Below are 54,081 nucleotides of genomic sequence, written 5' to 3' on the forward strand. Positions count from 1 at the left end.
AGCTTCGCCCGCCCATCGCCGTCGAGTGCATTGGAAAGGCATCTGGCGACGCTCATGGCGGTGATGGCTGGCCTTACGAGGTTCGATAAGAAGTTTATGTCGCGCGCCCGCGCCGGTGTCGAATACTCGATGGGTGTTCAGTTTCCCCAAATGGGAGCTCGCCATCCCGCCTGGATTGCCTCGCCTTCGGAACAGAACCAGCGTTCTCCCTCCTCCTGTGAAACCTTGGTCTTGCCGTACCAGGGGGACCAGGGCGCGTGATAAATCATCCCCTGCTTCGAGATGTTCCCTTTGATCGGACATCCATCGGGCGACTCCTGCTTCGCCACATCCCATTTGTGGGCGCGGTAGTCCCACGGGGACTCCGTCTCGGCTTGCCACACACCGACGCCCGCCGCGCGTGCCTTCTGCTCGATCGAGACGTAGTCGGTTGAATACTTTACGAATGCCCAGGCATTCCCAGCTTCTACCATGCGCGCGTTGACGTCGATTCCGCCAGCAGTGCATACTCCGATGGTGCGGCTATATCCGTCAGAACCACGGTTGTCGCAAGTGACGCCGCTTGAGATGAGGTCTTCCATTGCCGCAATAGCCGCCTTGCCGCATGCCCACTTTCCACCGCCCGCTTTCTCGCAGCTCTGACCGGCTTCGGGCGCGTCGATGCCATGGAGGCGGTAGGTGACACCGTTGATTTCGAGCGTATCCCCGTCAACGACACGGGCCGATCTGGCGAAGACTGGGGTGGAGACCGAGGATACTACCACAAGTGCTGCCGCAAAGATGGATTTCGACTTCATACGCCCCTCCGGTCGGAGTCTCGGACCTTGGGGAAGAAGCCTTAATTCATAATCGTTGCAAATACAACCTAAACGCGGACGTATTCCATCGCATGAACGGGGCGGTTGGTTATCAGCCGTGGGCAACCTGGGATGCTACGCAGGCACGTAGTTAAGCATTCGACCGTCGCCGTCCAACAGGATTTTAGCACGAACGCTGCGCCTGCCCTTGACCTTGAAGACGACGGCGTCGTTCCTGAAGTCCTCAAGGACAAGCTCGTTGCCATCCGGGTCCACTATGACCTGCTCGCGGCCGCCCACGTCGCGGAAGCCGTTGCGCACAAGGAAATCCTCGTTATGGGCATCGACCTGAAAAGCCTTCTTCCGTTTCGGCCGCTGAAAGAGACCGTATAGGAGGCCTGCTGCAGCGAGAACGAGCTGAATGCCGATCCCGACGAAAAGGACTCCCTGTGCATTGTCCTCGCCGTCCGATCCGCTTCCAGCGACCACCAACAACGCAAACATGAAGAGGGCGAAGCTCGCGGCAATTATCACGGCATTCATGAGGAACGTTAGGAAGATCGTACCGAGGACACCGCGGGCATGCCCCCGTGCCATATTCCAGAAGCCGTATGCGGTCCCAGCCAGAGCCACGGCCGCCAGTACGATAACCACGATGTTGTCGCGCGTTTTCCGGTAGGCATCGCGCCCTATGCTGAGACCAACCCCTGCAACGGCCGAATGGACAAGCAGGTTCATCAGCGAACCCTTGGCGTAACTGTTTCTCGACATGCAACCCCCGTGTCATACCTCGGCAGCCCCGTGCACCGACAGCAAAAGGGGGGCGTGAAGCCCCCCTCGTTCCGTGTCCCCCGGATCAGGCGAGATTGACGCCGAAATCCTTCGCCAGTGCGGCGAGACCGCCGGCGTAGCCCTGGCCGACGGCCTTCATTTTCCACTCTTCGCCGTTGCGGTAGACCTCACCGAAGACGAGCGCGGTTTCGGTCGAGTAGTCTTCCGACAGGTCGTAGCGGGCTATCTCGGCGTTGCCGTCACTGTTGAGCGAACGGATGTAGGCGTCGCCGACCTGACCGAAGTTCTGGCCGCGGCTGTCGGCTTCGTGGATGGTGACAGCGAAGATCAGACGCTTGACGTCGGCCGAGACCCTGGAGAGATCGATGGCGACCGCTTCGTCGTCACCTTCGCCTTCACCCGTGCGGTTGTCTCCCTTATGTTCGACTGCGCCGTTGTCGCCAAGCTTGTTGTTATAGAAGACGAAGTCTTCATCCTTACGGACCTTGCTGTTTTCGCCGACGATGAAGACGGAAACGTCGAGGTCGAAGGCAGCGCCATCGGTCGTGCGCGGCTTCCAGCCGAGGCCGACGAGAAGGTTCTTGAGGCCCGGTGCTTCCTTGGTGAGGGAGACGTTACCGCCCTTCGAGAGAGAAACTGGCATGGGTGTGTCCTTTCGTTTTTTGGACTTCAAAACTTGATCGAGTTGATCAACGCCCCTTACGAGGCGTTGATGCCGTACTGCGCGCAGACGGAGGCGAGGCCGCCCGCATAGCCTTGGCCGACGGCGCGGAACTTCCATTCGCCGGCGTTGCGGTAGAGTTCGCCGAACAGCATGGCGGTCTCGGTTGAGGCGTCTTCGGAGAGGTCGTAGCGCGCGATCTCCTTACCCGTTTCCTCGTTCACAATGCGGATGAACGCGCCGCCGACTTGGCCGAAGTTCTGGCGGCGGGCCGGTGCGTCGTGGATAGTGACCACGAAGACAATCTTTTCGATGTCGCTGGCAACGACGGGGAGTTGGACCTTGATGGCCTCGTCGTCGCCGTCGCCGACGCCAGAGCGGTTGTCGCCGGTGTGTTCGACCGAGCCGTCGCTGGCCTTTAGGTTGTTGTAGAAGATGAAGTCCTGGTCGCCGCGGACCTTGCCGGAGGCGGTCAGCAGGAAGACTGAAGCGTCGAGGTCGAATTCGGTGCCGTCCGTGTTGCGAGGGTCCCATCCGAGGCCGACGATGACCTTTTTGAGGTTCGGGTCGAGTTTGGAGAGGGAAACGTTACCGCCCTTCGAGAGACTAACCATTGCTTTACCTTGCCTTTCGAGATGTGGTTGACTTGTTGTGTCGGAAGCCGCGGGAAACGAGGCGGCCGGTTCGCCCGTGGCGGGCGAAGTTCACAGGCCGAATTCGGAAGGATCAACGCCGAGTTCGGCGCAGATTTCACGGGCTGCCTTCTTCTCGTGTTCGTCGAAGTTGCCGTCTGAGTTGGCGATGATGATGGCAACACGGACAACGGCGCGCGCGGCGTCCGGCTTGGAGCGCAGCTTGCCGATCGTCTTGAGCGCATCGATGCCACCCATTTCGAGGTCGAAGTCGAACTTCCCCGAAATGGAGCTCCAAGAGGCGATGACGTCGTCCGTCTTGAAGACCTTCAGTTCGTCCGAGAACTGGATGAACTGCATCATCTTCTGCTTTTCCTTGGGATCGACGATCCCGTCGGCATAGGCCATCTTCGCGCATGCCGCGATCACGGCGTTCATGAAGTCGGCGTTCTTGAATTTGGTGATTTCTTCCTGGGCGCGCTTCTTGGCGGCGTCAAAGTTGCTTTTCAGCCAATCGAGGGCCATGTCTTCCTGATCCTTTATTTAGTGCCGGAGACCCATCGGAGGCCCCAGTCGTAATGCCTGTCTAGTTTCTGCGTGTCGGTGAAGTACTGGACCTCGCGCTTCACGCTGATTTCCCCGCTGACGTTCTCAAGCAGGACAATCGCGCAGTTTCTCCTACTAGGGTCGCCTTCATCGAGCTTGACCTCGATGGGCGCATTATCGGGTACGTAGACCGTGACGACACCGTCAGTCTCCGTCCAGTTTGCCACACCGTCGTAAATGAAGGTGTAGATCATGATGCGACGGATATCATTCCACCGCGAACCGTTGATCCTCATCCACTCGCCGTCTGTGCTGGCACCGGTTCGGTCGTCGGACAGGAGCCGGATGAAGGGCGCGTGATCGAAGTTCCCGAAGACGTTCCCGAGCGCCTGGACCACTCCCTTGCTGCCATCCTTGAGTTCGAAGAGACAGCCAAGATCAAGGTCCACGCCCTTGGAGCCACCGCCGAACAATCCTCCCAGCACGCCGCCGCCACTCTTCGTCCGCTTGTTCCAGTTCAGGTTGATCTTTATCTCCCCGAACGATGTGCCTTTCTTGGCGAGACTGATTTTGGGCTGCGCCTTGGTTAGCGTCACCTTGGACAGGCTGACGGGAGCGGCCGAGGGCGGCGGAGGCGCAGGCGGAACGGGAGGCGGTGTCGGAGTCGAGGTATTCGACGGAGGCGGCGCATCATCGATCTTCACGCCGAATCCCTCAGCCAGCGGTTTCAAACCACCGTTGTAGCCCTGCCCCACGGCCCGGAACTTCCACTGGCCATTGCGTTTGTAGAGCTCTCCGAGGATTAGCGCGGCTTCTGTCATTCCCGTGACCGGAACGTCGAATGTCACGGCCGTTCCTCCGGCTCGCATCACTGACACGACCAGCGAGGCCACGTCGGTAAATGAGACCCGCTTCGTCTGGGCATCGTTGATAGTACCCGTGATGGCTATCTTCTCGGCCGCGCTCGGCAATCGACGTAGGTCGAACTCGAAGCTCGCCTCGTTGGTGCCTCCAAGGGCGGAACGGTTCGTTTCCGTCATCCGGACGGCACCCGTCTTATCCGCGCGCTGGCCATAGAAGATCATGTCATCATCACTGGCGACCTTGCCGGATGCCGTAAGTACGAATGCCGAGACGTCGATCTCCTCGATCGCCGGACTCTTGAGTTTCCAGCGAACCGACACTACGAAATCATCGCCTGGGAGAGGCGCGTTGCCTCCCATGGTCAATGCCGTCATTTCCCCTTACCCCGTGTTTATGAACGCTAGGTCCCTGTCGGCCTCAGATGAGGCCGAGCGCGGGAGCGACGAGGTCGTGAACGGTGCGGCCATTGGCAGGCGCTCCGAGCGCCTTTACCGACCAGCCATTGCCTTCGCGGCTGATTGCGGCCATGACGAAGCCGGAATTGCGGCCCTTTTCGCGGAGTTCGTACTTGCAGATTTCCCTCTTCGTGCTCTCGTCCACGAGGCGGCAGAAGGAATTGTCGACTTCGTCGAAGGTCTGACCGCGGAAGGAATTGACGGTCACGATCAGGTGGGCGACTTCCGCCGGGACGCGGGTGAGGTCCACGCGAATGACTTCATCGTCGCCGTCGCCGTCGCCCGTCAGGTTGTCACCGCTGTGAGTGATCGAGCCGTCGCGGGATTTCAGTTGCTGGAACCACACATTATCGAGGACCCGCTTGGAAGCATCGACCAATATGACTGACGCATCGAGGTCGATGCTGTCGCTGCCACCGCCGAGAAGACCGCCGAGGAAGCCGCCCTTCTTCTTGACCGGGTCCCATCCGAGACCAATGTGCAGACGCGTCAGCGAGGGGACCTCTTTCGAGAGGGATACTTTCTGACCTTTGGAGAGCGATACGCTCATGGAGTGCTTCCTTTACTGGGGTCGGCGTGCCGTGCACGAGAAAATTGTGTTGAAGGGGTCCTTGCTATTCAAACATAGGTTGACAATACCGGACGGTCAAGTCCTTGACTAAATAATTGCTTGCCAACTTGGCATCTGTGTGCAGAATGCGAATTATGTCAGTAAAAAGAAAAGTTTACAGTATCAAGCTCCAAGTCGTCTACGCAATTGCCTATGACATTGCCTCTCTTCTTCCCGAGGAGGTGGAGGTGATTGGCGATGCGCTCAGGTCCGGGGCGCGAAAATTCAGGTGCGACATCATCTCGACCTCTTCGGGGGATCGCTGGTTCGAGGCCGTTCTGGCCGCTGAGCCATCATTCGACATTCCCAAGGCGATGACGTCTCTCAAGACCGTGTCCTCACGTGCGATAAATGCGAGACGCGGGAGTAACGCCGGATTCTGGGCTCCCGGATACGTGGTGGTCAGCATAGGGGAGGCAGTGAATCCCGAGGAAGCCGCGAAGAATCTCGAAAGCAGGGGTATCAGGAAGTGAGCATGCAGGGTGTCATCTGGCTTAATCAAATGCTCGCCTCCCAGAGAGACGTCGCGGAACTCGTCCGTCGTGGCTCAAACGGCTGCATCAGGGTTCTCTCCTCCCACGGTTCCGACCGCGAGGACATCTTCATGACGGCGGATGAACATTTGGTTGAGCCGCAAGAGGCGGTGGAACCCACCTTCGGCTATGCTGAATGGGCGCTTAACACGGCGTCTTCCAAGCGGGTCAACGGAATGGTTGCGATGCGTCACCGGAAAAAGCTGATCGCCGCGCGCGACCAGTTTTCCGCCGGGGGCGTAAGGCTTGCCGCTGGAGCAGTTGATTCAGATACGATTGACCTCTGCGACAACAAGGACCAGTTTACCGTTGCGATGAAGGCCGCTGGCATTCCGGTGGCCGAAACAATCGCGGCCGATAACCTCGAAGAACTCCGCGCCGCCATCACCACAATTGCGGCGACCGGAACCGAAGTCTGCGTAAAACCGGCAGTTGGCGTTTATGGCAGGGGCTTCTGGCGATTTGTCCCCGGCCTGAATCCATTCTCGCTCTTCACGACTATCGACGGAAACCAGGTCGATCCCGAGTTTTACCTCAATGCTTACGCGAGGGCCGCGACCACGGCCCGCCTGATCGTGATGCAGTATCTCCCCGGCATCGAGAGCAGCATCGACTGCGTCTGCGACGACGGCAGCCTCGTCGCCCATGCAGTCCGCCAAAAGTTGAACGACCGACAGGTGGTCTTCACCGGAGGGCGCGAAGTCGATATTGCCCGCGCAGTCATCTCTGAACTCAACCTCGACGGTCTCATCAATGTGCAGACCAAGGCCGATGCTTCAGGTAATCCGGTCCTTCTCGAGGTCAACACGCGGCCGAGCGGTGGTGTCGGATATTCGGCGGCGGCAGGGGTTAACCTTCCGCTGGCCTGCGCCCGCATGATGCTCGGCGAACGGGTCGGAGACACGTCGCTCGCCTCGCCTGTAGTTATTAGGCGCTCAGACCTGACTTATGTCCTGCCACGCGCGACGGCCGCGCTCAGTGGGTGGGCCGCCTGATGCCATACGATCTCGTCGCAGGTGCAAACGCAGTCGTCCCCGGTGACGAGGTCGCCTTGCGGGTTCACGCCAACAACGGCGGAAGTGTCGATTTCGCCGTCGCCGTCCTGCCCGTCCCACGGGGAGCCGATCCATGGCTCCCCCTGCAGGACCCGCCGCCGGCCTACGCCGATGGCGCAAGCAGCGGCGTCGAGTTCAGGCTGAAGCTGTCACTTTTTCCAGATACGGTTCAGATGGTCGCGCTCGTGTTGTATGCAAGTGGTGCTTCCTCCACACTCATATCACTGCGAGACGTTTCCATTGACGTCGGAAGCAACAATATCCGCCTTGATCACTCCGACCTCACGGTGCCAAGCCTGTTGTTTGCTGAACTCTACAGGCGCAACGGTCAGTGGAAGGTCAGAGCGAAAAAGGACGGCGTTTTCGACGGCATCGAGGAACTCGGCAGGCGGATCGGCGTGCAGGTCACCGATCGCCGTCGGTCTGAAACACCTACGCCTCCGAGACGAGACCAAGCTCCGGGGCCTTCGCGGAGCGGAGCCCGAGGCACCATGGCCGACTGGACCGGGTCCGGCAGCATGATCGCCGACAAGTTCCTCATCACCAATGCCCACGTTGTGAACAATGCACGCGAAATCTTCGTCTCGGGCTTCGTCGGGAAAACCCGCGCCGAACCCGTGATCGTTGACGAAACCAACGATCTCGCGCTCCTGCGCCTGTGGGATTCCTTCGGCCAATCCGAGATTTCCTTCAGAGACACAGGCGTCTATCTCGGCGAGACGGCCGTGACGCTCGGTTACCCCCTTTCGGGTTTGCTCGGACGGGGGCCGCAGTTCACCAGCGGAGCGGTGTCAAACCTGCTCGGCCCGGGAGACGACGCCAGGCTAATGCAGGTGACATGCCCGATCCAGCCTGGATCGAGCGGTGGCCCGGTCTTCGACGAAACAGGCCTCCTTATCGGCGTTGTGACGGCGTCCCTCAGCAACGCACAGAACGTGAATTTCGCCATCAGATCGGCGCTGGTGTTTCCGCTCCTCGATGCGGCGAATGTCGATTTCGAGCGAAGGACCAAGGGAACTTCACTCCAAATGTCTGACATCGTGAAGGCGAACTCAAGGTTCGTCTGGCGTGTCGAATGCTTTGCTTGACCCGCCAACCCGCTCCCGCCTCGCGATTTCCCGTTCGACGGCCTTCTGGAGGAATGCTGTTCGGGTCTCCCGCTCCTTTCTGACGGCATCTATCCTTTCGATAGTGCCTTCGGGGAAGCGACCTGGGATATTGTCGAAATTGATCTTCGGACGTCCGCGCGTCGTCATTGGGTACTCATTTTCTGATATCTGAAAATGGGTATTGACTATTAACTGATATCAGATATTTGTCCAGCCCAGTCAGTGGCGGAGTATGCAGATGAAGCCCATCGCCCTCGTAGACCTGGACGACACCCTCTTCCAGACGAAACGCAAGGTCCCCGACATCGCGGAATCCGATCTCGTTCTGGCATCCAGGGCGAACAATGGCAGCCACTCCTACATGACGAGAACCCAAGCGGCCTTTGCTGAGTGGCTGCTTGCTTCGACCGAGGCCATCCCTGTCACTGCGCGCGGTTCCGAAGCTCTCTCACGGGTTACGATCCCGTTCTCCAGCTACGCGATCGTGTCGAATGGCGCGGTCATCCTCAACAAAGCCGGGAAGCCGGACGAGGAATGGCACGAAGTCGTCTCCGGACAACTGCGTCCGCTGGCGGGCTACTTTGCCGAGTTGCTCGCCGCAGGCAATGCGAAGGCCGATCAAGTCGGCGTCTCGATCCGCTGCTGGTCGGTTATGGAGGGCGATCTCGCCACCTACGTCGTTTTCAAGGAGAATGACGGCGACGGCTCGCGTCTCCAAGAGATCGCCCCCATTGTCGAAACGGAAGGCTGGGTCCGCCACCACAACGGCAACAACCTCGCTCTGATCCCGCCCGTGATCTCCAAACGACTCGCCTCGGAGTTCCTGCTCAAGAGGCTTCGTGAAGAACAGCCGGACCGCCCGGTTATTGGTTATGGCGACAGCGTGAGCGACTTCTCCTATCTTTCTCTGTGCGACTGGTGGGGCGCTCCGGGCAAGTCGCAGATGACCGCACTCGTCGTTTCGGCGGCCAGCGCCTAAGCACGGCTCGCTGTACCAAGGCGACAGAGCCGTGCGCTAGGCGGAGCTTTGTGTCGCTCTCACTGGCACCGTGCTGGCCATGCGTCACGGCCGATGCTTTTTGCCATTCTCGGCTCTGTGATCGGAATCCAGGATTGGCGACCTGTAGTAATTCTGGATTGGCCGATAGCTCCAATTGACCGCTTCGGGCGTGGCCCTGAGTTTCGCGACCACTTGCTAGCCGGCTCCTGATATCGCTGACCTAGTCCAATGAAGAAATGCCCGTCGCGAAGGCGTCGATGAACTCGAAGATCGACCGTGCCGAGAGGCCTTTAGTTCGGGGTGCGCGGGTAGGCGCTGGCCACGTCCGAGGGATCGTAGTCGCGTTTGCTGGATGCATTCCAGCAAGTATATATCCTTGCATCCGGACCGAGCTATGCAGCGGCGCGAGAGACCACCACTCTCAAGAAGGAGACTTGTTGTCCGGTGGTCTGGGTATCGGCAGACCCGCAGGAGCGATGCGCCAGGCCTGCGCGAGCACCGGCATGCGCGCGACAGACGTGAACGAAGTAGTTTGCAGCGCGAGCGAACGGAAGAAGAGCGGAAACGCAGCCAGCAACTTCGAGAGTTTCGGCGTATCGCGCGAACCACGGAAATAAGGGCCGCTTCTGACGGCGATAGTGAACAAGCGAAGTTCCTCTACCTCTCCTTGGCACGCCGACGTCAACACGGCCGTCAACATCCTCAGGGCCGGAAACACGGCCTTCGGTCCTTCCGGGAAAGCTGGCATCCGAGGACTCGAGAGCCGTACCCTGTCCAGCAGGAGCTCCAGTGCAAGCTGGTCGCGGTCAGGGGCAAAGAACCCCCTTTCGTCAAGCGCCCCCTTCATTGGCAGCGACAGCGGGACAAAACGGTCCTGGGGGTAAACCGGAGTGTGCTCTGCCATGCTGACCGCGTCGGCATAGCCGCCGTCGCGGGCACAATGACGAGCGCAATGCCACCGTTCGCCTTCCCCGATGCTCCGTCCACTGGGAAGCCGCAGCCGCGTCATTCAAGGCTGGGTCACCAAACAAAAGGGCCCTCGGCTTGCGCCGGAGACCCTTATCTTCATTTGGCGCGACTTATTCTGCCGCGGCTTCTGCGGGTTCCCCTTCGATTTCGGGGTTCGCCCTGTTCCAGCGGATGGAGGACCACAGTGAGATGCCAATCAGGCCAGCGCCGAAGAGACCCGTGACCACTTCCGGAATGTGGACCATGGTCTGGACGTACATGATGACCGCGAGGATCAGAATCGCCCAGAACGCGCCGTGTTCGAGGTAGCGGTACTCTGCGAGCGTACCCTTCTCGACCAGCATGATGGTCATGGAGCGGACGTACATGGCACCGATGCCGAGGCCGATAGCGATGACGAACAGGTTCTGGGACAGGGCGAAAGCCCCGATCACGCCATCGAAGGAGAAGCTGGCGTCCAGGACCTCAAGGTAGAGGAATGCGCCGAGACCACCCTTGGCAGCGCCTTCGAGGGCCTCCTCGGAGGCGTCGAGTACGCTTCCGATCACTTCAACGAGGAGGAAGGTGATCAGGCCGTAGATAGCGGACCAGACGAAGGTGCTGACATCTGCGGCAGGCAGGAAGTGCGAGAAAGCGACGATCAGCAGCAGCACGAACAGGATTTCGACGCCCTTGATGCCAGCCACGCGGGCGAGATTGCTTTCGATCCAGTGAACCCAATGTACCTCCTTCTCCTCGTCGAAGAAGAAAGACAGTCCGACCATCAGGAGGAACGTGCCGCCGAAGGCCGCGATGCTGAGATGGGCCTCGTTCATGATGCGCGAATACTCGGCGGGCTCATTGATCGCGAGCGTCAGCGCTGCGATAGGACCTATGTTGGCCGCGATGGCGACGATGGCGAGCGGGAAGACGATGCGCATGCCGAAGACGGCGATGACGATACCCCAGGTTAGGAAGCGATGCTGCCACTTGGGCGTCATGTCCTTGAGCTTGTTGGCGTTGACGATGGCATTGTCGAACGACAACGAGATTTCGAGAACGCCCAGCACCGCGCAGATGAAGAACACCTGGGCGGCACCCGCGAGGGTTCCCGTCGTGTTCCAACCGAGCCATGCTCCGAGCGCGAGGCCTACGGCCGTGAAGGCGAACGCCCAAGTGAAGTATTTGTAAGTTGGCATTTTTCTCGTCGTTCAGCAAATTTGTTGATTTGCAATTTGATATGCAATCATCGGTTTAGGGAGAATCGCGAAGAACTTCAAGCTTCTTGTTGGCTCTCGTGATCACTTGTAACTTAACCTTCTAAATGCCGGACGGGGTCTCCCATCAGTTGAGTGCGAGATGTGTCAGGTCTCTTGCATCTGAGAGTTTCCTCTTATTGGTGAAATCCCGGAAGGACAATCGAAGTTTAGAGGCAAGTTTTGGAGACAAAGGAGTGAGTCGTCGAAGGGTAACGGTATGACATTGGGCCGACGCTCCGTGTCTTTTGAACATTCGTCCACAAGTCCCGAGCTGCGGGCGGTCCGCCGCAGACGGTCCTGCCCCCTTACGGCGGGTCGCCGATCAGTCAGACGTCCGTCCGACCCGTGGCTTGCCCTGTCGAGCAGTCCCTCCACTGCCTCGGCAATCAGTGACCACGCTCGGCGTCAGCTCGAAATGCGAGCCATCGGCGGTAGCCACAGCCTTGGTTATGGAGACCTCGTGCAAGCCCTGCCGACTGATTTGTCGCTTTCCGCCGCCGGAGACATGATCTCACTACATAACAGAGAGATTGCATGTTGAGAGCAATAGCACGCGCGTTGGCGGCGGCCGTTTCGGGACTCTGGAAGGGTGCGCTCTGGTCGCTGAATTTCGCGGAACAGATAATCCGCTGGCCCTTCAGCGTGATCTTCGGCAGTGGTGGCGGCGATCGTCCAAATCCACATTTCGAACCGCAGACGAGCGGCGTTCAACTCCTCGACGAATTCGAGGCCGCCCGCGCTCGCCAGGCTGCCGTCCATAAGCTTGACCGCGATGGCGTCGACACTGTCATCAAGTACGCTAGGGCAAAGCCATCAGCTCGTCCGACAATCGATTTGGGTGGACTACGGAGGGATGTCCGGGCGACGCTGTTGACGATGGACGACAACGAGTTGCAGGCGCTTGCAAATGCGTCGATCGGAGCCGTCAGGGAATTCCTCGAGGTTCGTGAGCACGGAATCCACGGCGTCCCGATTGTCCGCCCAATCCCGGCCGACACCGCGCTGACGGCTGAAATGACCGCGGACGAAAGGGTGCTGTGGAAAGTCCGCTCGAAGCTGCTGAAATCTCAGCAGTCAAGCGATTTCAAGCTGTCGATGTGAGAGCGTTGCGGATCGCATCGAGTCGGCAATGTTGTCGAGCCGCGCTCTCGTGCGTCCAGCAGCAGCGATGTTTTCGAGGTGGAGCGCCTTGAGGTCGCTGAGCAATGCCCCCTTCTCAGCTCTTGACTTGCTGAATGCCACGAGCTGGTCAGCCATTCAGCGCGCGGATGGCTTTCTCAAACTCGTCGATGTCGGGCATCTTCGGCTCATCCCATGGTCATCCGCGCGGAGATTTTGGGTCGCTTTCGGCAATGGCGGCATCCGGGGCTCGCATGTTGAGGATTTCCAACATCATCCGATGCATTTCCGGATGCTCATACGCCAGGTCGCCGTAGTGCTCTCGGATGCGCTGCCACTGCTCATCTGTGATATCTGACATCACGCGCGCCCTTTCTTTAGGAGGTCAATGACTTCCTGACGTTGCTTGCAGGCAGCATACAGGCGGGCATTCTCCGCTTCCAGTTTGGCGAGCAGGCGCATTGCCTCGCGTGCCATCGCTTCCATCTCGTCGGCATGCGCGACTGCGCGGCTTAGGGCGTCCTCGTAGCGGACATTGTAGCGGGCTTCTGCAGCAGCGGCGAGGCCATCGCCAATAGCGTTTGCCAGCCCTACCGCGCCGGCGGCCAGAACTGCCATGCCTGCGGCGTTGCCCATTGCCGCCGAGTAAGCGGGATTTCCAAAGCGAGACATAGCCGTCCTCCGTTAACAAAGTTGCTGACCCACACATATGACGCGGGATAGTTGTATTTTCAAGTCAACCTACGCGATAAGACGATCGGAGTGTTAACGAGCATCTGGGCTCCCCTGCCCCCCAGACCTGCTGTGATGAAAATACCTGTTAAATGAACGGCTAACGCAGCAATAGAATATCCGTCCCCATTGTGTTGCCAGCCACTTTCAGTTGATTTGCCTGCGTTTTTCTTCGTTAACAGATCCTCCGCGCTGACCGCCCTACGGACATTGCGGTCGATCAACACCAGCTTGGCCGACACCCAAGGCCGGGTCAGCTCCGGACTGCGTGTAGCTGTCGCCGCCGACAACGCCGCCTATTGGTCCATTTCGACGACGATGCGCTCGGACAACGTGGCGATTTCTGCGGTCTCTGACGCCCTCGGCCTTGGTGCTGCGAAGGTGGACGTGGCGTACGCCGGTCTGAATTCGGTCATCGATGTTCTGAAGGAGTTCAAGGCGAAGCTGGTGGCGGCCGAAGAGGACGGCGTCGACAAAGCCAAGGTTCAGGGCGATCTCGATCAATTGAAGCAGCAGGTCCAGAGCATAGCGACATCCGCGAGCTTCAGCGGGGTCAACTGGCTGAGCACCGACATCGCCGACATGTACGACAAGACCCTCAACAGGGCTTCGACCGTCTCCTCCTTCGTACGGGACACGGCAGGCGGCGTTTCCGTCAAGACGATGGATGTCAATCTGTCACGAGTGGCGCTCTTCAACAGTACGGGCGGGGGGCTGCTTCAGGCCGATCCCCGAGACCTCGGAACACTCGGCGGCCTGCGCTTTCCCCCGGTTTCTACCGACTGGATGAGTACCTATAGCGACGGCAACAAAAGGGGCTCGGCCCCCTTCTATATCGATTTCACCTTCACCGGCCCGCTCGCTTTCGGCGTCGGCGACGAAATTTCGTTCGACGTCACAGTAGACGCCGACAATCCAGCAGACCCCATCGACCCGCCGTATTTCCCTGGGCAAACCACGCATGTCGTGATCGATAGGGCGATTGTCGATGCTGTCCTTCCATCAGCTAACGGGGTGATATCCACGTACAAGGAGTATTCGGCGGTTCTGCGCCATGCACTCGCGGGTTCCGGCGCGACGGCGACGACCTACTGGAAATACGATCCGCCCCACCAGACAAAGATCAAGGTAGACATTCCTGACGTCATCGGGATTGCCTACCTTGGCAACTCGTCGCTGGATGGCTCGTCGATCGAGATCAGCGGGTTCACGAGCACTGTCGGTAGCGGCGGTCTGGGAGACGCGTACAACGTATGGCATCCGCAGATCAGAGATGAGGCTCGATTTCGAGCCGTTCACGGTCTTCGAGGACGCGGTCGTCAGTTTCAGCCTCCGCGTCGGCCGCGAGAGCGCGGTCTCCTTCTCGTTCGACAAGGCATACGTCAATTCGCTGCTGGGCGTCGAAGTGCGCAAGACGTCTTTACGCGACCGATCCCGCCTTTTTGCGGTAGTCAGGATCGAGCGGCAAGCTTGCTCTCGATATCGACCTTCTCGTCGTCCGACATCCCCGCGATTCTTCGTCTGTTCTGATCCACAAAATTCGCAAGCAGACGACGGCTCGTTTCATTGGGAGCCGTATCCTCAGTTTTCGCGGAGCCCTTGCTCTTTAGGAACAGGACGAGGATGGCGACAATGACGCCGGCTACAATGGTGATCTCCCACGACATTCAGTCCCCCAGGACACTAGACTTGCCCAATCATCAGCCATATCGCTCCAGAAGCGGGATAGCAACTATGAGGCGAGCCGCCTCCATGAGAGCCTGCAAAGACTCCTGGAGTTGCCCCGATCCCGAAAATCCAGAACTCGCACTAGCCGGCGGGGCCTTTTATTTCGGCCGAAACATGAAGTTCGAAAACCGATACCCGAGATAGCCCAGGAAGACGCAGCCGATCACCGCGATCCAAAACAGCAAGGTCAGGTCGGGCCCGGTGCGGCATTGGTCGCCGGTGCGCTCGATGATCTCGCAGACACGCTCGAGCTCGGCACCGAGCTTGCCGAACATCGAGTGAGTCAGCCAGAACGCGAAGCCGAAGACGGCAAGGCCCACAATGGTTTGCTTGCATTCGTCGGTTACGGGGATCGGCTCGAACATGGATCAGGCCTCGGCACCTTCGACGACGTCTTAGTCGCGTCGAATTCTTATGTTCTCGGCCGCGTACTGATGAGCTTCGATCGGAACGCCGCTTTTAAAACCGCGATATGTTCTGGAAGGTGGACCATTCTTGAGTTTGTCGTGGAGCGCAGCGCTGACACGGAACTGAGTGGGGTCGATCCAGCCGTACATTTCTGAGTTCGTGATTTCGTCGGTCACGATATCGATGTATTCGTTGTGCCTGATCGCGATGCTCAGTTCGTCTTTGCTCTTCAAGCCTTCAGCCAAACTGTCGAATGAGATGATCTTAAAGTCATCCGTCTCCAACGACTGGATTTTTGAGCGCCGAATGTCGCTTCCGCTGTATTCATCACGGCGTCCATAAACGAGTACGTACTTGTTGAAGGTGGGATTCCTGATTGCCATGTGCATCGGCACCTGGATGGCCGCCAACGAGTTCAGGAACCCTTTCTGGTTGTCGCGCGCGAACCACGCCCTCCAGTCGTTTATCTGCTGAATCGCATGCAGAAAGCCAGGATCGAACTCATTCGTGCTGCCCTTGAAATACTTGGAGGACGGCTTTTCGATCTCGATGTGTACGGCGTTCCAGTCGTCCGAGCTTTTCGAGAAATAGAAGAAGTCGGATTTGTAATCGCTACCGAACGAAAGTTTTCGTAGAACGAGATCACAGCCGATGCCATGGTTCTGCACGAACTCTCTCGGGATCAAGCGCGTGTGCTGCTCGAGGTATTTTTGATAAACTTGCTCGTTGTGTTCCTCGTCGAGCAGTTTCAGGTATTCGGTTTTCAGATCATCTGCAGTCAGTGTCAAAATACATCCCCCAGGCGATAAATCGGCCGACCATTTTGTAACGGGCAGTTTTTCGGCATACAATCACAACCTGCACACCGATAGTCACCAAGACCCACTGCCTCGCGACGACAGCGGGTCTTCATTTGCGCCTCATTTCTTTCCGTACTTTTTTAGTACCAGCTTCGTGTGCTGCTTGACGAAGTCGTCTTTGTCCTGCTCCACGGGATCGAAAAGCCCTTCGCTCTCGACCATGCCCCAGAAGCCTGGACCAGGCCGTGTCGTCCCGGCTGATTTGCGATGGACTAGGACCGATAAGACAACACCTTTTTCCTCGTGCGAATCTCGCGAAATCTTGTCGAGGATCGCACCGATACGAGTGCGGTGCGCGGGTGTCGAAGTGGTTAGGCCGATGGCCGTCATGATCGGTTCGTAGAAGGTCGCCGTCTCACCCCGGGCGATCATATCCATGAGATATTCGCGAACCTCCGCGACGTCCTTTGCCTCGGCGTCATCCTTCTCGAGAACACTCGCCGTTTGCACGAAGCGGTTTTTGCCGATCGTGATTTCGGCAAGACTGCCAGCCTTGAGCATTGCCGTGACGGCCGGTGCAGACCGGTCCAGATATTCGGCGACTAGCGGGATCGGTAAGATGCCGAGATTGTATGCGTCGCTCCTGTAAGCCTCGAGGTAGTCAGCGACTGTATCGAACTTCATTGTTATCTCCGTATGTTTACGATTTGCAAAATCAAGTAATCACAACACTTAGGTATCTGTCAACATTGTCGAGGCGAAATGGTGTCGGCGGATTTGCGCCGGTCGGCCGGCGGACACATCATTGATGTCAGACACGAACACAGGGAGAGTTTGATGTGTCCAAGGTATCGATCAAGAGGCTCAAAGGATTCAACGACGCCCAATTTGTGCACGTAGAGCCTGGTTCTGCGATAGATGTTCCGGAAATCCGCGAAGTCGGCTGATCCACTTCAGGGGACAAAGTCGGACTTATGCGATCACCAACCTCTCGGCATCAGGAAAATGACAGGACACACAGCGCAAAAAGTCTGCACCAAGTGCGGCAGCACACGATTCAATGCGTGGGACAGATGCATGGACTGTCGCAATGCTCGGGGAAAGATTCGTAGCGCACGAGTCAAGGCTAACGGTGGATCGCATACATCCAAGGAGTGGCTAGCGTTGCTTGCAGCAACGCCAGCCTGCGTCGAGTGCGGGAGAGCCTGGGCGGATATCCCTCCGCGTCCTGATCCGAGGTACAAGTCTGTTTGGACGAAGGGCCATATTGTACCAGTCTACCACGGCGGCACGAACGACATCTCGAACATCCGGCCCGAGTGTTACGAGTGTAATTTTGGGAAGAACGCAGGAGCGCTCTCCAAAAAATAGCAGCGCAATGGTCACTGGTTTAAGTCCGCCGGCCGAACAATAATCGGGCATTCACAGAGTACCCGCCGCATGCCGCCCATCGACACTATCGCCGTACACTGCACCGCCACCCCCGAAGGCAAGGACTACAGCATCGACACAATCCGAGGATGGCACAGAAGCCTCGGTTGGAGCGATTTCGGCTACCACTACATCTCGATCTCCTGAGGAGGGCGTGATATGGGAGCATGGAGACCGCTCAGGGCATCGCCTTACAGCAGTCCGCAATCGACCGGATGAAGGAAGCTCTCGCTCTCGCCATTGCCTCGAGGCTCGAGGAAGACCCAGCGGCCGAGGACGTCGTGGTCCTCCGCGACTTCCGCGATGGCAACGGCACCCTCTACGGCATGACACGTCTCGCACAGACCGCCGAGGCACTCGGCCTCAGTCCCGAACTCGTGTTCCGGATGGCGTCATGACCTCGAAAACCAAGACTTCCACCCAGGCGCTGAACGCCGCCTTCCTCGTCAGCCTGCTCCTGCTCTTGGCAGGCTGCGCTACGACCAAGGCCATCCCAGTCAAGGAAATCGTCGAACGGCGGGTTGAAGTCCCCAAAAGCCTGCTGACGTGCGCCGACGAGCCGGTTGCTGGAACCGTATGGATCACGCAGAAGGACGTCGGGCGGTATATGGTGAAACTGGCCGACGCCGGGGAAGACTGCCGCTTGAAGCTGGCCGCTGTTAAGCGCCTCATTGATGTCAGGTAATTTTCCGCCGGCGGACTTGTGCCGAGCGACCGCTGATCACACTATCGATGTAGCGATCCACCGCATCGATGTTTCCCGACAAATGCCTCGATCGCTGAAACATGTTGGCTGGGCCCCGGGGTTTCCTTTCCGCGGGGCTTTCTTTTTAATCGAGACCCAGTTCCTGTCGGCGAGCGAGATGCTCGGGCGATCCTCGCCAAAAATAATCCGCCGGCAGCTTGTATTTTTCAGTCGGCGACGTCGGGTCACGGAAGAGAAACGATGGGCGTGCTGCCTTCTCGATCACCGTGCCGTCTTCGCGGCGTTTCAAGATCACGATCCTGCTCTTGACGCCCGCCTCGGGGCGCGGTTGCGGGACGGCAGTCTGACGAGGGATGTCGAGATCGGCGAACGGTCGGCGGCGTGCGAATGGCAGTGTCATAGTCAGCTCCTTTGTCGGCTTGACTACTATGTTGTGACCGGCGGGAGCTGGTGCAACTCGCCGCCGGTTTGTAGCTTGCGGCCGCCGATACAACGATCTCCGTGCAACAACAGACAGGGAGACATCACATGATGAAAGCAATCGCAAATGCGTTGGCCAGCCTATGGCGTGGAGCGCTTGGAGTCCTGAATTGGACGGAACAGCTCATTAGGTGGCCGTTTTCGGTAATCTTCGGGTCCAGCGGCGGCGGCATGCCCAAACCAGAATACAGGCCCGATGTATCGGCCACGCAGTTGCTCGATGAGTTCGACGAGGCACGCGCTCGTCAGGCGGCTGTGCACGACCTGGATCGCGACGGCGTGAGTACCGTCCTACAGTACGCCAGAGCCTTACCGTCGGCACGCTCAACGATCGATCTCGGTGGTCTGAAAAAGGATATCAGGGCGACGCTGCTGACCATGGATGAGAATGAGCTGCGTGCGTTGGCGCAAGCCGGGATCGGAGCTGTGCGGAAGTTCATCGAAGGAAAACCCCATGGCGTACACGGCGTTCCCGTCGTCAAGCCTGTCCAACAGGTTGCCGTCCCCGCACCGAGGGAGATGACGCTGGAAGAGCGGGTCCTCTGGACAGTGAGGTCCAAGCTCCTGAAGGAGCAATCCGGACAGGAGTTCAGGATCGCGAGATAACGAGAAGCCCGCCATCTCGGCGGGCTTCTTCATTCCAGTTCGACGCCATCATCGCGGGTCTGGGGGTCGTTTGGACCGAGAATGTCGAGCATTGCGGCAAGGGTAGTCGGCCGAGAATGACCTTGTTTCCGGTCGTGTTCCCGCAACCGCGGCGACTTAGGCGCTTAGCGATCTCACTGAGTATGATACTGGATCGCCCTCGCTGGAGTTCCCAGCGTTCAAGCCAGGCTTCACGCTCGCACTGGGCGCAGCGGCCACCAATGCATTCCCACTGTACCATCCGCGCCGTGGCTTCGCCGACGTAGATCGGCTGGCCGCATCCGCCCTTCGTGAGATCGATGCCGCGTCGGTGTTTCAATGTTCACGTTTAGTTCCTATTTTTGTCGCGCGTCAATGCGCTCGATTTCCACATAGGATTGTGTAGATTGGCGGCGCAGGAGAGCCAAATGAGAACCTTTGCCGCCGTCGTCATCGTTGCGTTCATCGTCAGTCCCGCCGCCGCGCAAAACGTTGCGGGCCTCGGGGCAGTGCTCTGCCGGGAGGTGCTGCCACACATGGACAGCAAGCCTTTTCAATCCCAGCTCTTTGCCTGGGCTACAGGTTTTATGACGGGCATAAATATGACGAACCAAGCAAACGGCCAAGGATATCGCGATTTCTCGACAATGAAGGTGGACGTCATCCTCGGAGAGGTTCGTGCAGCGTGCGCCCGCAACCGCGATCTTCCGGTCATCTCAGCTATCGAGCCCATGTATCAGCAGTTCCCGGTAAGGAAGTGACATGGACCAGATACTCGCAAACGCGATCGCTTCGATCGAGGTCGGCATCGAAGATTTCCGAGAGGGATCGGATCGCCGCCTCGTATCCTCCGTCCGCAACGTCTATGCGGGCCTTCTGTTGCTGGCGAAGGCAGTGCTTTGGCAGGAGTCGCCGAACAGCGACGGGTCTCTGATCTTCGTTATGAAAAGGCAGAAGGACGGGTCACTCGTAAAGACCGGGAAAACCATTGATGTACGAGGAATCCAGGATGGGTTCGCGATCGTAGGCCTCGCGCCTGACTGGGGGCCGCTCAACGCTATCCAGACGTACCGCAATGACATCGAACACCTTTACTCCTCTGCCGACCCGAACGTCGTCAAGGAACAGCTGGGCCGCACGCTTCCGCTCATTCGAACGCTGATGGGCGATTACCTCGACATCGATCCGCAAACGAAATTTTCGCCCGATTGCTGGAAGGCCTTGCTTGAGACCAAGGAATTCTTCGACGAAGTCCAGGCTGCATGCCTCGCGACCTTCGACAATATCGAATGGGAATCGGACGAGGTCCCATTTCCCAAGGCTGACATGCATTGCCCTGAATGCGGATCGCACCTCATCGCTCAGCAGGACGCTGGCGAGCGCAATCCGCAGCACATGCACCTCATCTGTCGGAACTGCGGTCACGAACCAGAGACCGAGGACATGCTGGAGTCAGGTATCATCGACGTCACAGAAGCTGACCGATATCTTGCAATCAAGGACGGCGGCCGCTCCCCGATCGACACGTGCCCGGAATGCACACGAGAGACGTTCATCGTTGATATAGCGAAGTGTGTGCTTTGCGACTTCGAGATCGAGGCCGAGTGCGCGATTTGCGGGGAGGAGCTGGACGTCACGGACTACAGTCCTGAGTATCCCAGCCTGTGCGCCTACCATGCGCACGTCGTTTCCAAGGACGATTAAGAGACGCACCTAGTGGCGGCGCATCTCGACCGCAGGCGCGTCGATCGACGGCAAATGCGATGTTCGCAGTTCCTCCGGGATCGGAAGACCGTTGAACTCTTTGTGGCCGCGGATCGAGATCGTCCCTTCCTTGCGCTCGAACTCGAAGTCGACGGGAGAGCGTTCATCGGCCGCCCATTGCCGGAAGCGGTTGACGTTGATCTGATTCAGGAACCTCAGTTCGTGCGCCAGGGAGTCATGAACACTCTGCATCGACGTCAGAATGCGCCTGAGCTCCCTCGAGAGCGCCGTGCGGTCCAAGGGATGCATGAGCTGCACGCTGCTCTCGGTGACATGTCCGACTTTACGCAGTTCGGCCGCCAGCTTCTCGAGGATCGGGGCTAGCGCTTTTCGTTCCGGATTGAGCGCCCTATAGCCGTCGAGCTGGAAAAGCACGGTGTCGATGTGTTCAGTGACTTCCTCCGGCTCTCCGTCGGCTCCTACTTTCACCGTCTTGAGCTTCTCGGTTACGCGAAGCATGCCGTCTCGGATGTTGCGCCAGAGCTTGACCTGCAACGAGACCTCGATACGGTTCTGGATGCCGGGGAAGAAGGTGTCGGCCTGCTTCGCGATCTTGAGCATTTCATCGACCGCCGAGCGCCATTGGCCGATCTTGCCTACGCACCGCAGGATGTATTCGAGTTCGCTCTTTTCCCTCTCGCGCCGTTTCAGGTCTGCGATAGCGCTTTCGTGACCCTCATGGTTTAGGGAGCCGAAGCAGTCAGGACCGATGAGCCGGATTACTTTCTCGTCGGGGAAGTAGGCGATAAGTCCGCCGTCGCGCCCGAACTTGCGGTGATCAGGAGAACAGCAAGGGCACGGAGCCCAATTCTTGGATTCGACCTGAGCCTTCTGAAGGTAAAATCGACCGACATAGCTCGGAGGGGTGCCATTCTTCGGCGGCGGCGTGTGGCTATGACCACGCCAAAGCCAAGGGTCGTATCCCGCGTCGATGACGGCCTTTACTTCTTCAGTAACCTCATCGCCCGGGCATGTATCAAAAATGGGTTTGTTGATCTTTGCTGTTTCAGGAACCTGTACGAAGTTCGCAGAACTATTCGACAATGGCGAATCACTCGGTTGTTGACGATGGCTGTATTTATCAGGTTTCGCTTTTATTCACGAGCCGCAACCACCGCTATACCCATGTTTTTGACTTCCCGCGCTGATTCTAATCGTTCCATGCCGCAGGACAATGAGACCGAGAGCGGATATCGCTTCTCTGACAGCCTGGCGTTTGATTTCCTCCGGTCATCACTTCTCCCCCCTTCCGCCGGCTATTTCCCGTGCGTCGATGTCCGGCACGATAATCGCGTGGTGGCAGTAGCTCAGGTAGAGCAGCCAAACGACCCAATCATGACCTGCAGGCGGTGACGGTCATATGTGCGGCCGGTTGTCAGTTCGAATCCCTCTCGCCATCACAACGCGGCTGCGGTCGCGGCGAGTTACGGCCCTAAACGCCATTCGCCCGAGGGCGCGGCCAGAGGCGGCTCGTGTATGATGGCTCGGTAGTCACGCGCTACCAGGAATCGGGGTTACCCGCTGATGTATAGCGGCGGTTTGACGACCCTCTCGAGCAGCCTTGCATTCTCTGCCGGCGAAATTTGCTCCTCTGATATCCGGGTCAAACTGTCCCTTGAGCGCCATGGGAGGCGCATAGGGAGAACAAGCATGCAAATTGGTTTCGCCGGCCTTCTGGCCATCCTTTTCATTACCCTCAAGCTGACTGGCTATATCGCGTGGAGCTGGCTGTGGGTTCTGTCGACGAGGTGGACCTCTTCGTCGACGAGCGTGGGGAGGAGCTTCAGGAGGCCTTCGATGCATTTCTTCGGGAACTCGATGAGGTGGAGGGCCTGGAGGACGTTGACGTATGAGAACCTTCACTTCGACCGAGATCGACGAAGCCATTGAACACTGCAGTGAACTCCGGGATATCGAGGAACTGGGCCTCGATGGCGTGGAGTTTCATCAAAAGATGGAGGCCGTATACGAACTGGACCGGCTGCGGGCTGATCTGCTGAACGTCGCCTGTAGATACTGAGATCGAAGATGGAGATGCCCCTCTTCGAGATGCCCCTCTTCGGAGGGGCTTTCTATTTGTCGCCATCACCCGGTTCGGCAGATGGTCGGCCAGGTACGCTGCCCGCGCGGTTTGCAGCCCGCGCCAGAACGCCAACTCTTCAACGGGAACTGCCTTCAAAAACTCGGCCTGTTCATCCTCGTCGCTGTTGAAGAAGGCTTCGTAATCGTTAGGTGTTTCGTTAGGTGTGAATCTACGCTGAAACGAAAAAATCCCGCAATTGCGGGCTTTTCAGCTGGTCGGAGTGGAGTGATTCGAACACTCGACCCCCACGTCCCGAACGTGGTGCGCTACCAGACTGCGCTACACTCCGTGACCAGCGGCGCCTCTATAGAACAGGCTTTTCGATTTCACAAGCGGCCATCTCAAAAAAAGAAGACAGCCCTGCAAAATCGGCCCCGTGGAAAGCTTGTGCGCCTATCCCTTGCGGCAGAAATAGGGCGTTTCTGCAACGCTTTGGATTTTCCTCGAGCGGGCGACCGCAGGCCGATTTTCTTTCGCCGGCTTTGGCGCTAGAGCCTCGGCGAAAGGCGAGGAAAGCTGGGGGATTCGGGCCTTCCGCGTCGCGAGACAAAGCACAGGTCAAAGGGACAGAGACATGATTTTCCGCTTGATGACGGCGGCCGGCCTCGCGCTGGTCATTGCCGGCTGCACGACGACGACAGGCGTGGCACGAAACGCGGTCGAGAAACGCTGGCTCGGCCAGTCCGCAGGCCCCTTCTTCGCCCAGTTCGGCCCCCCGCTGTCCGACGTCGAATCCGGCAGCGAGACCGTCTATAGCTGGAAGGGTGGCTACAAGAGCCGCAAGATTCCGGCCCAGTACGAAATGTCCGCCAACGGCAAACGCGGCAAGCGCATCTCCGCCGCCCGCACCGAATACTTGAGCTGCGCCGTCCAGCTCACCGTCTCCTCCGACTACGTCATCCGCTCGATCCGCATCGTGGGCGATCGCAAGCGCGAAAGCGGCCCGAGCTGGTGCGAGGAGTTTCTGGGAGGCGTGAAGGCGGAGTAATAGGCCAAAATGTTCTGATCGAACCCGCTGACGACAGTCGGCGGGTTTTGTTGATGGCGTGGGCCAAAACGCTTTCAGCGCGTGTGTGGCTGGGGCGCCTGGATTCGAACCAGGGAATGGCGGTACCAAAAACCGCTGCCTTACCGCTTGGCTACGCCCCAACTTAAGCTGGCCGGATATTTGCCGCGCCAAATCGAGCGCCTGATTAGCAAAGCTCGTGCGTCGTCACAATGCTTAACTTCGCATTGCTCGCAGATTTTGTTCACCATTCCCTTTACACATGCAGCCGCACTGTCCAAGGTCGACGACCAGAACGAACGTGTGAATAGTGCCGTTTCCTCCTTTCGTCCTTTGGCCTATTGTCGCGCGCAGGAAGGTGGCTGCCGGTATTGGCGCGGGTGTGGCGCACAATCTCGTCAACGCCGGGCAACGAGCCAATACACTCCACGAGAGCGAATGAGTAGGAGGCGAAACGCATGGAGGGCCCGGACTTCGATCTCGACTTCAGACCTGCCCACGGCGAGGCGGTGCCGGTGGCCGAGAACGTGCAACGGATCACCGTCAACAACCCCGGCCCCTTCACCTTCCACGGCACCAACACCTACATCGTCGGCCGCGGCTCGGTCGCGGTGATAGATCCCGGGCCGGAGGACGAGGCGCATTTCCGGGCGCTGATGGCGGCGCTCAAGGGGCGCGAGGTGACCCATATTGCCGTCAGCCACACGCATCGCGACCATTCGCCCCTCGCCCGCCGGCTGAAGGAGGCGACCGGCGCCACCATCGTCGGCGAAGGTCCGCATCGCGCGGCGCGCCCACTGCATGAGGGGGAAACCAATCCCTTCGCCGAAAGCTCGGACATGACCTTTGCTCCCGACATCGCGCTCGCCGATGGCGAGCGGATCGAGGGCGACGGCTGGAGCCTGATCGCGGTCGCAACACCGGGACACACGGCCAACCACATGTCCTTCGCGCTTGAGGGCACTGGTATCCTGTTTTCCGCCGACCATGTGATGGCCTGGGCAACGAGCATTGTCGCGCCGCCGGACGGCGCCATGGCCGATTACATGGCCTCGCTCGACAAGCTGCTTGCCCGCGACGAGCGGTTCTATTTGCCCGGCCATGGCGGCCCCGTCACCGAGCCCGGCTCCTTCGTCCGGGCACTGAAAGCGCACCGCAAGATGCGTGAGCGCGCCGTCATCGAACGGCTGCGCGCCGGCGAACGGAGGATTCCCGACATAGTGACGGTGATCTATGCCTCGACCGATCCGCGCCTGCACGGCGCCGCGGCACTTTCGGTGCTCGCCCATATCGAGGATCTGGTCGAGCAAGGCCGTGTGGCGACCGACGGCCCGCCCTCGCTTCTCGGCGAATATCGGCTGGCGTGAGGCGAGATACCGCAGGGCGGAGGGGGTAAGGGGCGCCGCCTGCCAATCAGTCTCCGGCGATCCCCAGGAGTTCAGCGTCAAGCGCCCGCAGGAATTCCTCGGCGAAGGCGGCACCCATGCCGAGATCGTGTTGGCCGTAGCGCGACGCGACGCGCAGGTCGACAAAGGTGGTCTCCGCCTCCTCGCGCAGCCGGATGAGCACGTCGAAGCGGAAGCCGATGACGAGCGTGCGCCATTCGCCCTGCAGAACGACGTCACCGGAGCGCCGTCCCGGTACGCCGTCTTCGATCGCTCGCGGGGCCGGCCGCACGGCCGGAACCGGAACGACCTGAGGCTCGGTGCCGCTTTCCACCCCCGTGCCGGGCCGCACCGCCAGATCTTCGAGGTCGGCGCGCGCGTTCTCCACCCCAAGCTCCGCGACCGTGGTTATACGCGCCTTCTCCTCGACCTTGCGCACGCCTTGGAACACCCGGTCGAGCGCCCCCTCGTAGCGGCGGCCGGTCAGCCCCGGATAGGCGGCGATCTGCGCCTCCCGGTCCTCGGGCGCCACCGACGCATTGCGTCTGATCCAGCTTTCCCCGGCTTGCGGCACCTCGATCCAGGGCGGCGGCGTCACCGTATCCGTGCTGACGTCGTAGATCGCCGGATGCATCACGTATTGCGCCGCTCCAAAGCCAAAGACGCCGACAGGAAGCGCCGCATAAAACAGCGCCGATACCGATGCCTTGCCACCCATAGCAGCCACCTGCCACAGACGCGCGAGCCCGACAGCCGCAAGCAGGACGCCGAGGAGGCAAAAGCCGACGGCAGCGAAAGCCAGTGCCAGGAAATGCGGCGTCGTCAGCGGACCGAACCGATGCGCTGCGAGCGCCAGTGCGAAAAGCACAAATCCTATTCGGGCGAGCCGGCGCGCCCAGTGGGCAGCATAGGAATAGGGACGCTCGTAGAGAACAACCATGAAACGGAATCAATCCCCGCGACGGAACAGACCCGGACTTCTTAGAGCATTTTGCAGCCAGGTGGAATCACCTGAAGTCGCACAAATGCGGCAAAAACAAGCAGATAGAGCGGCAGCGCGAAGGCATGTGAGCGCTTTGCGCTCTGGACGATGGCCGGCCGCGCTGGAAACCACTATGCTCCAGTTGCGCAGCCGGCGCTCGCGTCGCGGTCCGATTCTCGGATCGAAACTGATTTAAGGAAGAACATTCAGCGCCTCGACCTGCTACAGTGAGCTTGAGCCTTCGAGGAGGCGCGCACCCAAGTCGAGCAGGTGCCGCAAATTCGCCATTCTCGTTAACCAGTTATTTAATTTAACGGATTCGGCGGCTGTCCGCCTACTGCACGTCTCCTTGGTCGACCGCGAATTAAGGCCAAAGAGATGCAACGAATCGAAGTGGCGGCCTCTGCGTCTGATAAGACGCGCGGCGCTGTAGAATGCGACTGGAGGCAACGACCCGCGCGATCGGAACACAAGGCGCGGCAAGTTACGGAGAGACATCATGGCCGCATCGGAAACCAGCCTGGAGATCGTCCGTCCTGCCCCGCCACCGCAGGCGGAGGATGCAGCCATTCCGATGGCCTTGCTGGAGCTCGAACTCTCGCTCGACCGTTTCTCTGGCGGCGATAGCGATTTCGCCGATTTCGTGCGCAGCGTGTCGGACGACGTCGGCGGCGAATTCCTCTTCGCGCTGCCCGCCTCCGGCCTCATCGACGATTGCCTGATGATTGCCGTCCTGCGCCTCGGCGCCAGCGGAGACAAGGCCCCGACCATCCTGTTCGTCTGTCTCGACGCGGATGGGAGCACCGTGCGTGCCGAGCAGCCGAGCGAGCGGACCGCCGATCTCCAGAGCTTCGCCGAAGCCTTTGTCGGCGTGCTCGAGCGCATCTGAAGCGGCGGTGCCACTCCCGCGTCACCGGCGCATGATACCGCGTGCCGACAGGCGCCCCGGCCTCACCACGTGCCGCCCAGCGCTTGCGGTGTTTTGTCCATCAGGAGGACGTAACGAGATGGTCACAAGAGTGCTGGCGCTCGCGGCCGCCGGTCTCCTCGTTGCGGCATGCCAGACGATGACGCCAGAGGAGCGGCGGGCACGTGACGAGAGCACCTGCGCCTCCTACGGCTTCCGCCGCGGCACCGATGCATTCGCCGCCTGCCTGCAGCGAATAGATCTCGACCGCCGCGCCGAAGCGCGGGCCTTCCGCTACAGAAGCGACGCAATGCTATGGGGCTGGGACCGCCCGGTCATCATCGAGAGGCGGGTCATCGTCAGGCGATGATGCAGGCGGAGGGGACGAGCGAGCTGGCGCTCGGGACAGCCGTCAACTCGCCGCCATCGCCTCGACCTCATCGTTGCCGTTGATCGCCGCCTGTGCCGCCGCCAGCCGTGCGATCGGCACGCGAAAGGGTGAGCAGGAGACGTAATCCAGGCCTGCCTCCTCGCAGAAGCGGATCGAAGCCGGATCGCCGCCATGTTCGCCGCAGATGCCGAGCTTGAGGCCGTTCTTGGTGCGGCGGCCGCGCTCGGCGGCGATCTGTATCAGTTCACCGACGCCGTCGAAATCAAGCGAAACGAAGGGATCCTGCTCGATGATGCCCTTCTGCTGGTAGGTGGCGAGGAACAGGGCCGCGTCGTCGCGCGAAATCCCGAAGGTGGTCTGCGTCAAGTCGTTGGTGCCGAAGGAGAAGAAATCGGCGGATTGGGCGATCGTGTCCGCCCTGAGCGCCGCGCGCGGCAACTCGATCATCGTGCCGACCAGATAGTCGATAGCCATCCCCGCCTCGCCGATTACCTCTTTGGCGACGGCATCGATCCGCTCCTTGACATAGTCGAGCTCGGCGCGCAGGCCGACGAGCGGTACCATGATCTCCGGCACCACCGGGGCACCGGTCAGGCGCGCAGCCTCGACCGCAGCCTCGAAGATCGCACGCGCCTGCATTTCGACGATCTCCGGATGCGAGATCGCCAGGCGGCAGCCGCGATGGCCGAGCATTGGGTTGAATTCATGCAGCGCCTCAACCCGCTGGCGCAGATGCGCCGGGTCGAGGGCCAACACGCCGGCGACCTCGGCGATCTCTTCGTCGCTCTTCGGCAGGAATTCGTGCAGCGGCGGATCGAGGAGCCGGATTGTCACCGGCAAGCCGTGCATGATCGAGAAAAGCTCGACGAAATCCGAGCGCTGCATCGGCAACAGCTTCGAGAGCGCTTCGCGCCGACCCTCTTCGGTCTCGGCGAGGATCATCTCCCGCATCACATTGATGCGGTCATCCTCGAAAAACATGTGCTCGGTGCGGCAGAGCCCGATGCCTTCAGCGCCGAAGGAGCGGGCGGCGCGGGCGTCGGCCGGCGTTTCGGCATTGGTGCGCACGGTCATCCGCCGGCTCTGGTCCGCCCATTGCATGATCTTGCCGAAATCGCCCGAAAGCTCCGGCTGCAGCATCGGAACCTCGCCCTTCAGGACCTGGCCGGACGAGCCGTCGATGGTGATGATGTCGCCCTTCTTCAGCGTCACGCTCGTGGCGATCAGAAGTTCGTTGCGATAATCGACGCGGATATTGCCGGCGCCGGAGACGCAAGGTGTGCCCATGCCGCGCGCAACGACGGCCGCGTGGCTCGTCATGCCGCCGCGCGTCGTCAGGATGCCTTCGGCGGCGTGCATCCCGTGGATGTCCTCAGGGCTCGTTTCGACACGCACGAGGATGACTTTGCGCCCCTCCTTGACCGCCTGCACCGCTTCCTCGGACGAAAAGACGATCTCGCCCGTCGCCGCACCCGGCGAGGCAGGCAAGCCGGAGCCGATGATATCGCGGCGTGCATGCGGATCGATGGTCGGGTGCAGGAGCTGGTCGAGAGAGGCGGGATCAATGCGCGCCACCGCCTCTTGCTGCGAAATCAGCTCCTCCTCCGCCATGTCGACGGCGATCTTCAGCGCCGCCTTGGCGGTGCGCTTGCCGGAGCGGGTCTGCAGCATCCAGAGCTTGCCGCGCTCGATGGTGAATTCGAGATCCTGCATGTCTCGGTAGTGCCGCTCGAGCGTGTTGCAGATCTGCTCGAACTCCGCAAAGGCCTCCGGCATCAGCTTTTCCAGCGACGGCTTGTCCGAGCCGGAGGCGATGCGTGCGGCCTCGGTGATGTTCTGCGGGGTGCGAATTCCCGCGACCACGTCCTCCCCCTGGGCATTGACGAGGAACTCGCCGTAGAGCTCCTTCTCGCCGGTCGATGGATTTCGCGTGAAGGCGACGCCCGTTGCCGAGGAGTTACCGAGATTGCCGAACACCATCGCCTGGACGTTCACCGCCGTTCCCCAACCGGATGGTATTGCGTGAAGATGGCGATAGGTGATCGCGCGCGGGTTCATCCAGCTCGAGAAGACCGCGCCGATTGCGCCCCAGAGCTGGACCTCCGGATCCTGCGGAAAGGGTTCGCCCAGAACTTCCTCGATCGCTTCCTTGTAGCGCGAGATGACGTGCTGCCATTCGACAGCGGAGAGTTCCGTGTCCTGCTCGTGGCCGAGCCGCGCCTTCTCCTCCTCCAGTATCTCCTCGAAGACGTCGTGATCGACGCCCAGGACAACATCGCCATACATCTGGATGAACCGGCGGTAGCTGTCCCAGGCGAAGCGCGCGTCGCCGGCATCGTGGCCAAGCGCATGCACCGAATGGTCGTTGAGCCCGAGGTTCAACACCGTGTCCATCATACCCGGCATGGAGGCGCGGGCGCCGGAGCGGACCGAAAGAAGCAGCGGGTGGGTGGTGTCGCCGAAGCTGCGTGCGGTGATCTCCTCCATGCGGGAAATCCCCTCGCGCACCTGCTCGCGCAGGCCTTCGGGCATCGTGCGGCCGTTTTCGAAGTAGCTATTGCAGGCATCGGTGGTGATCGTGAGTCCAGGCGGTACCGGCAGGCCGAGATTGCACATCTCTGCGAGATTGGCACCCTTGCCGCCGAGCCGGTCGCGGTCTCCGGCTCTGCCCTCGGCCTTGCCGCCGCCGAAGGTGTAAACCCACTTCGCCATGCCTGTCCTCCACCACACAAACAGCTCTAGCGCGGGGATGAGGAAAAAGTGTGTGCGGTTTTTCCGCCCGCACCCCCTGCTAGCTTATTCGATCACGTTTGTGGTTTTAGGTCGATCCGACCTAAACCATCCTGATCTTGTAACGATCTACAGTATATGTTTCGGGTGGAAAATGCACTTGGCGAAGATTTTTGCTGCAGTGCATCAATCTTGCGAAAGAAGTAGGGTGCGCCGCACGGAGGGCGTCATTTTCAGACCGCTTCGCGCATGCGCTCGGCCGTCTGCAGGTCGACCGAGACGAGCTGTGAGACGCCCTGCTCGGCCATGGTCACGCCGAACAACCGGTTCATGCGTGCCATGGTGATCGGGTTGTGCGTAATGATAATGAAGCGCGTCTCGGTCGAGGCAGCCATCTCGTCCATCAGGTTGCAATAACGCTCGACATTATGGTCGTCGAGCGGCGCATCGACCTCATCGAGCACGCAGATCGGCGCTGGGTTGGTGAGGAAGACGGCGAAGATAAGCGCCATCGCCGTCAGCGCCTGCTCGCCGCCGGAAAGCAGCGTCATGGTCTGCGGCTTCTTGCCCGGCGGACGGGCAAGAATCTCGAGTCCGGCTTCAAGCGGATCGTCGCTCTCGATCAGCTGCAGTTCGGCGGTGCCGCCGCCGAAGAGATGGGTGAAGAGCCGCTGGAACTGCGCATTGACCACGTCGAAAGCGGCGATCAACCGCTCCCGGCCCTCTCGATTGAGGTTCTGGGTGGCGCTTCTGAGCTTGCGTATCGCCTCGATGACGTCGTCGCGCTCCTTGAGCAGCGCCGCCAAGCGCTCCGAAAGCTCCTTCTGTTCCTCGTCGGCCCTGAGATTGACGGCACCGAGCCGCTCCCGCTCGATCTTCAGCCGCTCGACTTCCCGCTCGACCGCCCGCATGTCCGGCAGCGGCTCGTCGACGGCCAATCCCGTCAGGCGCATCACTTCGTGCGGGGCGCAGGAGAGCGCCTCCAATATGCGCGCTTCGATTTCGACGCGCCGCTCGCGTGCCGAAACGAGCCGTTCCTCGGCCCTGCCGCGCTTCTCGCGCGCTTCCGCCAGCTCCGAAAGGGCGGTCGCAGCCATGCGATCGGCCTCGCGCTGGCGGTTCTCCGCCTCGGCAAGAATGTCTGCCGCCTCCCGGCGCGCCGCCTCGGCTTTCTCCAGTTCGCGCATCAGGGAGCGGCGCTTTTCCTCGAAGGCGTCGGGCGCGTCGATCAATTCCTCGACCTCCTCCCGGGCCTCCGCCTCGCGCTCTCGGAGCGTTGCGACGTGCTCTTCGGCGCCCGCTGCCCGCTCCCGCCAGGTCTCGCGCTCGGCGGCGATCGTGGAAAGCCGGCGCATCCGTGCCTCGTTTTCGCGCGCGAGGCCGTCATGGGTGGCGCGCGCCTCGGCAACCGCGGCGCGATCGGCTGCAACCTCGGCGGTTCGGGTGCGAAGCCTGAGATCGAGGTCGGAAAGCTCGGGGGCGCCAGCAAGTGCGTCGGTCGCCGCCTCGATCTGCTCGGCCAGTTCTTCCACCTGCCCCTCGACCTGGAGCCGCGTCTCGGCAAGTACGGCGTGGCGGCGGGCGAGATCGCCGGAGGCGCGCTCGGCTGCAGCCAATGCATCGCGCGCATCGGCCAATTGCCGGGCTATCATGCGCTGCGCGTCGCGCGAAAGCCGCAGCCGCTCGTCCTCGGCGCGGATTCGCTGGGCCGCGGCGGCAAGGTCCGCCTCGACGCACCGCAATTCCTCCGCCGCGGCCGCCGCCTCACCCTCGAGTTCTGCCAGCCGGTTCTTCTGCGCAAGCCGCAATGCCGCGGCGCTCGGCGCCTCCGATCCGGTCACATGGCCGTCCCAGCGCCAGACCGCGCCTTCCTTCGTCACCAGCCGTTGACCGGTCTTCAGAAGCGGCAGCAGCCGCTCCGCTTGCGCCTCGCTGTCGACGATGCCGATCTGGCGAAGCGTCCGGCCGAGCGCCTCCGGTGCGCGTACGTGGTCGGTCAGCGCCGGAACGCCGGCGGGCAGAGCGGGATCCCCGTCATCGTCGGCCGGCATGCGCCAGTGCGAGGGAGCGGCCCGGTCCAATGACGAGTCGAGGTCGTCGCCAAGTGCGGCGCCGAGCGCCGTCTCGAAGCCGCGGTCGACCTTCATCTCCTCGACGACCGCCGGGTAGGTGCTGGCGCCGGCTGCCTCCAGGATTCGGCGGATGGTGCGCGCCTCGGTCTCGATCCCGTTCAGCCGCGCTCGCGCCTCGTCGACGGGCAGGCGGGCGGCGACTTCGTCCGCACGAGCCTCGGCCAAGCTTTCCTCGATTGCGATGAGGCTGGCCTCGGCCTCTTCGATTGCCGCTTCCGCCGCCTCGACCTGGCCGCGCTTTTCCTGCGGGTCGGGCAGCGCTGCCATCTGCCGGTCGAACTCGTCGAGATCGCGCGTCTGGTCGGCGAGCTGTCGGGCAAGTCGCGCCTGCCGCTCGGAAAGGTCGCGCAGCGTCCGTTCGATCTGATTGCGAGCGGCCTGCGCCTCGGCGCGCTCGGCTGTCAGGCGTGCAAGGTCGGCTTCGCTGGCAACGAGCGTCTCGTTGGCGTCCTCCAGCCTGTCTCGGGCCTCCTCAGCGCGGTCGTCCGCCTCCGCCAGCACACCCTTGAGCTCTTCTTCCTCGTCATCGAGACGGGCGAGAATGCCCGCATTGTCGACGACTAGCCGCTCCTCACGGGCGATATCCTCGGCAAGCTGCGCCAGCCGCCGCTGCAATTCGTCGCGGCGGCGCAAGATACGGCCTGCATCCTCCTCGAGCTGGGCACGGGCGATCTGCAGGCGCTGAAGCGCCGCTGCCGCCTTCGCCTCGTTCTCGCGCAATTCCGGCAGCCTCAGGCTGGCGATCGCTTGATCCTTTGCCGCCTGCATTTGTGCCTGCGCCTTCTCGGCCACCAGCGCGGTGACCTGGTTCAGCTGGCTGGTCGCCTCGGCTTCCGCTTCCTTCCCCTGGACCCAGCGGATGTGAAAGAGGATCGCCTCGTGCCGGCGGATCTCGGCGGAGAGCATCTTGAAGCGGTTGGCCTGGCGCGACTGGCGCTTCAGGCTTTCGATCTGGCTTTCGAGCTGTGAGGTGACGTCGTCCAGCCGCTCGAGATTGGTCTCGGCCGCCCTCAGACGCAGCTCCGCCTCGTGCCGGCGCGAATGCAGGCCGGAGATGCCGGCGGCCTCTTCGAGCAGTTGGCGGCGCGCCTGGGGCTTGGCGGCGATCAGCTCGCCGATCCTGCCCTGTCCGACCATCGACGGGGACCGCGCGCCGGTCGACGCGTCGGCGAACAGCAATTGCACGTCCTTGGCGCGCGCCTCCTTGCCGTTGATGCGGTAGACCGAGCCCTGCTCGCGCTCAATGCGGCGCGTCACCTGGATTTCGTCGCTGTCGTTGAAAGCGGCGGGCGCGGTGCGGTCGCCGTTGTCGAGATATAGCCCCACCTCAGCCGTGTTGCGCGCCGGCCGGCTGCCCGACCCGGAGAAGATCACGTCGTCCATGCCCGATGCGCGCATGTTCTTGTAGGAATTCTCGCCCATCACCCAGCGAAGCGCCTCGACGAGATTCGACTTGCCGCAGCCGTTCGGGCCGACCACGCCGGTCAAGCCCCGCTCGATGACGAATTCGGTCGGTTCGACGAAGGATTTGAAGCCGAGCAGGCGGAGCTTGGTGAATTTCATGGGAGGGACGCGAGGGCTGAGTACCCCCCTCTGCCCTGCCGGGCATCTCCCCCACAGGGGGGGAGATTGGCAGGAGGCACCGCCCTGCGCAACATTAAGGTGGCAAGTGCCGCCACATGCCTGGCTACAACGTGGCTAATTGAGCGGGACGTCGCCACTTGCCGATCTCCCCCCTTGTGGGGGAGATGCCCGGCAGGGCAGAGGGGGGTGAACCACGAGCACATCACTCGAATGCCCCCTTCCCGATCACACGCACAATATGCTCGCAGACATTGTCGATCGTTCGGCGAGACTTCAGCGTGAGGCATGGCGAAGCCTCACCGGCAGCGGGACACGAAAAACGGGCGCACGGCCGCGGCCGTCGCCCGCTGTCCTGAAAAGCGAAGGATCAGAGTTTGCTGTCGATGAGGGCCGACATAACGTCAACCGACATGTCCCCCGAATAGTGCTCGCCATTGACGAAGAAAGTCGGCGTCGATTGCACTCCGAACTCCTTGGCGCCGCGCTGCATCACAGCGTTCACATCATCCAGAAGTTTCTGGTTCGTCAAGCAGGCCTCGAAGCTCTCCTGTGTAAAACCGGCGAGTTTCGACATCTGCAGAAGCGCTTCGCGACCGTTCTCCGCAGCGGCCCATTGTTCCTGCTGTTTGAACAGCATGGAGATCATCGGGAAATACTGCCCCTCCGGCGCGCAGCGCGCCAGCATGAAGGCAGCCGCTGCGCGGGGGTCGAACGGAAATTCGCGGATGACGAAGCGCACCTTGCCGGTATCGACATATTTTTCCTTGATCGCGTCGAAAGTCTTGTTGTGGAAGTTGGCGCAATGCGGGCAGGTCATCGACATGTATTCGACGATCGTCACCGGCGCGTTGGCTTCGCCAAGCGCCATCTCCGGCAGCGGGCCGGGTTCCATGAGCTTCTTGACGTCGACGCTGCCTTCCGACTTCGGCAGCTCGACCTTGGCGGCCGGCACGGAGGCCTGCGCCACTTCGGTGCCGGCGGGTTTCGCCGTGTTCGAAGGATCGGGCGTTGCCGCCGTCGAGGCCGTGGTTGTCGCCTGTGCGCTCGAAGCGGCTTCCGTCGGTGCGGTGGCGGCCGTTTCCTTCTGTTCGTCGCTGCAGGCGGCAAGCACCAGAGCGATCGCGGCGACGGCGACACCGCTCAGCAGGCGTTTTGGAAGTCTCATATCGGAAGCGGACATGGAGAGGCCCCGTAATCTTGGAGGGAAATTCGAAGTGCGATTTCGATAACTTCCCCAGTGCAAGGCGGCAAGGGGTGGCGTGACAACTGACTTCAAAGAATTGTGACCGACTACCGCAAGTCTCCTTGTGAGACCTCGGACAAAAAATGCAGCAATTTTGAGATCCCACGGTGACATTTGCGACATTAGCGGACGCGCAAATGTCGTCGTTGCGGTTGTCATTTCTTTTGGGGCGAAAGCACGGCCGTGCCGAGCCGCGTCAGAGCCTTCTTCAGCCCCTCGCTTTCGATACCCTCGACCATGGTCTCGAGCAGGCGGGCGGCTTCGCCGGTCAGCGGGCGCGGGGGTCGATTTGCTCTCGGAGGAGCGGCAACCGGCTTCTGCACGATCCGCACCTGTCCGATTGCGTGAAAGCCGAAGAAACCGTTGATGCGCTGGATCAGTTCGCCCTGGGCATGGGTGAGGAAGAGCGCCCTTGCCCCCTCGCAGGCAATGGTGAGCACGCCCGGCTGGTAGCCGCCATCCGCGCCGATTTCGGAGGCGCGGCGCGGCCAGGCGATCCTTTCCGGCCGCGTGCAATCGGCAAAGTCCGGACCGGCAATCTCGTCCCACGAGCCAAGCAGCATCGTGTTGATGCCCGCGCGCTTGGCGAGCACCGGATCGATCAGGCCATTGGCGACCTCGCTGATCTGGACCACACCCCGGCGGGGCTTCTCTTCACGCACTGACACGACTTTCTGTTTGCAATTCCAATCAAGCCTTGAAGCCCGGGCGAGCCTCGGCCAACTATAGGCCGGAAAAGGACTCCCCGGCAAATGACGCGTTACACTATAGCGGCGAGCGAAGCCGCCGCTCTTCTCCTTCCCTGGTACGACCGCCACCACCGCGACCTGCCGTGGCGGGTCTCGCCGCCCATGGCGCGGCAGGGGATCGTCGCTGATCCCTATCACGTCTGGCTGTCGGAGGTCATGCTGCAACAGACGACTGTCCAGGCCGTCAAGGCCTATTTCGACAAGTTTCTGAGGCTCTGGCCGACGGTCGAGGATTTGGCGTCCGCTGAGACGGAGGACGTCATGAAGGCTTGGGCCGGGCTTGGCTACTACGCGAGAGCGCGCAACCTGAAGAAATGCGCCGAAGCGGTGTCGCGCGAGCATGGCGGCCGTTTTCCGGACACGGAGGAACGGCTGAAGGCGCTTCCCGGCATCGGCGACTACACCGCAGCCGCAGTCGCGGCGATCGCCTTCAACCGCAGAAGCGCCGTGCTCGACGGCAATGTCGAACGCGTGATTTCGCGTCTTTACGCGATCGAGGCGCCGTTGCCCGCCGCCAAGCCGCGGATGCGCCAGCTGATTGCGGAGCTGACGCCCGCCGAGCGGCCGGGAGATTTCGCCCAGGCGATGATGGATCTCGGCGCCACGATCTGCACGCCGAAGCGACCGGCCTGTTCGCTTTGTCCCTTCCGTCCGAAATGTCTGGCCCTTCACAACGCAGACCCGGAGACGTTTCCGCGGAAGGCCGCGAAGAAGGAAAAGCCGCTGCGCCTCGGCGCCGCATTCGTGGCGATCGACCAAGCCGAGGCCGTCTATCTGCGCAAACGTCCCGAGACGGGCCTGCTCGGCGGCATGACAGAGGTCCCCGGCACGGACTGGACGGCGCGCCGCGATGGTGCGACCACGCTCGACGCGCAACCCTTCGCCGCAGCCTGGCAGCCCTGCGGCGCGGTCAGCCACGTCTTCACCCATTTCGAGTTGCGTCTTTCCGTCTACCGCGCGAATGTCATCGCGGCACTGCCCGGCGTCGAGGGCTGGTGGGAGCCGATCGCTTCGCTGAAGACGCAGGCGCTGCCGACCGTCATGAAAAAAGCAATCGCCCAGGCCATACCGCATGCGTTCAACCAGGGCTGAGGACGGGCCAAAAAAAACCACCCGTTCGAATCGTCATTAAACAGGGAATTCTCCATGAGCGCCGAAATCCGCCACATCGTCTTCGACATCGGCAAGGTTCTGATCCATTACGATCCGCAGATTCCCTATTGCCGCCTTATCCCGGACGAGGCCGAGCGCAATTGGTTCTTCGCCAATGTCTGCACACACGACTGGAACATCGAGCAGGACCGGGGCCGCACCTGGGATGAGGCCGAAGCGCTATTGATCCGCGACCATCCCGAGCGGGAGGAACAGATCCGCGCGTTCCGTCGGCACTGGCACGAAATGGTGCCGCACGCCTATGCCGAATCCGTCTCGCTTCTCGAAAGCCTGGTTGCCGAAGGGCGCGATGTGACGATGCTCACCAATTTCGCGTCGGATACTTTCCGCGAGGCCCAGAAGCGCTTTCCGTTCCTGACGCTGCCGCGCGGCGTCACCGTTTCCGGCGATGTCGGACTGATCAAGCCGGATATCGCGATCTACCGGACTCACGCCGACGCCTTCGGGCTCGAGCCGGCGGCAACGATCTTCATCGACGACAGCCCGGCCAATGTCGAGGGGGCACGCGCCGCCGGCTGGCACGCGGTGCTTTTCACTGACCCGCAGAAGCTGAGGATCGATCTGGCGAGTTACGGCGTGCAACCTGTGGGCGACGTTCGCGACATCGATCCGGCAATGGCTTCCGCCTCCGAGCTGTCGTCGCCAGCCATGGAGCCGCCCCACTGAATTCATGAAAGCGCCGCAATCGGTTCACCGGCCATTCAGCTTTATTGCCCCATGATCCGCGTGAGATTTCAACGCCTTCGCCGAAAGGTAGAGCAATGGCCACGCGCATTTACGGTACGAACTACGCCAACATCATCAGGCAGAGCGACTACAGCTACATGCCTGTCGAGATTTATGCCTACGACGGCGACGACGACATTTATCTGAATGTAACCGGCAGTTACGGTGGGGACAACTATGTCGAGGCAGGCTACGGCCACGACCTGGTCGTCAACTACTTCGAGGGCGGCAATGACATCTATCTCGGCGCCGGCAACGACATCTATGTGGCCGACATTCGTGCCCGCGATACAAGCGCCTATGATGTCGTCTACGGCGGCACCGGCAACGACCGTTTCGAAATCGAAGGCTATGCCAGCGATTACTATGGCGAGAGCGGCAACGACACGTTCTTCTCCGTCGGCTTCAAGAACTACTTCAACGGTGGCACCGGCATCGACACAGTGAGCTATCAGTTCCAGGACGATTGGAGCGCGGAGCGCGGCAAGGGCGTGACGATCGACCTCGGCTACAAATATGCGACCACCGGGACCGGCCGGCGCGAGGACCTGATCAGCATCGAGAACGCAACCGGCACGCATTACGGCAATGACGATATCACCGGCAGTTCGGTTGCCAACACGCTGCGCGGGCTCGGCGGTCACGACATTCTCGAGGGCCTCGGTGGCAACGATTTTCTCGACGGTGGCAGCGGCGACGATGATCTCTACGGCGGTTCCGGCGCCGATATCCTGCGCGGCGGCACCGGCTTCGACTATCTGGTCGGCGGCACCGGCACCGACAGTTTCGACTTCAATTCGATCACCGAATCCGCAGTCGGCAGCAGGCGCGACGTGATCACAGATTTCCGCCGCTCGGAGTTCGACGTCATCGATCTTTCGACGATCGATGCGGACACGACCTGGAGCGGCAACCAGAGCTTCCAATACATCGGCGGCTCCGCCTTCTCCGGAGAGGCGGGTGAGCTCCGCTTCGCCGGCGGCGTGATCTCCGGCGACGTCAATGGCGACGGCTATGCCGACTTCCAGATCAAGGTGAACGGCGTCACGAGCCTCCGGTCGGACGACTTCTTCCTCTGAGGCGCTCAACCGTCGATCGACAAGCCCCGCCGCGATTTTGCGGCGGGGCTTTTGCTGTCGATATCGGTTCCTCGTCCCGGAATACAAACGCCCGGAACCCTCTTCGGATTCCGGGCGTTTAAAGCACTCCCTCCGGGACTGAAGGCACAAAAACCGAGCGGAGCGCTTTTCGAAGACCTGGGCGGAACCGGTTGATCAGTTCAGTTTTGCCAGGTCGTTTCGAATGACGGATCTGAGCTCGTCGATGGGCTTCAGAGTGTTCCCCTCTTCGAAATGCCAGAACGTCCATCCGTTGCAGGCGTCAAGGCCCTGGACCTTGGCGCCGAGGCGGTGGATCGAGCCGGCCTCTCCGCCGGATGCCAGCGTGCCGTCGGCGCGCACGACCGCGGTGTAGCGGCGCTTCGCGTCGGTGAGCACCGTGCCGGGCTTGATCAGCCCGCTTTCGATGAGCGTGTTGAAGGCAACCCGCGGCTCCGCCTTCTTGCCGGTCATGACCGAGAGCGTTGCCTTGCCCAGCGGCTCGACGGCGGCGATGCGCTCGGCGGCGGCATCAATGTAATGTTGTTCGCGCTCGATGCCGACAAAATGACGACCAAGGCGCTTGGCGACGGCGCCGGTGGTGCCGGAACCGAAGAACGGATCGAGCACGACGTCGCCCGGTTTGGTCGAGGCCATCAGGATACGGGCGAGCAAAGCCTCCGGCTTCTGCGTCGGGTGCACTTTCTTGCCGTCTTCGCCCTTCAGCCGCTCGGAGCCTGAGCAGATCGGGAACAGCCAGTCGGAGCGCATCTGAACGTCGTCGTTCGCCGCCTTCATGGCCTCGTAATTGAAGGTGTAGCCCTTGGCCTTGGCGTTCGGCGTAGCCCAAATCAGCGTCTCATGGGCATTCTGAAATCGGCGCCCCTTGAAGTTCGGCATCGGATTGGTCTTGCGCCAAATGATGTCGTTCAGGATCCAGAAATGCAGGTCCTGCAGGATCGCGCCTACGCGGAAGATGTTGTGGTAGGAACCGATGACCCAGAGCGTGCCCGTCGGCTTGAGAACGCGGCGGCAGGCGAGCAGCCAGGCGCGGGTGAAGGCATCGTAGGCCTCGAACGAAGCGAACTGATCCCATTCGTCGTCGACGGCATCGACCAGCGACTGATCGGGGCGGTGCAGCATGCCGCCGAGCTGGAGATTGTAGGGCGGATCGGCGAAGACGACGTCGACCGAATTATCGGGAAGCGCGTTCAGCGCGGCCACGCAATCTCCCTTGATGATGCTGTCGAGCCAACTTAACGGACGGGCGGCGCGGGAGATTTCTGCAAGCGAAACAACAGAGGACATGGGCAACTCGCAAATACGCTTACTCGGGACTGACTATAGCACTTATGGTTACCGAAGATGGTTACCAAAGCCTGAAGGCCGTCCGCAAAATTGCGGCGTCGGGTTGCCCTTCCCTTGCCACGATCTCCTTGTGCGGCTGGTTGTGCGGCTGGGCACGCGCTTTTTCAGGATCGGCCGCCTTCCGTCCGGTCGTGCCATAGTCGGCTGTCCGGCGGTGCCTCGTCGCGGTCGTTGAGACCATAGTCTCGGATGACCGCAGCGACCCTCAAGCGATAGTCGGCAAAGACGCCGCTCCGTCCCGCAGCCTGCGCCGAACGGTGCTCGGCGCCTTCGCGCCATTCCTTCACCGCCGCCTCGTCGCGCCAGAAGGAAAGCGACAGCAGCTTGTCGGGATCGGAGAGGCTCTGAAACCGCTCGATCGAGATGAAACCGTCGATGCTGTCGAGCAGCGGACGCAACTCGGCGGCAAGGCCGAGATAAGCGTCACGCTTGCCCTCTGCCGGAACGACCTCGAAGATGATGGCAATCATCGGCTCACTCCATGCGGCAGGGAGACGTTCTTCAGGAACATGCGGTCCTCCTTGAGGATGAAGCGCTCGCGACGGGCAAACTCGTAATTTTCGCGACCGAGGGGATCGGCGGCGAGCCTGGCACGGTATGCCTCATAGGCGGCGAGACTCTCGATATTGTAGACTCCATAGGCCGTTGTCGCCGAGCCTTCATGCGGTCCGAAATAGCCGATGAGGTCGGCGCCGCAGCGCGGGATCGCCTCGCCCCAGTTGCGGGCATAGGTGGCGAAATCGTCCTTGCGGAAAGGATCGATCTCGTAACGGATGAAGCAGGTTATCATGGTTGTCTCCTTCTTGATGCCGACATCATGCCCGCTTGTTTCGCCGGAATGCTTCGACTACGATCGAAGTATGAAAGAAGGTCCTGACATTGCGCTCATTGGATCCCTGATCGGCGACCCGGCCCGTGCCAACATGCTGAGTGCGCTCATGGGCGGACAGGCGTTGACGCCGACGGAGCTCGCGGCGCATGCCGGCGTCACGTTGCAAACAGCAAGCTCTCACCTCGCCAAGCTCGAAGCGGGCGGGCTGGTGACGCAGCGCAAGCAGGGCCGCCACCGCTACTACGCCTTGAGCGAGGACGAGGTCGGGCTGATGCTCGAAAGTCTAATGGGCTTTGCCGCGAGCCGCGGCCTTACGCGCCACCGGCCGGGACCGAAGGACCCGGCGCTCCGCAAAGCGCGCGTCTGCTACAATCACCTCGCCGGCGACTATGGCGTGCGCATGCTCGACAGCCTCATTAATGCACGGCAGATCGAAATTGCCGGAGACGACCTTACCCTGACCGAAGCGGGCCGGGAGCGTATAGAGGCGCTTGGGATCGACTATGCCGCGCTCAAGAAATCGCGGCGACCGATCTGCCGAAGCTGTCTTGACTGGAGCGAACGCCGCTCGCATCTCGCAGGCTCCCTCGGCGAGGCGCTGCTCAAGCTTTTTCTCAACGAGGGTTGGGCGAAGCGTGAGAAGGAAAGCCGCGCCATTCGCTTTACCGACAGGGGCGACAAGGCCTTTCTCGACCTCTTCCCGCTATAGCGCTTCAGAGATGAAGGCTGGGTTCAACCAGCGCGCCGCCGAAGCCGTCACGGGCGACGCCCGTACAGAATGCCGAGCCTTCGCAGTCCCCGGAGGCAGCCCGCAAACGACGGGGGCGGAACAGCGGATGCACTTCCTCGTCCCTCTCCAGGTTGAGCTTTGCTCCGCCATCGTATAAGGCTGGCGGAACTCTTTCCGCGCCGCACTTCAGAGTCCTTCCTGCCAGCGGCGCCCTCCCCCAAGGACGCACAATGACCGGTTTCGATCTCATCATATTCGATTGCGACGGCGTTCTCGTCGATTCGGAAATTATCGCCTCGCAGGTACAGGCCGAGCTGGTAAGCAAAGCGGGCTACCCGATCAGCGTCGAGGAGATGAATGAACGCTTTGCTGGCATGACCTGGCGCGACACCTTGCTCACGATCGAGAAGGAAGCGAGCATTCCGCTCTCCGCTTCGCTGATCGATCGGGTCGATGCCATTCTCGACAAGAAGCTCGCCAGCGACGTCCGGATCATCGACGGCGTCAAGGCGGTGCTGATGCAGCTCGCGCAACCGCATTGCATCTGCTCTAACTCCACCTCGGCGCGGCTGGCGACGATGCTCGGCAAAGTCGGCATACGAGACCATTTTGGCAAGCACATCTATTCGGCGCGCGACCTCGGTCCCGACCGGGTGAAGCCAAAGCCGGACATCTTTCTGCACGGCGCCGCCCAATTCGAAGTTGATCCGGCGCGCGTCATCGTCATCGAAGATTCAGTGCACGGTATTCATGGCGCCCGCGCCGCGGGCATGCGCGTCGTCGGTTTCACCGGCGGCAGCCACAGCTATCCGTCGCATGCGGACAAGCTGACGGATGCCGGTGCGGAAACGGTGATCTCACGCATGTCGGCACTGCCGGGCGTAATCGCTGCACTGGCAGAATGGTCCGAGACGATGCCGGCCTGACCGCACGAAGAGGCGCGGCCGCCCCTTGTGAAAATCGCCCGTTTTCGAACCGCGCGCGAGGACTATATCAAACGTCCAAGGGGGCATTTTCCAAGGAGGAAACGCTATGCGTCTTTCGTTACTCTCCGGATTGGCTTTCGCGGCCGGCGTCGCATTCGCCCCGCTCGCCCATGCCGACTTGACCCTCGGCGTGATCACGCCACTCACCGGTTCGGTCGCGGCCTTCGGCGAGCAGGTCAAGAATGGCGCGGAGGCGGCGGTCGAAGCCATCAACGATGCCGGCGGCATCAAAGGCGAGAAGATCGTCATCAGGATCGTCGACACCGCCGGCGAGCCGAAGCAAGCTGTATCGGTGTCAAACCAGCTCGCTGGCGAAGGCGTGCGGTTCGTGGTCGGCCCGGTCCTCTCCGGCACGGCTATGCCTGCCTCGGACGTGCTCGCCGAGAATGGCATCCTGATGGTTACGCCGACCGCGACCACGCCTGATCTGACCACCCGCGGTCTTTGGAACGTCCTGCGCACCTGCGGCCGCGACGATCAGCAGGCAGTGGTTGCCGCCGAATACATCCTGAAAAATCTCAAGGACAAGCGGATCGCCGTCCTTCACGACAAAGGCGCCTATGGCAAGGGCCTGGCCGACGGCCTCAAGGCCAAGATCAACGAGGGCGGCATTCAGGAAGTCGTCTACGAAGGACTGAACCCCGGTGAGAAGGACTTCAGCGCCATCGTCACGCGGCTCAAGGCCGAGAATGTCGACGTCGTCTATTTCGGCGGCTACCACGCAGAGGCGGGCCTGATGATCCGCCAGATGCGCGACCAGGGCGTCAATGCCCAGCTGATCGGCGGCGACGGCCTCTCCAATACCGAGTTCTGGGCGATCGCCGGAGAAGCTGCCGAGGGCACGATCTTCACCAATGCAAGCGACGCGACCCGCAACCCTGCTGCAGCCCCGGTGATCGAGGCTCTCAAGGCCAAGAACATTCCGGCCGAAGCGTTCACGCTCAACGCCTACGCCGCCGTCCAGGTGCTGAAAGCCGGCATCGAGAAAGCGGGTTCCGCCGAGGATCCGACTGCCGTCGCCACCGCGATCAAGTCAGGCGAGGAGATCGACACCGTCATCGGCAAGCTCACCTATGGCGAAACCGGCGACCTCACCTCGCCAAGTTTCTCGCTCTACAAGTGGGAAGCCGGCAAGAGCGTCGCGGCAGAGTAAGCGGGAGCTGACGGGCGACGACGAGGCGTATCGCCTTTGGCTACCCCATTTCTGTGCTTGTCACCGGAAATCGGGTATGCAAAGTCGCCGCCCCCATCCGGCCCACCCGTCCAAGTACGCGGTCAAGCCGCCACTTAACGCGCGCTTTGCGGTCCCTCGTCGAAACCGATGTAAATCTTGGCGTCCGCCCCGGCACCCGCCGGCAGGGTGACGTCGGTCTTGGTGAAGACGAACTGAGTGTTGGTGCTGCCCGGCGGTACCTCGACGGGATATTGGGTCAGCTCGGAATAGAGCGTCTTTTCGCCGTCGGTCGCGGCGACACGGATCGGCATCGTCACCTTGCCAGGCCCCCCGGCGGGTCCCGCAACAACGCGGCCTTGCGCAACCACGGTCACCTTGAGGCTGTCTTCGCTCTGCACGCATTGGCGCGTGGTGTCGGCAAGCGACGCCTGGTATACGACCTTGGCCGGATCGTCCTTGCCGCCCTTTGCGAAGGTGCGGTATGAGGCGGTTCCTTCTCTGAGCGTCACCGGCGGGCAGGCCCCTTGGACGACGGCGGGCGTCGGTGCGGCCGCACTCCCTCCGGCTTCGATGGCGCCCCCCGATTGCGGCGTGTTGCAGCCGGAGACGGCCAAAAGGGCGGACATTGCGAGAAGACGGAGAGATAGATTGCCAGACACGTTGTACAACCTCTATTGAACGGTCGAAACTTTTGAGGAATCGCGGCGGTCGCGATTCATTCCGATGTACCGGAAGCGGCGCGGGATCGCCCACTTCCACTCCGAATACGATCGGCGGAGACCTTCCTTGGCCTTCGGGCATCGTCTATAGCAGCGCGAAACTGAAAAATCGACGGGGCGACCGACTGCGCTGGAAAATTCCGCGGAGCCGGAAATTGCCACTGTGACAAGAACGGCCGCGCGATTTTCGGGGGACTGAGGCAAAAAGGCAGCCGGGCAGCGGCTCGCCTTTAAGACGACCGCAACGCTCGCTTGCCACAGCCAATCAACGTGATATGCGCGTTTCATAGGACGCGTGATGTCATGGGGCCGAACCAGGGGAAGCACGGAGAGCGTCCGACCGCAGCAACTCCAACCATTCTGCTCCAAACAGGAACTCGGGTGACGAAGGATGAAGACGGTGAAATATATTTCGACGCGGGGAGAAGCGGCACCCCTCGGTTTCTGCGACGCGCTTCTGGCAGGACTGGCCCGTGACGGCGGCCTCTATCTTCCGAAGGAGTGGCCGAACCTCTCGAAAAAGGAAATCCGAGGGCTGCGCGGCAAGTCCTATCAGGACGTCGCCTACACCGTGCTCGAACCTTTCACCAACGGCGAAATCCCTGCGGCGAAATTTCGCGAAATGATTGACGAGGCCTATGCCACCTTCCGCCACCCGGCCGTCGCGCCGCTGGTCCAGACCGGCCCCAACTCGTATGTCCTGGAACTCTTCCACGGTTCGACGCTCGCCTTCAAGGACGTCGCCATGCAATTGCTCGCACGGTTGATGGACCACGTGCTTGCCGAGCGCGGCGAACGGGCGACCATCGTCGGCGCGACGTCGGGCGACACGGGCGGGGCCGCAATCGATGCCTTTGCCGGTCGCGAGCGTACGGATATCTTCATCCTCTTCCCGCGCGGCAAGGTATCGCCGGTGCAGCAAAGGCAGATGACGACCGCAACGGCCACCAACGTGCATGCGATAGCGATCAACGGCAATTTCGATGATTGCCAAAACCTCGTCAAAGCCATGTTCAACGACGAGGCCTTCCGTGACCGCGTGAAGCTCTCGGGCGTCAACTCGATCAACTGGGCGCGCATCATGGCCCAGATCGTCTACTATTTCACGACGGCGATCGCGCTTGGCGGGCCGGATCGCAAGATCTCCTTTACCGTACCGACCGGCAATTTCGGCGATATCTTCGCCGGCTACGTCGCCAAGCGCATGGGCCTGCCAATCGACAAGCTGATCATCGCGACCAATGACAACGACATTCTGGCCCGCACGCTCAAGTCCGGCCGGTACGAGATGCGGCAGGTGAAGGCGACCACCTCCCCATCGATGGACATCCAGATCTCCTCCAACTTCGAGCGGCTCCTCTTCGAGGCCAATGAGCGCGATCCGGCGGCGGTGCGCGCGGCGATGGCAAGCCTCAATCAATCCGGTTCCTTCGCTGTCGGCGAGAGCGCACTGAAAAAAATCCGGAAGGAGTTCCGCGCCGGTCGTGCTTCCGAAAAGCAGGTGGCAAACACCATCCGGAAGACCTTCGAGGAAACCGGCTATCTGCTTGACCCGCATACGGCAATAGGCGTCTTCGTGGCGGCCAAGCACGAAAAGCCTTCCGCGCCGATGGTCACGCTCGCGACCGCCCATCCGGCCAAATTCCCCGCGGCAGTAAAATCGGCCAGTGGTATTGACCCCGCGCTTCCGACGTGGCTTGCTGATCTCATGACCAGGGCGGAGCGTTTCGATATCCTGGATCCGGAGTTGAAAATCGTCGAAACCTTCATCGGCGAGCGTACCCGCGTTCGGGATTAGGACGAAAGAAACGGATGATGAAAGTTGAGTGCACGCGGCTCGCTTCCGGGCTGACGGTGGTTACCGAGCAAATGCCGCATCTGGAAAGCGTGGCGCTCGGCGTCTGGATCAAGTCCGGTTCGCGTAACGAGACCGTGGACGAGCACGGAATTGCGCACTTGCTGGAGCACATGGCTTTCAAGGGCACGAGGCGCCGTACCGCCCGCCAGATCGCCGAGGAGATCGAAAATGTCGGCGGCGAGGTCAACGCCGCCACCTCGACCGAGACGACCTCCTACTATGCCCGCGTGCTCAAGGATCATGTGCCGCTGGCGATCGACATCCTCGCAGATATCCTGACGGAATCGACGTTCGAAGAGGACGAGCTCCGCCGGGAGAAACACGTCATCCTGCAGGAGATCGGCGCCGCCGACGACACGCCAGACGACGTGGTCTTCGACCATTTTGCCGAAACGGCCTACCGGGATCAGACGGTCGGTCGGCCTATTCTCGGGACGCCGGAAACGGTGATGTCGTTCACCGCCGACCAGATCCGCAATTATCTCGGCCGCAACTATACGACAGATCGGACATTCATCGTGGCTGTCGGCGCCATCGACCATGACACGATCGTGCGTCAGGTCGAGGAGCGCTTTTCCGCCCTGCCCGCCTCACCGCTTTCCCTACCGGTCCTAGAGACGGCGCGCTATACCGGCGGCGACAGCCGCGAAACGCGCGATCTGATGGATGCGCAGATCCTGCTCGGGTTCGAAGGCAAGGCCTATCACGCCCGCGACTTCTATTGCTCGCAGATCCTTGCCAATATCCTCGGCGGCGGCATGTCGTCCCGGCTCTTCCAGGAAGTGCGCGAACATCGCGGTCTCTGTTATTCCGTCTATGCCTTCCACTGGGGTTTTTCCGACACGGGCATCTTCGGCGTCCATGCTGCGACGGGCGGCGAGAACCTGCCGGAATTGATGCCGGTGATTATCGAGGAGTTGCGCAAGTCCTCAACGAACGTGGAACAGCAGGAGATCGAGCGCGCCCGCGCGCAGATCCGGGCGCAATTGCTGATGGGCCAGGAAAGCCCCGCCGCGCGCGCCGGCCAGATCGCCCGCCAGATGATGCTCTATGGCCGCCCCATTCCCAACGATGAGTTGATGGAACGCCTTTCCGGCATCACCATCGAACGCCTGACGGACCTCGCTGGCCGGCTTTTCTTCGACACTGTTCCCACACTTTCGGCGATCGGCCCCCTCGAGAAGCTCGCGCCGATGAACGACATTGTCTCCGCATTGACTGCGAAGCCCGCTGCCGTACGTGCCATGGCAGGCTGATGGACATCCTCACCTGCTGAGGCCATTCAGCCGCAGTGCGTAGGCCGCGATTTTCTTGCAGAGTTCCTAAAATCGGAATCGATTTGGGCGTAAACATGTGCGACGTTTCGCAATGCGGCGCGTTCGCTCGCGAAACGGCTGCAGCGTCGCAGGGAAGAATTCGCTTTCCTGTGCGTGGATGGTCGGAGCGGAACGAGCAGCGCGCAGCGCATCCTCATCCGCTCGGCTGCTGAGTTGGCCGGAGGCATATATGGCACGATCGGTTTTTCGGTTCCTGTCGCGGCAGCCCGAGACGGTCGAGATAGCCAACGAGCATTATCTCCTCAGACTTCCCCGTTACGCTGACTATCGCCAGTGGTACCGGCTACGCAGCGAAAGCCGCGCCTTCCTGGAGCCCTGGGAACCGACCTGGCGTCCCGATGAGATGACCGAGAGCGCATTCCGAAGCCGCGTCATCCGCAACGAACAGGAACATGCATCAGGGCAGGCGGTGCCGCTGTTCCTGTTCCGAAAACCCGACGAAATCCTGCTAGGCGGGCTCACAATCGGCCATATCCGTCGGGGCGCCGCGCAGAACTGCATGATCGGCTATTGGATGGGGCAGCGATATGCGGGCCAGGGCCATATGTACCAGGCGCTGAAGCTGACCATCCCCTACATCTTTTCGACCCTCGAGTTGCACCGTATCGAAGCAGCCTGTATTCCGGAAAACGCGCGGAGCATCCGGCTCCTTGAAAAGGCCGGCTTTGAGCGTGAAGGCTACTTGAGACAGTACTTGAAGATAAACGGGCAGTGGCGGGACCACCTGATGTTTTCGCTGCTCGTCACCGATGCCGTACCGAACAGGAATATGCCCCTTTGATGCCTCTGATCCGCAAGCCGTTCGTAAGGCCAGCCAAAAGCCTGGCGGCGTTTCTGGTGGCACTTGCGATTTTCGCTCTCGGCCTTGCCGGCGGCGTCGCGCATGCCCTCGAACCAGTGAAGATCTCGCGCGAGGACACGGCTCTCGACCTCACCGCCACAACGGAAATCTATAGCGGGCACGGCGAGGCCTTCCAGGTCTCCACCGCCCCAGGCACCGACGGGATCGTGCGCCGCATCGAAGTGCGCTCGAGCACGGAGAACCACCAGGGAGACTGGGCGGTCTTCGCACTTGCCAACGTCTCGGAGGAGCAGCTCGAACGGGTGATCGTCGCGCCGCATTTCCGGCTGGTGAATTCCAAGCTGTTCTGGCCCGACCTCGGCTCGCGGCGCATTCTCTCGATCACCCCAAGCGAGGGCTTTTCGCTCGACCGGCAGCAGAGCGACGAGGCCGACGTCTTCCGTATCACTCTCAACCCGGGCGCAGTCGTCACCTTCGTCGCCGAGCTTGCGACGCCCGATCTGCCACAAATCTACCTCTGGCAGCCCGAGGCCTACAAGGACACCGTAAACGCGTTTACGCTCTATCGCGGCATCGTACTCGGTATCGCCGGCCTGCTCGCGGTGTTCCTGACCATTCTCTTCGTCGTCAAGGGTACGTCGATGCTGCCGGCGACGGCAGCGCTTGCCTGGGCCGTACTTGCCTATATCTGCGTCGATTTCGGGTTCCTGTCGAAGCTGATCAGCATGACGGCGGACGACGAGCGCATCTGGCGGGCCGGGACCGAGGTCTTCCTCGCGGCCGGCCTGGTAATCTTTCTCTTCACCTATTTGAACCTCAATCGCTGGCATCAGCATCTCGGTTATGCGACGCTTGCCTGGATTCTCGGCCTGGCGCTGCTCTTCGGCGTCGCCATTTACGATCCGGCGATCGCGGCCGGCATCGCCCGCCTCTCCTTCGCCTTGACGGCGACCGTCGGAATCGTGCTGATTGCCTATCTCGGTTTCAACCGCTACGACCGCGCCATCCTTCTCGTCCCAGCCTGGCTTCTGATCCTCGTCTGGCTCTTCGGCGCCTGGCTTGCCGTTACCGGTCAACTTGCCAACGACATCGTCCAGCCCGCGCTTGGGGGCGGGCTCGTGCTGATCGTGCTGCTGATCGGCTTCACGGTCATGCAGCACGCCTTTGCCGGCGGCGCCTACCAGCAAGGCCTCTTCTCCGATCTCGAGCGTCAGGCACTGGCGCTGACCGGTTCAGGAGACTCGGTCTGGGACTGGGACGTGGCGCGCGACCGGGTCGTTACGCTGCCCGATATTTCGCACCAGCTCGGGCTCTCCCTCGGCACAATGAACGGGCCTGTGCGCAACTGGGTGCCGCGGCTGCATCCGGATGACCGCGACCGGTTCCGCGCGACGCTCGATGTGCTTTTGGAGCATCGGCGCGGCCGGCTGCACCACGAGTTCCGCGTCCGTGCCGAAGACGGCCATTATCACTGGCTGTCGATACGCGCGCGGCCGGTGCTCGGCGCCAATGGAGAAATCATCCGCTGCGTGGGCACAATCGTCGACATCACCGAACAGCGCAATTCGGTGGAGCGGCTCCTGCACAATGCGCTTCTCGATAACCTGACCGGCCTGCCGAACCGGCAGGTTTTCCTGGATCGTCTTCAGGCGATCCTCTTGATGTCCGACGGCACCAACATCAGGCCGACAGTGCTTGCGATCGACATCGACCGGTACAAGCAGGTTAACGAGTTGCTGGGCATTGCAGCCGGCGACAATGTCCTCATTGCACTGACGCGCCGGCTTCGCCGACTGTTGCGCCCGCAGGACACGCTGGCGCGCCTCGGAGGCGACCAGTTCGGGCTGATCCTGATGTCCGAACGTGATCCCGCGAAGATCGCCGACTTTGCCGATGCGGTCAGCAAGGCGATCATGGTTCCGCTCAATTACGGCCATCGCGAAATCAACCTCACTGCTTCTATCGGCCTCGTTTCCTGGCTCGATCACGAACAGAGCGCGGCCGGCCTGCTCGACGACGCGGAGCTTGCGATGTTCCGCGCCAAGAAGGAGGGCGGCAACCGAGTCGAGCCGTTCCGGCCCGCCTTCCGCACATCCGGCTCCGATCGCTTGCAACTCGAGGCGGACTTGAAGCGGGCGATCGAGCGCAAGGAGCTTTCGCTCGTTTATCAGCCGATCGTGCGCCTGAGCGACGCCGAGATTGTCGGCTTCGAGGCGCTCATGCGCTGGGACCACCCCAAGCGCGGCAACATCTCGCCGACGGAGTTCATTCCAATCGCGGAGAATTCCGACATCATAAACCAGCTCGGCATGTTCGCGTTTGACAAGGCGACGAGCGATCTTTCCGAATGGCAGTCGCAGACCGGCGACCTGCCGATCTTCGTCTCGATCAATCTCTCGAGCGCGCAACTCTTGAACAACGAGCTCTACGACGACGTGCGCGCCGCCCTCACCAAGAACCGCTGCGACCCGACGCAAGTGAAGATGGAGCTCACCGAGTCGCTGGTGATGGAGAATCCGGAACAGGCGCGGCTGGTGCTCGAAAAGCTGAAGGAGGCGGGCTTGAGGCTGGCACTCGACGATTTCGGCACCGGCCATTCCTCCCTCTCCTATCTCACCCGCTTTCCCTTCGACACGATCAAGATCGACAAGGCGCTGGTGCGCGATCCGAGCGACAAGCGTGCCGTCGTGCTGCGGTCGGTCATCACCATGGCGCGAGAACTGGACATGAGGGTTGTCGCAGAGGGCATCGAGTCGGAGGACGACGCGATTCAACTCGCCCAAATGGGCTGCGACTACGGCCAAAGCTTCCTGTTTGGTCCGCCGATCGGATCGGAATCGATATTGCGGCTCCTGAAGGAGCGATTTCCCTTGATGAAGCGGGCTTAGTTTAGCGTCGCCCTTAAAGTACCGTTCCGCGCCGCCGAGTTTCTCTGCTGAATTCCCGCGACAAGCACAGGACTGAGGAGGAGAATTTTCAGGCGTGGCCGGAATCCGGCGAGAGCATGGCTGGGCTGATGCCCATCAGGGCAAGTGCCCGGTCGTATTTCTCGTCAAGGTCGCGGCTGAAGATCAGTTCCTCGCGCGCCGGGCAGGTGAGCCAGCCATTCTGGGTGATTTCGTTTTCCAGTTGGCCCGGTCCCCAACCGGCATAGCCGAGCAGCATTGTGGCTTTAAGAGGCCCTTCGCCACGGGAAATGGCTTTGACGATGTCGAGCGTCGCAGTCAAGCAGATGTCGTCGCTGACGGGAATGCTGGAGTCGCTCAGGTAATCGTCGGAGTGCAGCACGAAGCCGCGTCCGGTCTCGACGGGGCCTCCGGCCTGGATCTGAAAATCGCGCGCAGCCGCCGGCAGCCGGATTGCATCGTCGGGATCGAGCAGCTGAAGATGCAGGAGCACGTCCGGAAAGGTGAGCCGCTGCGGCCGGTTGAGAATGAAGCCCATCGCTCCGTCTTCGGAATGGGCACAGACGAAAATAACGGTGCGGGCAAAATTGACGTCGAACATCCCCGGCATGGCGATCAGAAACTGACCGTCAAGAAAGCCGCGCTCACGCGCCCTGTGAAGCACCTTGGTTGCCATAGTGGGGATAGCCTATCAATTCGCCATGAAATGAAAAGCGTCTCTACGTGGCGGCCGCCCAAATTTGCACGCACGACGGTTACTTGCGCCGGTTACAGCGGCTTTTTCGACGCAAGAGAACCTGGCCGCTTCGCACGGCCCGTGAACAAACGCTGGGAGATGGCAGATGTTCCCGCCATGCTCCCGCCGGCCGCGATCAAGAATTTATGATCGTTTGAATCAGCCCCGGCGGCTGGAGAGCCAAAGCGAAACGCGGTACTCATAATCGATGATTGAAGTTTCGATACCGGCAGCTAAGACCCGGCGCCTCGCAAAGGCAGGTCTCCTCGTCACCCTTATCCTCGCCGGCCCGGCCGAAGCTGCCACGAGCGAATGGCTCGACACTCCCGGCGGGGCGGTGCGCCTCGTTGCCTCGCAGCCCAGGCCGGATGGCTCCATTCCCGCCATTCTCGAAGTCCGGCTTGCGCCCGGCTGGAAGACCTATTGGCGGGATCCGGGCGCAAGTGGAATACCGCCGCAGGTCACCCTCGATCCGGACGCCGGGGTCAAGCTGGAAGCGATCCGCTTTCCCGCGCCGAGGTCCTTCGGCGAGGGACCGGAGGGCTATGTCGGCTATGACGCGCCGGTCACCTTTCCGCTGCTGCTGAAGCGCATGAACGACGAAGCCGACGTGACGATCCGGGCTTCCGTTTTCCTCGGTGTCTGTGAGGATATCTGCATTCCGGTGCAGGGCGAGTTGGAGCTTACTCTCAAAGGTGGCGAATTCGACAATCCACTGGATGCGGCGCGCATCGAGCGGGCGATCGAGGCGCTTCCAGAAACGCCGTCAAATGATTTCAGGGTCTCACAGGCGGAGTTTGACGCGGCCGCCGGGCTGATCCGCATCAATCTCCAACTGCCGGTATCGGCGGCTGGTGCCGAGCCGGAAGTCTTTCTCGCAGGTCCCCGTGGGGTATTTTTCGGCAAACCGATCGTCGGCGGCGCGTCCGGCACGACCCGACGGGTCGATGTTCCGGTGAAGCGCGCCGGAAAGGACCCTCAGACTGGCGCAGAGCCGATCGCACTGACGGTGCGCGTCGGCGATCGCACCATGGAAACCACGCTTGCCTTCGACTGAGGCGCTCTTATAGTCCCCGCCACCATATTTGATCCCACCATATCTGATCCAGGAGAGAACCCGTGACCATCGCTGTCGGAGATAAGCTGCCCAGGGCAACCTTCAAGGAAAAGACCGCGGATGGCCCGGTCGAGGTGACCACCGATGATCTCTTCAAAGGCAAGCGGGTCGTCCTTTTCGCCGTTCCGGGCGCCTTCACGCCCACCTGCTCGCTCAACCATCTTCCCGGCTATCTCGAGAACCGCGATGCGATCCTCGCCCGCGGGGTTGACGCTATCGCCGTCGTGGCCGTCAACGACCTGCACGTGATGGGTGCCTGGGCGAGCGCGACCGGC

The 54,081-nt window shown here is 61.2% G+C and carries 58 protein-coding genes and 2 tRNA genes (1 of these 60 only partly in view); 31 read left to right on the forward strand and 29 right to left on the reverse strand.

Features of this window, described 5'->3' with window-relative positions; all coding sequences use genetic code 11:
- Positions 1-137: 137 nt before the first annotated feature.
- From J2Z31_RS08925 to J2Z31_RS08955, 7 genes are all read right to left on the reverse strand, one after another.
- Positions 138-797: a thermonuclease family protein gene (locus J2Z31_RS08925; protein ID WP_209601542.1), complete on the reverse strand. Its 660-nt coding sequence runs from the start codon at positions 795-797 to the stop codon at positions 138-140.
- Positions 798-932: 135 nt separating this feature from the next.
- A complete protein-coding gene (locus J2Z31_RS08930; protein ID WP_209601543.1) occupies positions 933-1,568 on the reverse strand; it encodes a hypothetical protein in 636 nt (211 codons plus the stop codon).
- Positions 1,569-1,653: 85 nt separating this feature from the next.
- Positions 1,654-2,232, reverse strand: a complete 579-nt coding sequence (locus tag J2Z31_RS08935) for a TerD family protein (protein ID WP_209601544.1) — start codon at positions 2,230-2,232, stop codon at positions 1,654-1,656.
- Positions 2,233-2,288: 56 nt separating this feature from the next.
- Positions 2,289-2,864, reverse strand: a complete 576-nt coding sequence (locus J2Z31_RS08940; protein ID WP_209601545.1) for a TerD family protein — start codon at positions 2,862-2,864, stop codon at positions 2,289-2,291.
- 90 nt (positions 2,865-2,954) lie between these two features.
- Positions 2,955-3,407, reverse strand: a complete 453-nt coding sequence (locus tag J2Z31_RS08945; RefSeq protein ID WP_209601546.1) for a tellurite resistance TerB family protein — start codon at positions 3,405-3,407, stop codon at positions 2,955-2,957.
- A 14-nt stretch (positions 3,408-3,421) separates the two neighbouring features.
- Entirely contained in the window at positions 3,422-4,666 is a 1,245-nt protein-coding gene (locus tag J2Z31_RS08950; RefSeq protein ID WP_209601547.1) for a TerD family protein, read from the reverse strand.
- 43 nt (positions 4,667-4,709) lie between these two features.
- The gene (locus J2Z31_RS08955) at positions 4,710-5,297 is read right to left on the reverse strand and encodes a TerD family protein (protein ID WP_209601548.1); all 588 of its coding nucleotides are present in this window, start codon (positions 5,295-5,297) and stop codon (positions 4,710-4,712) included.
- A 155-nt stretch (positions 5,298-5,452) separates the two neighbouring features.
- Between J2Z31_RS08955 and J2Z31_RS08960 the strand changes: the two genes are divergently transcribed.
- Genes J2Z31_RS08960 through J2Z31_RS08970 form a run of 3 tightly spaced genes read left to right on the forward strand, consistent with a single transcriptional unit; the run spans position 5,453 to position 8,033 of the window.
- The gene (locus J2Z31_RS08960; RefSeq protein ID WP_209601549.1) at positions 5,453-5,830 is read left to right on the forward strand and encodes a transposase; all 378 of its coding nucleotides are present in this window, start codon (positions 5,453-5,455) and stop codon (positions 5,828-5,830) included.
- A 2-nt stretch (positions 5,831-5,832) separates the two neighbouring features.
- Positions 5,833-6,885, forward strand: a complete 1,053-nt coding sequence (locus tag J2Z31_RS08965) for an ATP-grasp domain-containing protein (RefSeq protein ID WP_209601550.1) — start codon at positions 5,833-5,835, stop codon at positions 6,883-6,885.
- Positions 6,885-8,033, forward strand: a complete 1,149-nt coding sequence (locus J2Z31_RS08970) for a trypsin-like peptidase domain-containing protein (RefSeq protein ID WP_209601551.1) — start codon at positions 6,885-6,887, stop codon at positions 8,031-8,033. Before J2Z31_RS08965 ends, J2Z31_RS08970 begins: the two co-directional genes overlap by 1 nt.
- Here the strand turns inward: J2Z31_RS08970 and J2Z31_RS29740 are convergent.
- Entirely contained in the window at positions 7,998-8,201 is a 204-nt protein-coding gene (locus J2Z31_RS29740; RefSeq protein WP_328243268.1) for a YlcI/YnfO family protein, read from the reverse strand. The two genes, J2Z31_RS08970 and J2Z31_RS29740, sit on opposite strands and share 36 nt — an antisense overlap.
- A gap of 91 nt (positions 8,202-8,292) precedes the next feature.
- On the opposite strand from J2Z31_RS29740, the gene J2Z31_RS08975 reads away from it, so the two are divergent.
- The gene (locus tag J2Z31_RS08975; protein ID WP_209601552.1) at positions 8,293-9,033 is read left to right on the forward strand and encodes an HAD family hydrolase; all 741 of its coding nucleotides are present in this window, start codon (positions 8,293-8,295) and stop codon (positions 9,031-9,033) included.
- Between the two features lie 442 nt (positions 9,034-9,475).
- Here J2Z31_RS08975 and J2Z31_RS08980 read toward each other — a convergent pair whose 3' ends face one another.
- Both J2Z31_RS08980 and J2Z31_RS08985 read right to left on the reverse strand, forming a co-directional pair.
- Positions 9,476-9,958 carry a hypothetical protein gene (locus tag J2Z31_RS08980; RefSeq protein ID WP_209601553.1) on the reverse strand — a complete coding sequence of 161 codons (483 nt, stop codon included), beginning with the start codon at positions 9,956-9,958 and terminating at the stop codon, positions 9,476-9,478.
- Between the two features lie 175 nt (positions 9,959-10,133).
- On the reverse strand, positions 10,134-11,201 hold the full coding sequence (locus J2Z31_RS08985) for a DUF475 domain-containing protein (protein ID WP_209601554.1): 1,068 nt from the start codon (positions 11,199-11,201) through the stop codon (positions 10,134-10,136).
- A gap of 594 nt (positions 11,202-11,795) precedes the next feature.
- Here J2Z31_RS08985 and J2Z31_RS08990 point away from each other — a divergent pair.
- Positions 11,796-12,362, forward strand: a complete 567-nt coding sequence (locus J2Z31_RS08990; protein WP_209601555.1) for a hypothetical protein — start codon at positions 11,796-11,798, stop codon at positions 12,360-12,362.
- A gap of 217 nt (positions 12,363-12,579) precedes the next feature.
- Here J2Z31_RS08990 and J2Z31_RS08995 read toward each other — a convergent pair whose 3' ends face one another.
- Together J2Z31_RS08995 and J2Z31_RS09000 are read right to left on the reverse strand one after the other, a co-directional pair.
- Positions 12,580-12,741, reverse strand: coding sequence for a hypothetical protein (locus J2Z31_RS08995; RefSeq protein WP_209601556.1), 162 nt, complete (start codon positions 12,739-12,741; stop codon positions 12,580-12,582).
- Complete coding sequence (locus J2Z31_RS09000; RefSeq protein ID WP_234939345.1) at positions 12,741-12,998, reverse strand: hypothetical protein; 258 nt, start codon at positions 12,996-12,998, stop codon at positions 12,741-12,743. The genes J2Z31_RS08995 and J2Z31_RS09000 overlap by 1 nt, the downstream gene beginning before the upstream one ends.
- 270 nt (positions 12,999-13,268) lie before the next feature.
- Here J2Z31_RS09000 and J2Z31_RS09005 point away from each other — a divergent pair, with 270 nt between their 5' ends.
- Positions 13,269-14,642 (forward strand): flagellin N-terminal helical domain-containing protein, encoded by a 1,374-nt coding sequence (locus tag J2Z31_RS09005; protein ID WP_209601558.1) that lies wholly within the window; start codon positions 13,269-13,271, stop codon positions 14,640-14,642.
- Between the two features lie 296 nt (positions 14,643-14,938).
- Here the strand turns inward: J2Z31_RS09005 and J2Z31_RS09010 are convergent, their stop codons facing one another.
- The 3 genes from J2Z31_RS09010 to J2Z31_RS09020 all read right to left on the reverse strand — a co-directional run bounded on the left by J2Z31_RS09010 (position 14,939) and on the right by J2Z31_RS09020 (position 16,732).
- On the reverse strand, positions 14,939-15,205 hold the full coding sequence (locus tag J2Z31_RS09010) for a hypothetical protein (RefSeq protein WP_209601559.1): 267 nt from the start codon (positions 15,203-15,205) through the stop codon (positions 14,939-14,941).
- A gap of 30 nt (positions 15,206-15,235) precedes the next feature.
- Entirely contained in the window at positions 15,236-16,099 is an 864-nt protein-coding gene (locus tag J2Z31_RS09015; protein WP_209601560.1) for a Shedu anti-phage system protein SduA domain-containing protein, read from the reverse strand.
- A 69-nt stretch (positions 16,100-16,168) separates the two neighbouring features.
- Positions 16,169-16,732 carry a hypothetical protein gene (locus J2Z31_RS09020; protein ID WP_209601561.1) on the reverse strand — a complete coding sequence of 188 codons (564 nt, stop codon included), beginning with the start codon at positions 16,730-16,732 and terminating at the stop codon, positions 16,169-16,171.
- A 393-nt stretch (positions 16,733-17,125) separates the two neighbouring features.
- Between J2Z31_RS09020 and J2Z31_RS29930 the strand changes: the two genes are divergently transcribed.
- From J2Z31_RS29930 to lysC, 4 genes are all read left to right on the forward strand, one after another.
- Positions 17,126-17,419, forward strand: a complete 294-nt coding sequence (locus J2Z31_RS29930; RefSeq protein ID WP_408022022.1) for an HNH endonuclease — start codon at positions 17,126-17,128, stop codon at positions 17,417-17,419.
- Positions 17,420-17,488: 69 nt separating this feature from the next.
- On the forward strand, positions 17,489-17,626 hold the full coding sequence (locus tag J2Z31_RS09030; protein ID WP_209601563.1) for a peptidoglycan recognition protein family protein: 138 nt from the start codon (positions 17,489-17,491) through the stop codon (positions 17,624-17,626).
- A 20-nt stretch (positions 17,627-17,646) separates the two neighbouring features.
- Entirely contained in the window at positions 17,647-17,877 is a 231-nt protein-coding gene (locus J2Z31_RS09035) for a hypothetical protein (protein ID WP_209601564.1), read from the forward strand.
- Positions 17,874-18,164, forward strand: a complete 291-nt coding sequence (gene lysC / locus J2Z31_RS09040; RefSeq protein ID WP_209601565.1) for an Rz1-like lysis system protein LysC — start codon at positions 17,874-17,876, stop codon at positions 18,162-18,164. Before J2Z31_RS09035 ends, lysC begins: the two co-directional genes overlap by 4 nt.
- A 145-nt stretch (positions 18,165-18,309) precedes the next feature.
- On the opposite strand, the gene J2Z31_RS09045 is transcribed toward lysC, so the two are convergent.
- Positions 18,310-18,585, reverse strand: coding sequence for a hypothetical protein (locus tag J2Z31_RS09045; protein ID WP_209601566.1), 276 nt, complete (start codon positions 18,583-18,585; stop codon positions 18,310-18,312).
- 128 nt (positions 18,586-18,713) lie between these two features.
- Between J2Z31_RS09045 and J2Z31_RS09050 the strand changes: the two genes are divergently transcribed.
- From J2Z31_RS09050 to J2Z31_RS09060, 3 genes are all read left to right on the forward strand, one after another.
- Entirely contained in the window at positions 18,714-19,271 is a 558-nt protein-coding gene (locus tag J2Z31_RS09050) for a hypothetical protein (RefSeq protein WP_209601567.1), read from the forward strand.
- Positions 19,272-19,696: 425 nt separating this feature from the next.
- The gene (locus J2Z31_RS09055; protein ID WP_209601568.1) at positions 19,697-20,050 is read left to right on the forward strand and encodes a hypothetical protein; all 354 of its coding nucleotides are present in this window, start codon (positions 19,697-19,699) and stop codon (positions 20,048-20,050) included.
- A 1-nt stretch (position 20,051) separates the two neighbouring features.
- Complete coding sequence (locus tag J2Z31_RS09060; RefSeq protein WP_209601569.1) at positions 20,052-20,993, forward strand: hypothetical protein; 942 nt, start codon at positions 20,052-20,054, stop codon at positions 20,991-20,993.
- A 9-nt stretch (positions 20,994-21,002) separates the two neighbouring features.
- Here J2Z31_RS09060 and J2Z31_RS09065 read toward each other — a convergent pair whose 3' ends face one another.
- A complete protein-coding gene (locus J2Z31_RS09065; protein WP_209601570.1) occupies positions 21,003-22,097 on the reverse strand; it encodes a hypothetical protein in 1,095 nt (364 codons plus the stop codon).
- 686 nt (positions 22,098-22,783) lie between these two features.
- Between J2Z31_RS09065 and J2Z31_RS29595 the strand changes: the two genes are divergently transcribed.
- Together J2Z31_RS29595 and J2Z31_RS09070 are read left to right on the forward strand one after the other, a co-directional pair.
- Positions 22,784-22,906, forward strand: coding sequence for a hypothetical protein (locus J2Z31_RS29595; protein WP_268828426.1), 123 nt, complete (start codon positions 22,784-22,786; stop codon positions 22,904-22,906).
- Positions 22,903-23,073: a hypothetical protein gene (locus J2Z31_RS09070; RefSeq protein WP_209601571.1), complete on the forward strand. Its 171-nt coding sequence runs from the start codon at positions 22,903-22,905 to the stop codon at positions 23,071-23,073. The genes J2Z31_RS29595 and J2Z31_RS09070 overlap by 4 nt, the downstream gene beginning before the upstream one ends.
- 275 nt (positions 23,074-23,348) lie before the next feature.
- Here the strand turns inward: J2Z31_RS09070 and J2Z31_RS09075 are convergent.
- Positions 23,349-23,425: transfer RNA gene (locus J2Z31_RS09075), tRNA-Pro, on the reverse strand.
- 285 nt (positions 23,426-23,710) lie between these two features.
- Here J2Z31_RS09075 and J2Z31_RS09080 point away from each other — a divergent pair.
- Positions 23,711-24,124 (forward strand): hypothetical protein, encoded by a 414-nt coding sequence (locus tag J2Z31_RS09080; protein ID WP_209601572.1) that lies wholly within the window; start codon positions 23,711-23,713, stop codon positions 24,122-24,124.
- An 86-nt stretch (positions 24,125-24,210) separates the two neighbouring features.
- Here J2Z31_RS09080 and J2Z31_RS09085 read toward each other — a convergent pair.
- Positions 24,211-24,285: transfer RNA gene (locus J2Z31_RS09085), tRNA-Gln, on the reverse strand.
- A 315-nt stretch (positions 24,286-24,600) separates the two neighbouring features.
- On the opposite strand from J2Z31_RS09085, the gene J2Z31_RS09090 reads away from it, so the two are divergent.
- On the forward strand, positions 24,601-25,509 hold the full coding sequence (locus tag J2Z31_RS09090) for an MBL fold metallo-hydrolase (RefSeq protein WP_209601573.1): 909 nt from the start codon (positions 24,601-24,603) through the stop codon (positions 25,507-25,509).
- A 46-nt stretch (positions 25,510-25,555) separates the two neighbouring features.
- Here J2Z31_RS09090 and J2Z31_RS09095 read toward each other — a convergent pair whose 3' ends face one another.
- Positions 25,556-26,467 carry a DUF1499 domain-containing protein gene (locus J2Z31_RS09095; protein ID WP_209601574.1) on the reverse strand — a complete coding sequence of 304 codons (912 nt, stop codon included), beginning with the start codon at positions 26,465-26,467 and terminating at the stop codon, positions 25,556-25,558.
- Between the two features lie 541 nt (positions 26,468-27,008).
- Here J2Z31_RS09095 and J2Z31_RS09100 point away from each other — a divergent pair.
- Positions 27,009-27,398: a hypothetical protein gene (locus tag J2Z31_RS09100; RefSeq protein WP_209601575.1), complete on the forward strand. Its 390-nt coding sequence runs from the start codon at positions 27,009-27,011 to the stop codon at positions 27,396-27,398.
- 118 nt (positions 27,399-27,516) lie between these two features.
- A complete protein-coding gene (locus J2Z31_RS09105) occupies positions 27,517-27,786 on the forward strand; it encodes a hypothetical protein (protein ID WP_209601576.1) in 270 nt (89 codons plus the stop codon).
- A gap of 42 nt (positions 27,787-27,828) precedes the next feature.
- Here J2Z31_RS09105 and ppdK read toward each other — a convergent pair whose 3' ends face one another.
- From ppdK to J2Z31_RS09125, 4 genes are all read right to left on the reverse strand, one after another.
- Positions 27,829-30,519 (reverse strand): pyruvate, phosphate dikinase, encoded by a 2,691-nt coding sequence (ppdK, locus tag J2Z31_RS09110; RefSeq protein ID WP_209601577.1) that lies wholly within the window; start codon positions 30,517-30,519, stop codon positions 27,829-27,831.
- Between the two features lie 251 nt (positions 30,520-30,770).
- Entirely contained in the window at positions 30,771-34,232 is a 3,462-nt protein-coding gene (locus J2Z31_RS09115; protein WP_209601578.1) for a chromosome segregation SMC family protein, read from the reverse strand.
- Between the two features lie 388 nt (positions 34,233-34,620).
- Complete coding sequence (locus J2Z31_RS09120) at positions 34,621-35,433, reverse strand: DsbA family protein (RefSeq protein ID WP_209601579.1); 813 nt, start codon at positions 35,431-35,433, stop codon at positions 34,621-34,623.
- A gap of 218 nt (positions 35,434-35,651) precedes the next feature.
- Positions 35,652-36,158, reverse strand: a complete 507-nt coding sequence (locus J2Z31_RS09125) for a DUF721 domain-containing protein (protein ID WP_209601580.1) — start codon at positions 36,156-36,158, stop codon at positions 35,652-35,654.
- Between the two features lie 90 nt (positions 36,159-36,248).
- On the opposite strand from J2Z31_RS09125, the gene mutY reads away from it, so the two are divergent.
- The 3 genes from mutY to J2Z31_RS09140 all read left to right on the forward strand — a co-directional run bounded on the left by mutY (position 36,249) and on the right by J2Z31_RS09140 (position 39,223).
- A complete protein-coding gene (mutY, locus tag J2Z31_RS09130; RefSeq protein WP_209601581.1) occupies positions 36,249-37,337 on the forward strand; it encodes an A/G-specific adenine glycosylase in 1,089 nt (362 codons plus the stop codon).
- A 54-nt stretch (positions 37,338-37,391) separates the two neighbouring features.
- A complete protein-coding gene (locus J2Z31_RS09135) occupies positions 37,392-38,084 on the forward strand; it encodes an HAD family hydrolase (protein ID WP_209601582.1) in 693 nt (230 codons plus the stop codon).
- A 95-nt stretch (positions 38,085-38,179) separates the two neighbouring features.
- Positions 38,180-39,223 (forward strand): calcium-binding protein, encoded by a 1,044-nt coding sequence (locus J2Z31_RS09140; protein ID WP_209601583.1) that lies wholly within the window; start codon positions 38,180-38,182, stop codon positions 39,221-39,223.
- Positions 39,224-39,418: 195 nt separating this feature from the next.
- On the opposite strand, the gene J2Z31_RS09145 is transcribed toward J2Z31_RS09140, so the two are convergent.
- From J2Z31_RS09145 to J2Z31_RS09155, 3 genes are all read right to left on the reverse strand, one after another.
- Entirely contained in the window at positions 39,419-40,549 is a 1,131-nt protein-coding gene (locus tag J2Z31_RS09145; protein WP_209601584.1) for a site-specific DNA-methyltransferase, read from the reverse strand.
- A 164-nt stretch (positions 40,550-40,713) separates the two neighbouring features.
- Positions 40,714-41,079, reverse strand: coding sequence for an antibiotic biosynthesis monooxygenase family protein (locus tag J2Z31_RS09150; protein ID WP_209601585.1), 366 nt, complete (start codon positions 41,077-41,079; stop codon positions 40,714-40,716).
- Positions 41,076-41,399 carry an NIPSNAP family protein gene (locus tag J2Z31_RS09155; protein WP_209601586.1) on the reverse strand — a complete coding sequence of 108 codons (324 nt, stop codon included), beginning with the start codon at positions 41,397-41,399 and terminating at the stop codon, positions 41,076-41,078. Before J2Z31_RS09155 ends, J2Z31_RS09150 begins: the two co-directional genes overlap by 4 nt.
- Before the next feature lie 70 nt (positions 41,400-41,469).
- On the opposite strand from J2Z31_RS09155, the gene J2Z31_RS09160 reads away from it, so the two are divergent.
- The 3 genes from J2Z31_RS09160 (at position 41,470) to J2Z31_RS09170 (ending at position 44,310) form a co-directional block, all read left to right on the forward strand.
- Positions 41,470-42,150: a winged helix-turn-helix domain-containing protein gene (locus J2Z31_RS09160; RefSeq protein WP_209601587.1), complete on the forward strand. Its 681-nt coding sequence runs from the start codon at positions 41,470-41,472 to the stop codon at positions 42,148-42,150.
- 251 nt (positions 42,151-42,401) lie between these two features.
- Positions 42,402-43,097 (forward strand): HAD family hydrolase, encoded by a 696-nt coding sequence (locus J2Z31_RS09165; RefSeq protein WP_209601588.1) that lies wholly within the window; start codon positions 42,402-42,404, stop codon positions 43,095-43,097.
- A 106-nt stretch (positions 43,098-43,203) separates the two neighbouring features.
- Positions 43,204-44,310 (forward strand): ABC transporter substrate-binding protein, encoded by a 1,107-nt coding sequence (locus J2Z31_RS09170; RefSeq protein ID WP_209601589.1) that lies wholly within the window; start codon positions 43,204-43,206, stop codon positions 44,308-44,310.
- 134 nt (positions 44,311-44,444) lie between these two features.
- Here J2Z31_RS09170 and J2Z31_RS09175 read toward each other — a convergent pair whose 3' ends face one another.
- Entirely contained in the window at positions 44,445-44,957 is a 513-nt protein-coding gene (locus J2Z31_RS09175; protein ID WP_234939388.1) for a hypothetical protein, read from the reverse strand.
- Positions 44,958-45,441: 484 nt separating this feature from the next.
- On the opposite strand from J2Z31_RS09175, the gene thrC reads away from it, so the two are divergent.
- The 4 genes from thrC (at position 45,442) to J2Z31_RS09195 (ending at position 51,935) form a co-directional block, all read left to right on the forward strand.
- Positions 45,442-46,848: a threonine synthase gene (gene thrC / locus J2Z31_RS09180; protein WP_209601591.1), complete on the forward strand. Its 1,407-nt coding sequence runs from the start codon at positions 45,442-45,444 to the stop codon at positions 46,846-46,848.
- A gap of 14 nt (positions 46,849-46,862) precedes the next feature.
- Positions 46,863-48,164 (forward strand): M16 family metallopeptidase, encoded by a 1,302-nt coding sequence (locus J2Z31_RS09185; protein WP_209601592.1) that lies wholly within the window; start codon positions 46,863-46,865, stop codon positions 48,162-48,164.
- Positions 48,165-48,414: 250 nt separating this feature from the next.
- Positions 48,415-49,026, forward strand: coding sequence for a GNAT family N-acetyltransferase (locus J2Z31_RS09190; RefSeq protein ID WP_209601593.1), 612 nt, complete (start codon positions 48,415-48,417; stop codon positions 49,024-49,026).
- Complete coding sequence (locus J2Z31_RS09195; RefSeq protein WP_209601594.1) at positions 49,026-51,935, forward strand: EAL domain-containing protein; 2,910 nt, start codon at positions 49,026-49,028, stop codon at positions 51,933-51,935. The genes J2Z31_RS09190 and J2Z31_RS09195 overlap by 1 nt, the downstream gene beginning before the upstream one ends.
- Positions 51,936-52,023: 88 nt before the next feature.
- On the opposite strand, the gene J2Z31_RS09200 is transcribed toward J2Z31_RS09195, so the two are convergent.
- Entirely contained in the window at positions 52,024-52,629 is a 606-nt protein-coding gene (locus J2Z31_RS09200; RefSeq protein ID WP_209601595.1) for a YqgE/AlgH family protein, read from the reverse strand.
- A 268-nt stretch (positions 52,630-52,897) separates the two neighbouring features.
- On the opposite strand from J2Z31_RS09200, the gene J2Z31_RS09205 reads away from it, so the two are divergent.
- Positions 52,898-53,746, forward strand: a complete 849-nt coding sequence (locus tag J2Z31_RS09205; RefSeq protein ID WP_209601596.1) for a protein-disulfide reductase DsbD domain-containing protein — start codon at positions 52,898-52,900, stop codon at positions 53,744-53,746.
- Between the two features lie 62 nt (positions 53,747-53,808).
- On the forward strand, positions 53,809-54,081 hold the 5' portion of the coding sequence (locus tag J2Z31_RS09210) for a peroxiredoxin (RefSeq protein WP_209601597.1). 213 nt of this gene lie beyond the right edge of the window; only the first 273 of its 486 coding nucleotides appear in the window; the start codon lies at positions 53,809-53,811; its stop codon lies off the right edge, out of view.

The sequence above is a fragment of the Sinorhizobium kostiense genome, from assembly GCF_017874595.1.
Taxonomy (GTDB): domain Bacteria; phylum Pseudomonadota; class Alphaproteobacteria; order Rhizobiales; family Rhizobiaceae; genus Sinorhizobium; species Sinorhizobium kostiense.

Bases quoted from the DNA above. Each gene is read 5' to 3' on its own strand.
- J2Z31_RS08925 (WP_209601542.1), bottom strand. From the start codon at position 797: ATGAAGTCGAAATCCATCTTTGCGGCAGCACTTGTGGTAGTATCCTCG.
- J2Z31_RS08930 (WP_209601543.1), bottom strand. From the start codon at position 1,568: ATGTCGAGAAACAGTTACGCCAAGGGTTCGCTGATGAACCTGCTTGTC.
- J2Z31_RS08935 (WP_209601544.1), bottom strand. From the start codon at position 2,232: ATGCCAGTTTCTCTCTCGAAGGGCGGTAACGTCTCCCTCACCAAGGAA.
- J2Z31_RS08940 (WP_209601545.1), bottom strand. From the start codon at position 2,864: ATGGTTAGTCTCTCGAAGGGCGGTAACGTTTCCCTCTCCAAACTCGAC.
- J2Z31_RS08945 (WP_209601546.1), bottom strand. From the start codon at position 3,407: ATGGCCCTCGATTGGCTGAAAAGCAACTTTGACGCCGCCAAGAAGCGC.
- J2Z31_RS08950 (WP_209601547.1), bottom strand. From the start codon at position 4,666: ATGACGGCATTGACCATGGGAGGCAACGCGCCTCTCCCAGGCGATGAT.
- J2Z31_RS08955 (WP_209601548.1), bottom strand. From the start codon at position 5,297: ATGAGCGTATCGCTCTCCAAAGGTCAGAAAGTATCCCTCTCGAAAGAG.
- J2Z31_RS08960 (WP_209601549.1), top strand. From the start codon at position 5,453: ATGTCAGTAAAAAGAAAAGTTTACAGTATCAAGCTCCAAGTCGTCTAC.
- J2Z31_RS08965 (WP_209601550.1), top strand. From the start codon at position 5,833: ATGCAGGGTGTCATCTGGCTTAATCAAATGCTCGCCTCCCAGAGAGAC.
- J2Z31_RS08970 (WP_209601551.1), top strand. From the start codon at position 6,885: ATGCCATACGATCTCGTCGCAGGTGCAAACGCAGTCGTCCCCGGTGAC.
- J2Z31_RS29740 (WP_328243268.1), bottom strand. From the start codon at position 8,201: ATGACGACGCGCGGACGTCCGAAGATCAATTTCGACAATATCCCAGGT.
- J2Z31_RS08975 (WP_209601552.1), top strand. From the start codon at position 8,293: ATGAAGCCCATCGCCCTCGTAGACCTGGACGACACCCTCTTCCAGACG.
- J2Z31_RS08980 (WP_209601553.1), bottom strand. From the start codon at position 9,958: ATGGCAGAGCACACTCCGGTTTACCCCCAGGACCGTTTTGTCCCGCTG.
- J2Z31_RS08985 (WP_209601554.1), bottom strand. From the start codon at position 11,201: ATGCCAACTTACAAATACTTCACTTGGGCGTTCGCCTTCACGGCCGTA.
- J2Z31_RS08990 (WP_209601555.1), top strand. From the start codon at position 11,796: ATGTTGAGAGCAATAGCACGCGCGTTGGCGGCGGCCGTTTCGGGACTC.
- J2Z31_RS08995 (WP_209601556.1), bottom strand. From the start codon at position 12,741: ATGTCAGATATCACAGATGAGCAGTGGCAGCGCATCCGAGAGCACTAC.
- J2Z31_RS09000 (WP_234939345.1), bottom strand. From the start codon at position 12,998: ATGGCAGTTCTGGCCGCCGGCGCGGTAGGGCTGGCAAACGCTATTGGC.
- J2Z31_RS09010 (WP_209601559.1), bottom strand. From the start codon at position 15,205: ATGTTCGAGCCGATCCCCGTAACCGACGAATGCAAGCAAACCATTGTG.
- J2Z31_RS09020 (WP_209601561.1), bottom strand. From the start codon at position 16,732: ATGAAGTTCGATACAGTCGCTGACTACCTCGAGGCTTACAGGAGCGAC.
- J2Z31_RS29930 (WP_408022022.1), top strand. From the start codon at position 17,126: ATGGACTGTCGCAATGCTCGGGGAAAGATTCGTAGCGCACGAGTCAAG.
- J2Z31_RS09030 (WP_209601563.1), top strand. From the start codon at position 17,489: ATGCCGCCCATCGACACTATCGCCGTACACTGCACCGCCACCCCCGAA.
- J2Z31_RS09035 (WP_209601564.1), top strand. From the start codon at position 17,647: ATGGAGACCGCTCAGGGCATCGCCTTACAGCAGTCCGCAATCGACCGG.
- lysC (WP_209601565.1), top strand. From the start codon at position 17,874: ATGACCTCGAAAACCAAGACTTCCACCCAGGCGCTGAACGCCGCCTTC.
- J2Z31_RS09045 (WP_209601566.1), bottom strand. From the start codon at position 18,585: ATGACACTGCCATTCGCACGCCGCCGACCGTTCGCCGATCTCGACATC.
- J2Z31_RS09050 (WP_209601567.1), top strand. From the start codon at position 18,714: ATGATGAAAGCAATCGCAAATGCGTTGGCCAGCCTATGGCGTGGAGCG.
- J2Z31_RS09060 (WP_209601569.1), top strand. From the start codon at position 20,052: ATGGACCAGATACTCGCAAACGCGATCGCTTCGATCGAGGTCGGCATC.
- J2Z31_RS09070 (WP_209601571.1), top strand. From the start codon at position 22,903: ATGAGAACCTTCACTTCGACCGAGATCGACGAAGCCATTGAACACTGC.
- J2Z31_RS09080 (WP_209601572.1), top strand. From the start codon at position 23,711: ATGATTTTCCGCTTGATGACGGCGGCCGGCCTCGCGCTGGTCATTGCC.
- J2Z31_RS09090 (WP_209601573.1), top strand. From the start codon at position 24,601: ATGGAGGGCCCGGACTTCGATCTCGACTTCAGACCTGCCCACGGCGAG.
- J2Z31_RS09095 (WP_209601574.1), bottom strand. From the start codon at position 26,467: ATGGTTGTTCTCTACGAGCGTCCCTATTCCTATGCTGCCCACTGGGCG.
- J2Z31_RS09100 (WP_209601575.1), top strand. From the start codon at position 27,009: ATGGCCGCATCGGAAACCAGCCTGGAGATCGTCCGTCCTGCCCCGCCA.
- J2Z31_RS09105 (WP_209601576.1), top strand. From the start codon at position 27,517: ATGGTCACAAGAGTGCTGGCGCTCGCGGCCGCCGGTCTCCTCGTTGCG.
- ppdK (WP_209601577.1), bottom strand. From the start codon at position 30,519: ATGGCGAAGTGGGTTTACACCTTCGGCGGCGGCAAGGCCGAGGGCAGA.
- J2Z31_RS09115 (WP_209601578.1), bottom strand. From the start codon at position 34,232: ATGAAATTCACCAAGCTCCGCCTGCTCGGCTTCAAATCCTTCGTCGAA.
- J2Z31_RS09120 (WP_209601579.1), bottom strand. From the start codon at position 35,433: ATGTCCGCTTCCGATATGAGACTTCCAAAACGCCTGCTGAGCGGTGTC.
- mutY (WP_209601581.1), top strand. From the start codon at position 36,249: ATGACGCGTTACACTATAGCGGCGAGCGAAGCCGCCGCTCTTCTCCTT.
- J2Z31_RS09135 (WP_209601582.1), top strand. From the start codon at position 37,392: ATGAGCGCCGAAATCCGCCACATCGTCTTCGACATCGGCAAGGTTCTG.
- J2Z31_RS09140 (WP_209601583.1), top strand. From the start codon at position 38,180: ATGGCCACGCGCATTTACGGTACGAACTACGCCAACATCATCAGGCAG.
- J2Z31_RS09145 (WP_209601584.1), bottom strand. From the start codon at position 40,549: ATGTCCTCTGTTGTTTCGCTTGCAGAAATCTCCCGCGCCGCCCGTCCG.
- J2Z31_RS09150 (WP_209601585.1), bottom strand. From the start codon at position 41,079: ATGATTGCCATCATCTTCGAGGTCGTTCCGGCAGAGGGCAAGCGTGAC.
- J2Z31_RS09155 (WP_209601586.1), bottom strand. From the start codon at position 41,399: ATGATAACCTGCTTCATCCGTTACGAGATCGATCCTTTCCGCAAGGAC.
- J2Z31_RS09160 (WP_209601587.1), top strand. From the start codon at position 41,470: ATGAAAGAAGGTCCTGACATTGCGCTCATTGGATCCCTGATCGGCGAC.
- J2Z31_RS09165 (WP_209601588.1), top strand. From the start codon at position 42,402: ATGACCGGTTTCGATCTCATCATATTCGATTGCGACGGCGTTCTCGTC.
- J2Z31_RS09170 (WP_209601589.1), top strand. From the start codon at position 43,204: ATGCGTCTTTCGTTACTCTCCGGATTGGCTTTCGCGGCCGGCGTCGCA.
- J2Z31_RS09175 (WP_234939388.1), bottom strand. From the start codon at position 44,957: ATGTCCGCCCTTTTGGCCGTCTCCGGCTGCAACACGCCGCAATCGGGG.
- thrC (WP_209601591.1), top strand. From the start codon at position 45,442: ATGAAGACGGTGAAATATATTTCGACGCGGGGAGAAGCGGCACCCCTC.
- J2Z31_RS09185 (WP_209601592.1), top strand. From the start codon at position 46,863: ATGATGAAAGTTGAGTGCACGCGGCTCGCTTCCGGGCTGACGGTGGTT.
- J2Z31_RS09190 (WP_209601593.1), top strand. From the start codon at position 48,415: ATGGCACGATCGGTTTTTCGGTTCCTGTCGCGGCAGCCCGAGACGGTC.
- J2Z31_RS09195 (WP_209601594.1), top strand. From the start codon at position 49,026: ATGCCTCTGATCCGCAAGCCGTTCGTAAGGCCAGCCAAAAGCCTGGCG.
- J2Z31_RS09200 (WP_209601595.1), bottom strand. From the start codon at position 52,629: ATGGCAACCAAGGTGCTTCACAGGGCGCGTGAGCGCGGCTTTCTTGAC.
- J2Z31_RS09205 (WP_209601596.1), top strand. From the start codon at position 52,898: ATGATTGAAGTTTCGATACCGGCAGCTAAGACCCGGCGCCTCGCAAAG.